Origin of the sequence: [Pseudopropionibacterium] massiliense (assembly GCF_900607225.1) — a bacterium.
In the GTDB taxonomy this organism is placed as follows: Bacteria; Actinomycetota; Actinomycetes; order Propionibacteriales; family Propionibacteriaceae; genus Arachnia; species Arachnia massiliensis.
Genome location: NZ_LR027842.1, coordinates 1,594,396 through 1,652,066, shown reverse-complemented (window position 1 = coordinate 1,652,066; position 57,671 = coordinate 1,594,396). Strand labels below are relative to the sequence as shown.

Genomic DNA, 57,671 nt, shown 5'->3' with positions numbered 1-57,671 from the left:
AGAATCGGCGTGCTCACATCGGGTGGGGACGCCCAGGGCATGAATGCCGCTGTGCGCGCGATCGTGCGGGGCGCTATCCAGGCGGGCGCTGAGGTCTTCGCCATCCAGGAGGGTTGGCAGGGAGCCGTCACGGGTGGCGACCACATCAAACAGATGGGCTGGAACGACGTCTCCGGGATTCTGAACAAGGGCGGCACCGTCATCGGAACCGCACGCTGCCCCGAGTTCCGGGACCGCGAGGGACGCAAGGCGGCGGTGAGGAATCTCGTGACCTCCGGCATCGACCGTTTGATCGTGATAGGAGGCGACGGGTCTCTCACCGGCACCCGCCAGCTGCGCCTGGAGTGGGGTGAGCTGTTGGCTGAGCTGACGAGCAACGGCGAGCTTGAGTCGGAACTGGCCGAACGTCACCCTGTCCTCCAGATCGCGGGGCTGGCCGGTTCGATCGACAACGACATGGTCGGCACTGACATGACCATCGGGACCGATTCCGCGTTGCATCGCATAACGGAGGCGATAGACGCCATCTCCGCCACTGCGGAGTCTCACCAGAGGACCTTCATCATCGAGGTGATGGGCCGCAACTGCGGTTACCTCGCGTTGATGAGCGCCATAGCCGGCGGCGCGGATTACACCTTTCTGCCGGAGTCCCCGCCCCGGGACGGTTGGGAGGACCGCATGGTCGATGTCCTCGCTCGGGGAAGGCAGGCCGGGAGACGCGACTCGATCCTCGTGGTCGCCGAGGGTGCCGCGGACCGGCAGGGTGAACCGATCACGGCAAACCGTATCCGCGACATCCTCAAGGAGAGGAGCGGGGAGGACGCCCGGATCACAATCCTGGGACACGTTCAGCGTGGCGGGAAACCATCGGCCTACGATCGGTGGATGGCGACCGCATGCGGGGTTGAGGCGGTTTCCGAGGTGCTCGATGCCGGTGTCGAGAGCGAACCCGTTCTCGTGGGTGTCCACAATGACAACGTCGACACGCGACCCTTGCTGGCCTCCGTGGTGGCGACCCGCAGGATCGCCGATTACATCGCTGAAGGTGACTACGAGGCCGCCATTTCTTCTCGCGGGCCCGGGTTCCAGATGATGATCGACATCTACCGGGCCATCACCGAGGCGCGACCATCCGTCGCGGATCCCGCGGGCAGGAGAATCGCGATCATGCACGCCGGGGCGCTGGCCCCGGGTATGAACCAGTTGGCGAGGGTCGCGGTGCGCTCCGGTATCGACCTCGGCTACCAGATGCTTGCGGTACGTGGTGGAATGCCGGGCCTGATCGAGGGCAACTTCGACGATGTCGACTGGGCCGATGTCGAGGGCATGGCCCACACCGGAGGAGCGGATTTCGGGACCCGTCGCTACGTCCCCTCGGAAGCCGAGCTCTATTCGATGGCGCGTCAACTGGAGGACCATCAGGTGGACGCTCTCCTGGTGATGGGTGGGTACCACGCCTACGCTTCGGTTGATCTGATGGAGCGGGAACGCCGGCGTTATCCTGCCTTCAACATTCCGATCGCGGTGGTGCCGGCGAGCATCGACAACAATCTTCCGTGCTGGCCGATGGCAGTCGGGGCGGACACAGCCCTCAACACGGTCGTGGATGCGATCGACATGCTGCGGATGAGCGCCTCGGCCAGCAGACGGGCGTTCATCGTGGAGACGATGGGCCGCGGCTGCGGTTTCCTGCCGCTGGTCGGGGGCCTGGCTGGGGGAGCCGAGAAGGCGTATCTCCCGGAGACCGGGATAACCCTGACCGAGCTCGAGACCGACATCAAGGCACTCGTCGACGCATTCGACTCCGGGCGGAACTTCTACCTGGCCGTGGTGGGGGAGGGGACCAGCGAGCACTACACCACCGAGGTGTTGGGCAAACTCTACGAGGCCGAGGGGAAAGGCAGCTTCTCCGTGAGAGAATCCGTGGTCGGACACCTGCAGCAGGGAGGCACCCCCTCGCCGTTCGACCGCATCAACGCCACCCGGCTGGCCTGGAACGCCATCGGGTACCTGGACCGTCAGCTGCGGACCGGATCCACGCAGTACGCCGCTGCACACGCCGGTGTCGATGGCTTGTTCGCCGCATTGCGTGACGTGACGGAGGACATGGACTGGGAGCGCATGCGTCCTCGTACCCAGTGGTGGCGGTCCCTGCGCAAGCCCTTCGATGTCCTGAGCCGCCGTCCCGGCCAGAAATGACCGGGCAGGTGTCCGTCAGCAGAGGGGAAGGGCGACCCCGAAGTTGAGGCTGACGGTGCAGTTCATGCCCGCCAGCTCTTGGCGAGCGGCGGTGCCGCTGCTGACGGAATCCGGGATGATGTTGCGAAGAATCAGGACGTGGCTGTCGTTGGCTCGCAGCAGGAGAGTGAACGTGACCGTGTTGGGCACGTTGTCCTTGACACGGGTTCCGTGGAAGCCGCACGTGACACCCGCCCCCTGAGCCTGGTTGATGCCAACCGAGACGGCCGGCGTGGCAGTGATGTCCGTGAACCGTTCCTGCTGTCCACTCGACAATGTTGTGCAGGCCGAGGCCAAGTCGCTGAGATCGCTTTTGGGAGTCACCGAGGTCACCTGCAGGAGGATCCCGGTTTCGGTGTGGTGGAGTCTCGTCACCAGACGGCCGGGCTCGGGCAGCGGCAGATCATTGACGTACTCACTCCAACCGGCGGGGACGGAGAACTTGGTGTCGTCGAGAACCTGCTCGCTGCTGGCGGGTTTCGCGGCCTCGGTGTTCTCGGGATCCGGGGATCCCTGCGTTTCCTGTGATGCGGCTTCGAAAGGCCAGAGAGAGGCGAACTCCCAGGCGCCGCGGGTGCTCCAGAACCAGATCGTGATGCTGAGCGCGATGACTAGAACTCCGGTCAGGACCGCCAAGCCGATCCGTTTCACCCTGCCCGAGAGATCGGGTGTGACGGCCCGGGCCGGGACGACCCGCCGGTCCTCCTCGTTGGTGGTGTTCGGGGAGGATGGCGACGAGGGGTTCGGGTCGGATTCGTGGGCGTGCTCCGGTGGGTCGGCCTCCACGTCCACAGCAGAGGCCCGGCTCCGGGCCTCTGCAACTGCCCAGAAGTCGGAGACCGGCTCGGGCCCGGGCCTGGCGGTGGAATCCGGCCAGGAGTCTTCCCGGTGTCCGCGGCCGTCGACGTGCAGTGGCGCCGGGGTGTCGTACGAATCCTGACTCGGTTCGTACCAGTGTTCGGGCTCGGGGTCCATGAACCTGCGAGCCCCTCTGCGCGCAGGTTCCGGGTCGAAATCGGGTTCTGAAAGTGAATGCCGCCCCCGGGATGGAACCGGGTCGATCGTCTTGGCGTGCCGGGCGGACGCCCCGTAATCAGCTGACCTGCGGGGACCGGTGGGCCACGACGAATCGTCCGTCATCCACTTCCCTTCCCGTCCGCCTGCTCAAGAATTCAGTCTAGATCCCCGGTGAGCTCTCGTCATGTGTCGCACGTCCGAATCGGCTGCTTCCAGGACTTGAACCGCTCGTAGGGACATCGTGGACCGAACTCTGTGAGATCTTGACCGAGCCCGACGTCCCCGGTGGGCGCAGAGGGACTTGAACCCCCGACCCCCTGCTTGTAAGGCAGGTGCTCTGACCAGCTGAGCTATGCGCCCTCGGGCCTGCCCATTGTGGCAAAGGGACAGGGCCTGGCCAAGTCAGCTGAGCAGAGCAGCCTTGACACGGGCCGCCACCTCGGCCCCCGGGGCGCGGCCCGCGGCGGCCGCGTTCACGGCTTTCACGACGGTGCCCATGTGTTTCATGGATGGCGCTTCGCCGTTGGCTCTCACTCTTGCAACCTCCGCCTCGACAAGTGCGTCCAATTCCTGATCGGTCAGCGGGGCAGGTAGGTATCCGGCCATGAACTCGGCTTCGGCGTTCTCCTTCTCGGCGAGCTCAGGACGCCCGGCCTCGGCATACGTCGCGGCTGAATCGAGACGCTTGCGGCGTTCCTTCGTGATGACGGCCAGTTCCTCGGCGTCGCTCAGCTCGCGTGCCACCTTGCCGGCCACCTCCTCGACGGTGATGGCAGCCAGCATCATGCGGATCGTGGACTTGGTGAACTCGTCCTTCGCCCGCAGCGCTTTTGCCAGCTCGGCCTTGAGACGAGTTTTCGTCGCAGCCATTCGTGCTTCCTTTCTCCGGGGACACCAATTCAACCAGTCATCGGTACAGACGCAAGGCGGTAGACTGCCCGCTTGTGGCGGATGCAGACCTCATGACCCAGATTGACCAGCTCGGCAAGTCCTTGGAATCCATCGAGGCGGTGGCCGACCTGCCGAGGTTGCGCGCTGAGATTGCACGGCTCGCGGAGGAGGTGGCTGCTCCCGACCTCTGGGATGACCAGGACAATGCCCAGCGGGTCACCTCGACCCTGTCCGCGCGGCAGGCCGAGGTGGAGCGCCTCGAGACGCTGCGAGGTCGTCTCGATGATGCTGCCGTCATGTTCGAACTGGCCGTCGAGGAGGACGATGCAGACGCGAGAGGGGAGGTGGAGCGTGAACTCAACCGGCTCGCCGGGGAAATCGAGGCGCTCGAGGTTCGCACCCTGCTGTCCGGCGAGTACGACTCCCGGGACGCGCTGGTTACCATTCGCGCCGAGGCCGGAGGGGTTGATGCCGCGGATTTCGCGGAGAAACTGATGCGCATGTACCTGCGGTGGTCGGAACGCCATGGTTACACCGTCGAGGTGTATGACACGTCCTACGCGGAGGAGGCGGGCCTGAAATCTGCCACCTTCGCGGTCAAGGCACCCTTCGCCTACGGCACACTCTCCGTGGAGCAGGGCACTCACCGTCTCGTGCGGATCTCCCCATTCGACAACCAGGGCCGTCGGCAGACCTCCTTCGCTGGTGTCGAGGTGCTGCCCGTCACCGAGGAAACCGACCACATCGACATCCCGGAGGCCGACATCAGGGTCGACGTTTTCCGTTCCTCGGGGCCCGGTGGACAGTCCGTCAACACCACGGACTCGGCCGTACGCATCACACATCTGCCCACTGGTGTGGTCGTCAGCTGCCAGAACGAGAAGTCGCAGCTGCAGAACAAGGCGGCGGCCTTGCGCGTGCTCCAGTCGAGGCTCTTGGAACTGGCCCGGCAGGAACGCGAGAAGGAGATGAACGCGCTCAAGGGTGACGGGGGGAACTCCTGGGGGGCGCAGATGCGTTCCTACGTGATGAACCCGTACCAGATGGTCAAGGATCTGCGTACCGAGTACGAGGTGGGAAATCCGGACGCGGTTTTCGATGGCGACCTCGATGGCTTCATCGATGCGGGTATCCGATGGCGCAAGAAGAGCGAGGGTGGCGCCAAGTAGTCAAGTAGTCGGAGCCCCCTCGTGTGGGGCGGGAGCCTCGACGAACTGAGGCGCCGTGCCGCCACACCGGTCCTGCCCGTAGCTCGTCGCGTACGCATTCGGGCAGCTGTGTGTCGGTTGGTCACGCCTCGGGGGTCCTTGCCCGGATGAGACTCTCAACCCGGATCAACTGGTAGCGGCGTGTTGGTTGAGCAGGTTTGGTGGGGCGTGGTTAACTGCTACAGGCCGTGTCCTGAGATACTCTCAGGAAACTTCCCCTAGTCGGTCGGAGCAGCACAGTGATCACTTTCGAGGACGTCACGAAGTTCTATGCCGGGCAGGACCGCCCGGCACTTCGCAACATCAACCTTGAGATAGCCAAGGGCGAGTTCGTGTTCCTCGTGGGCCAGTCGGGATCCGGAAAATCAACCTTCCTCCGGCTCATTCTGCGTGAATATCGGCCGACGAAGGGGACGTTGTACGTCGCGGGCAAGAATCTCTCGACTCTCAACCAGTGGAAGGTACCTGCGCTGCGCCGCCAGATCGGTACGGTGTTCCAAGATTTCCGTCTGCTTCCCGGCAAGACCGTCTATGAGAACGTGGCCTTTGCCCTGCAGGTGATAGGCAAACCGTCCCGTGTCATCCGTGAAGTGGTTCCGGAGACCCTCAGACTTGTCGGTCTGGAGGGCAAGGAGAACCGGCTGAACGAGGAACTGTCGGGAGGCGAGCAGCAGAGGGTTGCGATCGCGCGGGCATTCGTGAACCGTCCAAAAATTCTCATCGCCGATGAGCCAACGGGAAACCTCGATCCGGAGACCAGCGTCGGCATCATGAAGCTGCTCGATCGGATCAATCGTACTGAGACCACAGTGATCATGGCCACCCACGATTCCTCGATCGTGGATCAGATGCGGCGTCGCGTCCTGGAGCTGCGCAAGGGAGAACTCGTGCGTGACCAGGCCAAGGGCGTCTACGGCGTCAACTGAGAAACCGGGAGAATCAAATGCGGCACACGTTTCGGGAGACTTGGTCCGGGTTGAAGCGCAACATGGCGATGACCATAGCGGTCATAGTCACCATGTCGGTTTCTCTTTCGCTCTTCGGATTCGGCATGCTCACGTCCATGGAGGTGGATCTGGTCAAGGACCGCTGGTACGGCAAGGTCGAGATCTCCGTCTTCCTGTGTGTCGAACGCAGCACAGGAGGTACCTGCGAACCGGGAAAGGCGACCACGGACGCCCAGCGCGAGGCGATTGAATCCGCGCTCAAGGCCAACCCTGAGGTCAAAGAGGTTTTCTACGAGTCACAGGAAGAGGCCTTCAAGGAGTTCCAGCGGGTGTTCAAGGACTCCCCGGTCCTCGCGTCCCGCACCGTCGAGCAGATGCAGGACTCCTTCCGTGTCAGCCTGAACAACCCTGAGAACTACAGGGGTGTCGTGAGTGAGGCGCAGGGACTTCAAGGGGTCCAGAACGTACGGGACCTGAGGAGCGTTCTCGATCCCGTGTTCAAGATTCTGGGAGGGCTCCAGTGGGCAACGATCGGCATGAGTGTTCTGCTGCTGCTCGCCGCTGCACTGCAGATCTCGACCACCATCCGGATGGCGGCCTTCACGCGGCGACGCGAGATCGGCATCATGCGCCTGGTCGGGGCGTCCAACTTCTACATCCTGCTGCCCTTCCTGCTTGAAAGCCTCATCGCAGGCTTGATCGGTGTCCTCATCTCATCTGGCTCAATTGCAATTACCTATTATCTAGTGATTGAGAATGCTGCGCGAAACGCGCTCCCTGCCATAGCTTGGATTGGCCCTGACCACGTGTTCAATGCCATTATCTACATGGCGGTGGTTGGTATTGCTCTGTCGATCATTCCGACGCTGCTGGCGACCAGGAAATACCTGAGAATCTGACGTGTAAGGAGATCAAGGTGAATCGGGCTCTTCCCCATCTACCCGACAACCCCATCCTCAAACGAATCGCCTGCGGCCTGATCGCGTCGGTGCTGAGCCTCACGATGCTCGGCACGCTCGCGACTCGAGCCGTGGCGGATGACTTGGATGACAGACGCGACCAGTTGGATTCACAGATCGAGGCCCAGAAGTCCGTTGTGGAGGGAGCATCCAAGGAACTCACCGATGCGGTGAGTGCCCTCGAGGCGGCAAAAACGGAGCTCGCATCTGCCGAAACCGCGCTGTCCGATGCCGAGAGCAAACTCACGGCGGCAAAGGAAGTGGACACCCAGCGTGCCTCGGAACTGGCAGCGGCGGAGACAAAGGCCAAGAAGGCAAAGGCGGACGTTGCCGCCGCTCAGGCTGCCTATGATTCCGTGGATGCCCGGACCTCCGAGGAGATCACGGTCATCACTCAGCAGAACGGCGGGCTGGCCGAGCTGTCTGTCCTCTTCAGCGATGTCGGCACGGGCAACATGAATCAGCGGGCCCAACTGGCTGACACGTTGTTCAGTTCCAGCGCGCTCGAACTGGATGAGCTGACCTCGCGGCGATTCCAGCTGGATGCAGCCAAGAAGGAGGCCGATGAGGCCGAGGCGTCAGCTGCGGAGGCGCGCAAGGCGGCAGCGGAACAGCTTGAAACCTCCAAGGCAGCCGAAGAAGCCGCGAAGGCGAAGCGTGCCGAGGTCGCGGAGAAGGTGTCCCAGCGTGACGCCGCCAAGGAGAAGGCCGACTCGCAGCTGACGGCCGAGAAGGGGCGTCAAAGCGAACTGGAGAGTGAGGCCAACGAGGTCGACCGTCGCATTCAGGAACGCATCGCCCAGCAGAAGCGCGAGGAGGAGGAACGGCAGGCCCGTGAACGCTCCTCCCAGGAGAGCGGTTCATCCTCCTCCGGCTCGTCGAACAAGGGTTCCTCCTCGAGCAGTGGTTTCATCCGTCCGGTGGACGGTGCCATCAGCTCTCCCTACGGCATGCGGGTCCACCCTGTCCTGGGCTACAGCAAACTGCACGACGGCACCGACTTCGCTGCCGGCTGCGGAGCGCCGATCCGCGCAGCTGGGGACGGCGTGGTCTCGGAACGCTACTTCAACGCCGGGTACGGCAACCGCCTCATGATCGACCACGGCAGCAAGGGCGGCACCTACGTGACCACCGGGTACAACCACGCCACCAGCTACGTGGTCTCGGTCGGGGATCACGTGAGCCAGGGGCAGGTCATCGGGTACGTGGGAACCACCGGCTACTCGACCGGCTGCCACCTGCACCTCATGGTCTGGGAGAACGGTTCCGTGACAAATCCGATGTCCCGCTGGTTCAGCTGAATCTGAACGTGGCATCATTACGGGATGCCCAGGGAAACCGGACGTAAACTCGTCGCCCAGAACAAGAAGGCCCGCCACGACTATCAGATCGGCGAGACCTACGAGGCCGGGCTCGTGCTCACCGGAACCGAGGTCAAGACCCTGCGAATGGGGCGGGTCTCCCTCGCCGAGGCGTTCGCCACCGTGGATGACGGCGAGGTCTGGCTGCGCAACGTCAACATTCCCGAGTACGAGTTCGGTACCTGGCGCAACCACGCCGCCAAGCGTTCCCGCAAACTGCTGCTCAATCGCAGGGAGATCACCCGGCTCGCCAAGGAGACCGAAGCCACGGGCAGGACGATCGTTCCGCTGTCGATCTACTTCAAGGATGGCTACGCCAAGGTCGAGATAGCCGTCGCCACGGGCAAGAGGGACTGGGACAAGCGACAGAGCATAGCCGAACGCGACGCGAACCGTGAGGCGCAGCGGGCGCTGCGGGCCCGCAACCGGTTGGGTTCCGGGAGGCGCTGACCGTCCCGGGAGGTACCGGGGAGAGTTCAGGGCCATCCCCGGTGGAACCTGGCGGCCCATGGGGCACCATGGATGACATGACCGATCCGAGTCTTTTCACAGCGGTCACGGACGTGCAGCGTGACCGTGCCGTGGAATACCTGCAGCGGGTGTACGCATCAGGTGGCCTGAGCGACGAGCTGTTCGAGCAGAGGCTGGGGATGGCCCTGACCGCCCGGACCCGGGCCGACCTGAACGCGTCATTGCAGGGACTTGCCCGGGTGGCCGGTGTGTTCCCGAGTGCCCCAGTGGTTCAGCACCCCGTTCACGACGGCGTGCAGAACCTGGTGGCCGGGTTCCTCCATCTCGCGACCCTGCCGACGATGTTCCTGGCGCCCGCCATCGCCCGGGCCCTGGCCTCGCCGAGGAGCCGCATCGCCACCGAGGCCTCACGCGCCATGTGTTTCCAGTTCAGCGCCCTGATCTACGGTGTGATCGCAGTCATCCTGGTCTTCTCGAACTGGGCGCCTCCCGTGCTGCTGTTCCTGGGTTTCATCGCCTGGGGCCTGATGACGCTCTGGCTGGCCATCCGGTCGGTCACGGGGGAGAAATCAACGGCCGTCATCGAGCGGCTCATGTTGATGCGTCCCCCGGAGGATCGCCGGTGAGGCCGGATGGGCTACACTGGATCTCGCACAACTCAAGAGGGGATGACTGGTTTCGACTTGGACGGTAGTTCGAGGAGAAGCGGGCCGAGGATCCATGCTTGTCTCGTTAACGCTGCATGGGAACCAACAAGTGCCAACAACAACCGCACTGACTTCGCTCTCGCTGCCTGATCAGCGATCGAAGGGTCACGCCCGGGGGTGCCTTCCTCCCGGTGCCTGGCCTCATTCTTGAAGGCTTGCTGAACCGCCTGTGTTCCAGGGGCGGTTCGGGACTCAACTGGAACTGGGCCCGGCTGCGACTTGCTGACGTGAGCGCAGGGGCCGAGCAGACCGCCTAGTCAGCTGCGCCCGGAGAATCCCTTGTTCGCCTTTCAAGGACGCGGGTTCAATTCCCGCCATCTCCACCGAGTCATACTCACTGAAGGTGCCTCCGGCCTTGGCCGGAGGCACCTTTTCTTTTTCCTGCATCCCCTACTGATGCCACAATTCCTGTCCCGTCGCGTCCCGAATGGTCGTGCTCGGGGAATGAGACAGGTCGATCTCCACGTCCAGGTGAGCGGAGCCGTCACGAGCAGAACTGCGGTAGACGATCTGTTGGTTCTCCAGGTGAAGGGTCACGGTGCTGGCCCTGACCAACCAGGGATGTCGTCTGCGCAGTCCTATCAGGTCCTGGTGGGCTCGCAGTGCCGGACGACCCCAGGGGGCGAGTGCCGCGGGAGAGTCGGGAAGGGCAGGACGGATGTCGTCGTCCCCGCCGAGACGTTCTTCCTTGACGCCGACGAAGGCCTGCTCGTCGCCGTAGTAGATCGACGGTATCCCGCCGACGGTCATGAGGATCGCCAACGCGGTGACGGCTCCGTCGGCTCCCACCCTGCTGGCGATGCGGGTGACGTCATGGTTGCCGATGAACGTGTTCGGGATGAAGGAACTGAGGAACTGGTTGTGACGGTTCAGGGCGTGGTCCAGTTCGAACAGGTTGCGGTCGTTGATGCTGGACCAGATGGCCTTCCACAGCTCGTACTGGGTCACCGAGTCGATGCCGGATTCGGCGACGAAAGCGCAGTAGTCGCCGTGCAGCACCTCACCGAGCAGCCAGGCGTCGGGGTGGCGGGGCCGCACCCTTTTCACCACCCTGGACCAGAACCCGGTGGGGACGGAGTAGGCGGCGTCGAGACGCCACCCGTCGATTCCGCGTTCCAGCCAGTGGTTCATCACCCGGACCACCAGATCCACGGCCTCCTGGCCGGAGTGGTTCAGGCGCACGAGGGAAGAATGCCCCTCGAAGACTCGGGGCCTCGGACCTCCGGGATGCTGCCAGTCGATGTCGAACAGTCTCCCGGCAGGGGAGCCGGGCCCTTCCGCCAGCGCTCGCCTCACGTCGGGGTGGCCCTCGCCAACGTGACTGAACACCCCGTCCAGGAGGATGCGCAGCCCCCGGTCCCGGCACTGGGAGACGAGCTCGGTGAAATCGGTTTCATCCCCGAGGCGGGGGTCTATCCTGAACAGGTCGAGCGAGTCGTAGCCGTGGGACTGCGACTCGAAAATGGGACCGAGCAGCAGCCCGGAGCACCCCAGCTCGATCGCGTAGTCGAGCCACCCGAGCAGACGTCTCAACCGTGGGCCGGGAGCCGTGTCGGGTTCCCGTATCGGAGCCCCACACAGCCCGAGAGGATAGACGTGCCACCAGATCGCGTGTTCAACCCAGCTCATGTGAAGATCGTAACGACCCTGCGAGAATGGGGGGCATGGAACTGGGTGAACCAGCGGCGGGTCAACTCCTGATCGCAACCGAACCGGGTCGGGGAGGATACTTCGATCGCAGCGTCGTGCTGTTGTTGGAACACAACGAGGAGGGCAGCCTCGGGGTTTGCCTCCACAAGATGGGTGATGTCCCCATGGTTGATTCCTTGGAGCATTTCAGGGATCTGCTCACGCCACCCGCGAAACTCTTCGAGGGTGGCCCCGTTTCCAGGCAAACAGCGCTCGGCCTGGCTCAGGTCCGCAGCCCATGGGAGGAACCACCCGGGTGGCGGCGCCTGTTCGGGGACGTGGGAGTGCTGGACCTGGAGACCCCGGTCGAGCTGGTGCACGGCACCTACGCTCACATCCGCATATATGTGGGGTTGGCAGGTTGGAGTGCAGGACAACTCGTGGGTGAACTTCTGCGAGGTTCCTGGTTCAGAAGCCAGGCCGCGGCCGAGGAGGTCTTCGGCACCCCGGAGGATCTGTGGCGCCGAGTGCTTCGCCGAATCGGTGGCGGGCCGGGGCTCTGGTCGACTTGGACCGGGCACCCTGAATGGAACTGAGAGAATCCACCGGCACGGTTCGCTGACGTGATTGTCCGTTACACGTACCATGGAGGCCAGTTCGGGAAAGGAGGCCGGTGTTGGGCGAGACCCGGAGGCGTGCCCTCATCCTGATCGTGGATGATGATCCTGCTTTGTCCGAGATGCTTCAAATCGTGCTGCGGCAGGAAGGGTTCGACACCATCCACTGTGCCACGGGAACGGAGGCGCTCCCAGCGATGCGTGAATGCCGACCGGATCTGGTTCTGCTCGACCTGATGCTTCCGGGACGTGACGGGGTCAGCGTCTGCCGGGACATGAGGGCCGAGTCAGGGGTGCCCATCGTGATGCTCACGGCCAAGTCGGAAACCGACGACGTGGTCGCGGGACTACAGGCCGGGGCAGATGATTACGTGGCCAAACCCTTCAAGGCCAAGGAACTCCTGGCTCGAATCCACACTCGTCTGCGGCGTGTCAGTGCGGACCCCGGAGCGGATCAACTGACCATCGGGGATCTTGTGATCTCCACCACTGCGCACACCGTCAAACGCGGTCCTGTGACGCTTTCACTGACGCCACTCGAATTCGATCTGCTGCTCGCCCTTGCGAAACGTCCCTCCCAGGTGTTCAGCCGGGAAGCGTTGCTCGATGAGGTGTGGGGGTATCGCAATGCTGCGGACACGCGGCTGGTGAACGTGCACGTCCAACGGTTGCGTTCCAAGGTGGAGAAGGATCCCGAACACCCGGAAATCATCGTGACCGTTCGAGGGATCGGATACCGGGCCGGTGAATCGCAGCCCTGGTGAACGAGGCCGTCGGAAACTGACAAGGCTCTGGTGGAGTTCTCTTCCCCTGCGGATACTGCTGACCACCTTCACCGCTTCCTGTGCGGTGTTGGTCCTGGCGGGAGTGCTGTTGGTCCAGCAGGCAACAGCTGGAATTGTCGCCACGAAGCGAACAGCGTCCATCCGGGAGGCGGTCGGGATGCATCATTTCATGCAGGGACAGCTGCAGAACCCCGAGAGGCTGGGGACTGCGACCTACGAGCAACTCAGTCGGTTGGTGGAGCTTGCCGGGGCCCAGGCGGCCCAGTACTTGGTCATCGTCGAGGGACCGGCTTCGGTGCTGTCCTCCTCGTCGGGAATCGGGCTGGATTCCGTACCCCCAGAACTGCGTCGACAGGTGACTGGTCGGGAAGGCATGTACATCGCGGCGACACGCGTCGTCATGGCCGGGGAAGGAGCAGGACAACCCGGGCTCGTCGTTGGCACCACACTGATCACATCCGCCGGTGAACGGTTCCCCGTCTACTACGTCTTCCCCATGACGAGCGAAGTGACCACGCTGCGGGACATTCAACGTGCGGTCTACACCACCGGAGCGGCTCTTCTGCTCGGTTTGACGGCCATCGCCTATCTCGTGACCCTGCAGGTGGTCCGGCCCGTCCGCAAGGCCGGGCGCACGGCCCGGCGCCTCGCATCCGGTCAACTGGATGAACGAATGCCCGTCAGAGGAACCGACGATCTTGCCTCGCTGGCGCTCTCGATGAACGAGATGGCCTCGGATCTGCAGCAAAGAATCCGGGAACTGGAGACACTCTCCACGGTGCAGCGACGCTTCGTCAGCGATGTCAGTCATGAGCTGCGTACACCCATGACCACCATCAAGATGGCTTCCGATCTCCTGCATGAGGAGCGCGGCGGGCTCCCCCCGGATGTGAGAAGAACCGTGGAGCTGATGAACACGGAAATCGAGCGATTCAACTCCATGTTGGCAGACCTGCTGGAGATATCGCGTTTCGATGCCGGAGCGGCGGTCCTGGACCTGGACGAGGTTGATGTGGGGACGCTGGTCGCGTCCGAGGTGCAGGCCCAGGAAACCTTTGCAAATTCCCAGGGGAGCGAGCTGCGATTGCACGTCGAAGGCGTGGCTTCCGCACAACTGGATTCCCGTCGTATTCGTCGCATCGTCCGGAATTTGTTGACCAACGCCATCGACCACGGAGAAGGTCGCCCCATCGATGTGACGGTGGCTTCTGACGAGGAGGCCGTTGCCGTCACGGTTCGTGACCACGGAATCGGATTCCAGGCCGAGCTCTCCAGCCGCGTGTTCGACCGCTTCTGGCGCGCTGATCCATCACGAGCACGCGCGGCAGGTGGGACCGGGCTGGGACTTGCGATTTCCCGGGAGGACGCCAGACTGCACCGTGGTTGGCTCTCCGCCTGGGGGCGACCTGGCTCGGGGGCTCAGTTTCGCCTGACGCTTCCCCGTAATCCGGAGGTGACCCTCAGCAGCTCACCATTGCCGGTCATCCCTGCGGATCTGGAATCCCGGAAGGACCTGTGATGAACCTCCGACATCCTGTGAACCGGCTGATCGTCATGGTGGTGACGCTGGTTATCGGAGCCTGCGCCGGCATCCCAACTTCAGGGCCGGTCACCGAGGTCACGGTATCCACCAGCGGAAAAGGTGTGCAGATCGCCCCGGAACCTCCTCAGAAAGGTATGAGCGCGTCCAGGATCGTCGAGGGTTATCTCCAGGCCATGGCGGATCCCACCGGAGATTACGAGGTCGCCCGCCAGTACCTGTCCACGACCGCGCGTGGGCGGTGGGCCCCGCGGCGGGAGACGATCGTCTATGACGGCTGGGTGGAAAGCGTCGGGGACGGCATGGAACTGCGTGGAACCACCCGGGGAACTGTGGATGCGGTTGGGCGTTTCGCGGTCTCCCGGGAATCGCTCACCCATGATTTCGGTCTGGTTCAGGAAGCGGGGGAGTGGCGGATCTCTGCTCCACCTGACGGGGTTCTGCTCTCCAGCTATATCTTTGCCCGATCCTACAGCTCGGCCCGGTCCTACTTCATGGCCCGTTCCGGACAGGCGGTGGTTCCTGAACCGCTGCACCTGCCGATCTCCGAGATCACTCCGAGGCGTGTTGTGGAAGCCCAGCTCGCAGGGCCGGGCACCGTGCTCTCCTCAGGTGTGCGCAGCGCGATTCCGGAAGGGGTCAGGCTCGGGGCAGCGGGCGCCAGCGTGGATTCCTCGGGTGTGGTGACGGTGGCGTTCGAGGGGTTGTCCTCAAATCTCGGCGATGAGCAGAGACGAGAACTTGGCGCCCAGCTTCTGTGGTCGCTGTCGTCGATTCCCGAGATTTCGGGACTGCAGCTGGTGGTCGACGGCAATCCCTACCCACTGCCCGGGCAGAATGACAAGCAGGTCTTGGAGCTGTCCTCCCAGCAGGACTATCAACCGCTGTCAAAGGTTGGAGTGGCTGATCTGTACGGGGTACACGAGGGCCGGGCCGGGAAACTGAGCGCTGACACCAGTTTCGTCCCCATGAACAACGCTGAACCACCAGCTGAGATGACCGCCATCTCCTTGGACGGAGCTTTCACGGCAACTGTCACCGGATCCCCGGCAATGGCTCGGATCAGCCCCGGCGGAGGCGTTCCCGTCCAGGTTGACACGGGACTGACCAAGGTCGGATCAGTGCATTTCGCACAGGGCGGGTTGTGGCTGCTCGGGCGCGGTTCCTCCGGGGGACAGCAGCTGTTGAGCGTGTCTCCGCAGGGGGAGGTCACCGCCATTGACCTCTCGGCGCTGCCCGGCGAAGTGGCGGACTTCTCCCTCGACGCATCCGGAACGCGGGCCGCGGTTCTGCTCGGAGCCGGGGAAGTCACCCGTTTCGGGGTCGCGTCGCTGATCGATGGCAACCGGATGGTGGGATGGCAGGAGATTCCCCTGACCGTTTCCCAGGAGAAGGAACTCTCCTATGCGGTTGCGCTCGACTGGACCGGGGAGGTGAATGTCGCCGTGGTCGCGAGTGCGGGTTCCGGCAGGTCCGTGTTCGTGGTCGCGGTGGATGGATCGGAGGTCACCGACCTCGGACCGTTGAGCGTGTCCCCCGTCCAGGTGACCGCACTGCCCAGACCGGGTGGGGACGCCGTCGCCCTGCGTGCGGCCGACGGCGCGGTTCTGCTGTACGAGCAGCACGGTGCATGGCAGCAGGCCAAGACGACGATGACCTGGATCAGTTATCCGGGATGATCCGTGGAAAAACTCTTTCGAAGCTTGGTGGCAGCCCAGAATGAAGGCGTGTGCTTTCTCCTTCCAGGATTTCGCTCCTCTGCTGTTCGGGACATGCTGCCTGGTCTGTGGTTCCCCTGCCGTGGCCTGCTGCCCGGCCTGCCGGGAAAGGATCATCGACAAGGCGCCACATCAAGTACGCCGCCGAGGGCTTCCGGTTCCCACCTGGGCCGCAAACCCGTACCGCCCGGAACTGGCACGGCTCATCCCGGCTTTCAAGGATGATGGCGCCTGGTGCTTGGCGCGGCTGCTCTCATGCCGGTTGGCCGTTGCGGTCGCGGCCTGTCGACCTCCGACGGGAACGGTTCTGGTGCCGGTGCCATCCCGGCCAGCGGCCGTGCGTCACAGAGGCATTGACCACACCTGGATACTGGCACGTCGGGCGGCACGTGTCCTGGGGATCGAAGCGGCCAGACTGTTGAGGAGGCGAAACGGTGGAAACGCTCAGCGGGTTCAAGGACGTGCAGGACGGGAACGGCTCTCGGAATCCCGGTTCATGGGACTGACGTGTCGATCGCCCGTGATCATCGTCGATGACGTCGTGACGACAGGAACCTCGTTGACGGTCTCCTGCGGGGCCATGCTCCACAGCGGAGCCACGGTCATCGCCGCCGCCGTCATCGGCGATGCAAATCTGATCCGAAAATGGTGAAAATTCCCTTGCCAGCCGCTGGATGGGAGTAACGTGGAGGAATGGAGACGCCAGCGGTGCCCGGACTGAGAAACAGGGAGCCGCTGGCGTCATAGTTTTCTAGCCAGGAGGAGACATGGACGTCGTCGTCACCGGTCGGCACTGCACCATCAGCCCCGAGCTCAAGGAACTGGTCCACGACAGGATCGTCACCGTCGAGCGGCTGCGGGACCGGGTGATCCGTGTGGAAGTGGAGTTCTCCGCCACGGATGGCACCAAGAATCCCTCCGACGCTGTCGAGGTTCAGATCACGCTTCGCAGCAGAGGGCCCGTCGTGCGCGCCGAGGCGAAGGCCAACGACAAGACGCTTGCGTTCGAACAGGCCTTTGACCGGTTGAAGGCGCAACTCCGAAAGGCGGCGGATCGTCGCAAGACCCACAGGGGGCTGCGCACGGCCATCTTCACCGAGGAGACCGCGTCCGTCCCGGAACCGGAGAAAACCGAGGCTGAGCCGGAGGAAACCACCTACGAGGTCGCAGGCCTGGTGGTCAATGGCGACGGCCCCCTCGTGGTGCGTGAGAAGGAATTCGAAACGGTTCCGCTCAGCCTGGCCCAGGCCCTGGACGAGATGGAGCTTGTGGGGCACGACTTCTTCCTCTACCAGGATTCCGCCACGGGGAAACCCTCCGTGGTCTATCGTCGCAAGGCCTACAACTACGGTGTCATCCACTTGAACGTGAGCGCCTGAGAGCCCGCAGGCTCCGTGGCGGGATGTCGTTCGTCGAGACTTCACACGGGGTGATTCGTGGTTTTCGCAACCTTGGGGAAACGCAGGAGTTCCCCGAGGACCACGGCGGCTCTCGCCACGTCACGGCTCGTCCGCGGAACCTCTGATGGTGCGCGTCGTTGACGCAACGGGTCGGGCATGCGCCCTTGGCCCGTCGCAGTTTTGCAGGGCCGCGGGGCTGGCTAGGATGGCAGGCGGTGCGCCACAGCCACCGGAGTCAAACTTTGAAGGATCGTCGACGTGGGATTCATGGATTTCCTGAGCAACCTCGGCTCGGGTTCTCAGCTGAGGAAGCTGCGGAAGGTTGCCGACCAGGTCAACCTGATCGAGGAGGACTTCCAGGGGATGTCCGACGCCGAATTGAGAGAACAGACCGACACCTTCAAGGAACGCCTCGATGACGGGGAGGACCTGGACAAGCTGATGCCGGAAGCGTTTGCCACTGTGCGCGAGGCCTCCGTACGCGTGCTCAACAAGCGGCATTTCGACGTGCAGATCATGGGTGGCGCGGCGCTTCACTGGGGCAACATCGCGGAGATGAAAACCGGCGAGGGAAAAACCCTCGTCGGTACCCTCCCCTCCTACCTGAACGCACTGTCAGGTGACGGTGTGCACATCGTCACCACCAACGACTACCTGGCCAAGTACCAGTCCGAGCAGATGGGGCGGATCCATCATTTCCTCGGCCTCGAGGTCGGCGTCATCCTGGCCTCGATGTCGCCCGCCGAACGGCGCCTCGCCTACCGGGCGGACATCACCTACGGCACCAACAACGAGTTCGGCTTCGACTACCTGCGCGACAACATGGCGCTCAGCAGCGAGGATCTCGTGCAACGCGGCCATCACTTCGCCATCGTCGACGAGGTGGACTCGATCCTGATCGACGAGGCCCGTACCCCGCTGATCATCTCCGGGCCGGCCCAGGACACCCACGAGTGGTATCCGGTTTTCGCCCGGATGGTGCGTTCCATGAAACGCGACCAGCACTACGAGGTGGATGAGAAGAAACGGACGGTCGCGATCTCGGGCGCCGGCATCGAGGTGGTCGAGGACCGGCTCGGCATCGACAATCTCTACGAATCCGCGAACACCCCGCTCATCAGCTATCTGAACAACGCCATCAAGGCCAAGGAGCTGTTCAAACGGGACAAGGACTACGTGGTGCTGGGCGACGAGATCCTCATCGTCGACGAGCACACCGGCCGCACCCTGGCCGGGCGCCGCTACAACGAGGGCCTGCACCAGGCCCTCGAGGCGAAGGAGGGCGTGAAGATCAAGGACGAGTATCAGACCTTGGCCACCGTCACCCTGCAGAATTACTTCCGCATGTACGACAAACTCGCCGGCATGACGGGCACCGCGAAGACCGAGGAGTCGGAGTTCCAGAAGATCTACGGCCTCGGGGTCATTCCCATCCCGACGAACATGCCGATGATCCGTATCGACCAGCGCGACCGGATCTACCGCACGGAGGACGCCAAGTACAAGGCGATCATCGAGGACGTCGTGCTCCGCCACGAGAACGGGCAGCCCGTGCTCATCGGCACCGCATCGGTGGCGAAATCCGAGCTGCTGTCCGGGATGCTGAAGAAGGAGGGCATCCCGCACGAGGTCCTCAACGCGAAACAACACGAGCGGGAGGCCGCCGTGGTCGCGCAGGCGGGCCGCAAGGGCGCTGTGACCGTGTCCACCAACATGGCGGGACGCGGCACCGACATCATGCTCGGCGGCAACCCGGAGTTCCTGGCCGATCTGCAGCTGCGCAAGCAGGGACTCGACCCCGTGGAGACTCCTGAGGAGTACGAGGCCCAGTGGCCCGACACGCTGAAGGCCCTCGAGGAGCAGGTGGAGGCCGAGCACGACGAGGTGGTGGAGGCCGGCGGACTGTACGTGATCGGTTCCGAACGCCACGAGTCCCGTCGCATCGACAACCAGCTGCGCGGGCGGTCCGGACGTCAGGGCGACCCGGGTGAGTCCCGTTTCTATCTCTCCCTCTCCGACGACCTGATGCGCCTGTTCCGTCCCGAGGTGCTGGAGCGGGCCCTGATCATGCTCAAGGTACCGGACGACGTGCCGATCGATTCCAAGTCGGTCAGCAACGCCATCGAGTCGGCCCAAAAGCAGGTCGAGAGCCAGAACTTCGAGATGCGCAAGAACGTGTTGAAGTACGACGACGTGATGAACCGGCAGCGGCACGTCATCTACCGCGACCGGCGGCGGGTCCTCGACGGGGCCGACCTGTCCGAGCAGCTGCGCGACCGGGCTGCCGAAGTGGTCGGCGCCGTTGTTCGGCAACACACCACCGGCATTCCGGAGGACTGGGATCTCGAGATGCTCTTCAACGAGCTGCGCACCCTCTACCCCGTCGGCCTCGACCAGGAGGAGATCGAGGAGGAGATTCCCACCCAGGAAAAACTCGTCGAGATGTTCAGTGACGACGTGTGCAGGGCCTACGACGACCGTGAAGAGGCCCTCGGACCCGAGATCATGCGGGAACTGGAACGTCAGGTGCTGCTCTCCGTGGTGGACCGCAACTGGCGGGAACACCTCTACGAGATGGACTACCTGCGTGAGGGCATTGGGCTTCGCGCAATGGCGCAGCGTGACCCGTTGGTCGAGTACCAGCGGGAGGGCGGCGACATGTTCATCGCCATGCGGGAGGCCTCGTTCGAACAGATCATTGGAATGCTGTTCAACCTACAGATCAATCAACCGGAACCTGTGAGCGTCGGCGTGGTCACGGATGCCGAGGGCAAACCAGAGGATGTACTGGCAAAGCTCGATCCCAGCCCTGAGACCGAGGATGCGAAACCCAAGCGTGCCGCGGCTCCTTTGGCGAAAGGCTTGGGCGGCAAACGTGAGGAGAACCTCACCTACTCGGCTCCCGACGAGTCGGGGGATGCCACCACGAGTCGCGACGGGGCAAAGAAACCCGCGCAGAAGCCATCGCCGGGTGGTGGCGGTGGGAATCGTGCCGCACGACGCAAGAAGGCGAAACGCAAGCGCTGATCCCGTCACGCGGGGAAACCCACCACTCGCAGGTCGGAACACAACCAGTCTTCTTCACGATCCAGCCGAATGGTGCAGGCAAGCCACCTGCCCTGAATTTGGACCGTGCTGCTCGCTTCCAGGCTGTCCGGTGCCGGATGTTGAACGTGGAGTGGCCCCACCCGACCGACACGAAAACTCGTGGCATCCGAGTAGGAAACGAGTTGCCGGAAGGCGCGGGAGGACAGATGGGGACGGATCTGGTGCAGGGCCCGTGTCCCTTGAATGGCATCGAGCACCGCTTGTGCCAAGGTGGGAGCAGGTATTTGGTTCATCCCGACACGTTATGCACCCTTGGAATGTGCCGGTAAGGGATTGGGCGGCTATTTACAACATCATCGATAACATTGACAACACACCCGCTGCCCCCGACAACACATGCTGGTGTGCCGACAACACTGTGGGCGTGGCTGATCCGTGATTCCCCGGGCAGGCTCTATGGTGGTCGCGTGACCAGAGAGTTGGTGTTCATACCCATCGCTCGCGATGAGCTGGCGGCGATCGAGGGGACGCCCCAACTGACTGATCGACCGGCACACCGTGTGACACCTGAGCTGTTGGCCGCTCTGGGCTACACGATCGGGCAGGAAGAAGAAGCCGAATACGCCGCATTGACGCTCGCATCCGTGTCTGCCCTGGCGAGATTCGGGGAAAGGCTTGTGCTGGTTGCGGAGATCCCCGGATCATCGGTCGTTGCTGGCGACGACCCCGACAACGGTGCCTGCATCGTCACCCGGGTCGATCGGGAATCCATGACCTGCTGGTTCAGCGAAGCCCCCGACGTGGACGCCTCCGCTGCCGCAGCGGCTGCGCGTGACCTGGACATCGACACCGCGTGGGAGTTTGATGAGGTCCAGGATCTGCTGCGCAATTCCGGCCTGCTGTGGAATGACGTGGAGGAGTACCGTCGAGGGCTTCGTTGACTGCCGCTCGTCAGCCGCGACTCAGCCAGTCCTGAGCGCGACGCTCGATGCCCGCGAAGGCACGAGCGATCATGGGTTCGACCTGTGCCTCGACCTTCTTGCCGACCAAGGGAATCTTGACGGTCAGTTCACCCACGTAAACGGCTTCCGAGGAGCTGGGGCCGGTGGGGGAGAGGGTGGCATCGGCCTCGACGGTGACGGGTGCTCCCGCGATGTCAACCGTGAAATTTCCTTTTCGCACTCCTTCATCGTCGGGGTCACCCCAGGCGAACGATTGTTTGATGCGAATGCCCTTGCCGAAGAACTTCGAGATCGACTCGGGGGCGGGAAGGGTCAGATCCAGATGGGTGGCGTCATCCGCGATGGTGACCGTGTGCTCGATCGCGTTGGCGTGCTTGGCGACATCATCGATGAACGCCTCGTTGCGGAACAGCGCCGCCACCTGGTCCGGGCTGCCGTTGAATTCATGCTTGTAGTTGAGCTGCATGGGGACCAATGTAGCGGTGATTTCGAGCCCGTAACCAAAGGGTTCCGTGGATGGACCGATAGCATGAGGGGCATGAGGATCGACCTGCACACCCATTCACGGGTCAGTGATGGCACGGACACCCCCACGATGCTCGTGATGAAGGCGCTCCAGGCGGGTTTGGACGTGATCGCGCTGACGGATCACGACACCTTCGACGGGGTCGCCGAGGCCGCGGAGGCAGGGAAACGAATCGGGGTCAAGGTGCTGCCAGGTATCGAGATCTCCTGTCAGCACGACGGTCGCGCGGTGCACCTTCTCGGCTACGGCTGTGACGTGTGGAACCGTTTGTTGAACGAGGAGCTCGCCCGGGTCAGGGTCGGCAGGACCCAGCGGCTTCCCGAGATGTGTCGAAGGCTGACGGAGCTCGGATATCCCGTGAGTATCGATGAAGTCATGGCCACGGCCAAAGGAGCTCCCTCGGTGGGACGTCCCCATGTCGCGGACACGCTGGTGGCCAAGGGGATGGTGGCGAACCGGCAGGAAGCCTTCGATTCCTTCCTCGCACCCGGGCAACCGGCATACGTTCCTCGCTACTCCATTGATGTGGGCCGGGCAATCGAACTGGTGCACGTGGCCAGGGGAGTGGCGGTACTGGCGCATCCGTGGGCTCCCACGACTCGGGAAGCCCTCAGCGCACCGTTCATCGAGCAACTCGTCAGGGAGCATGAACTCGATGGAATCGAAACCGACCACAAGGATCACGATCGTGAGACGCGGCTGCTGCTGTTCGAGATGGGGGCTCGTCTGGGGTTGCTCCGCACCGGGTCCAGCGACTATCACGGGACCGCGCGCCCCGAACGACAACTGGGCTGCTACACGACCCGAAAATCGGCCTATCTCGAGATGCTTTCCCGGATCCGGGCGCGAGGCGGCTCGGTGTGACCACCCCACCTCCGAGCGATAAAATCGCGCGCATGGAATCCGGGTCCACCACAGAAGCAGAGAAGTCCCTCCAGCGCTCGGAGAAGCGTAGTCACGAGATCGAAGCGAAGATTGCCTCGGACCCAAGCGGGTTCAGACTGCTGACCGGGGATCGTCCCACCGGTCGCCTCCACATCGGGCATTACTTCGGGTCGCTCCAGAACCGGGTGCGGCTGCAGAACGCCGGGATCGAGACCTTCCTGGTCGTTGCCGACTACCAGGTGATCTACGATCGCGACGGCGTCGGTGATCTGAAGGACAACGTCTACAACATGGTGGCCGACTACCTGGCCGCCGGCATCGATCCCGGGCGGACGGTCATCTTCACCCATTCGGCGGTGACCGCCCTGAACCAGTTGCTGTTGCCCTTCCTGGCCCTGGTCACCGACGCTGAACTACGTCGCAACCCGACGGTCAAGGACGAACTGGCGGCCTCCAACCGACCCATGTCCGGGCTGATGCTGACCTTCCCGGTGCACCAGGCGGCCGACATCTTGTTCTGCAAGGCGAATCTCGTTCCCATCGGCAAGGATCAACTACCGCACGTCGAACAAACCCGGGTGATCGCCAGGCGTTTCGACGAGCGCTACGGGCGCATCGATCCCGCCCGTCCCGTTTTCCCGGAACCCGAGTCGCTGCTCAGCCGCAGCGGCACCATCCTGGGTCTGGACGGAAACAAGATGAGCAAGTCACGCGGCAACACCATCGAGCTCGGTATGACCGCTGACGAAACCGCAAAACTGCTCAAACGCGCGGTCACCGACTCGGACCGCCACATCACCTACGATCCCGTGAACCGGCCCGAGGTCTCGAACCTGGTCAACATCGCCGCGATGTGCCTGGATCGCACCCCCGAGGATGTTGCCGAGGAGATCGGCGATGGCGGCGGCGGCGGGTTGAAGAGACTCACCACGGCGGCCGTGAACGACCACTTCGCCGCTCATCGGGCACGCCGGGTCGAGCTCATGGCCGACCCCGGGATGCTCCGCGATGTGCTCAGGGCGGGCAACGAACGGGCCAATGCCGTCGCCGAGGCCACCTTGGCAGAGGTGCGTCAGGCCATGTGCATGGACTACTGAGCGAAGAATCCCCGACCGCCTCGGGAGAGATGCCGGGGCGGTCGGGCATGATCTGGCCGTGGAATCTTCCGCCGGCCCCGCTCCTGAACGGGGCCGGAGCCGGAATTCACGAGCAGCGCCCCGGGACAGAACCGAGGATGCCCGAAGAGGTCACTCGGCGTTTCTCCGGGACTCGGTCACGTCCACTCCGGCGCGGCGGCGACGCCTCCTGCGGCGAGGGACGGCCTCCTCCGGGCCGGAGGTGGACGGTGGGCGGTCTCCCTTGGGCTCGGCGGGGGAACGTCGACGCCTGCGCCGCCGCGTGCCACCCTCGGGTGTGGATGTGGTTTCCTGGCGGGAACGGGTCCCGCGTGGCAGGCGCATGGAGCGGGGAAGACGACCCTTGGTGCCCTCGGGGATGTCCAGGTCCGTGTACAGGTGTGGGGACGAGGAGTATGTCTCGACAGGGGCCTCGAAATCCAGGCCGAGGGTCTTGTTGATGACCTTCCAGCGGGTCACGTCCGGCCAGTCGATCAGGGTGACGGCGACGCCGGTGTGCCCCGCGCGGCCCGTCCGGCCGATGCGATGCACGTAGGTGGCGTCGGTGTCGGGGCACTCGTAGTTGATCACGTGGCTGACGCCGGTGACGTCGATTCCCCGGGCGGCGACATCGGTTGCCACCAGAATGGTCACGGTCCCGGCCCTGAATTTCTTCAGGGAACGTTCCCTGGCCGCCTGGTTCAGGTCGCCGTGGATGGCCGTCGCAGGGAACCCACGCTCCTGCAGCTCATCCGCCAGGCGCTGCGCGGCCCGTTTCGTGCGGCAGAAAACCATCACCTTGCCGACATCACGGGCCTGGGCGATGCGGGCGACCACCTCGGGTTTGTCCAGGTCATGGGCCTGGTACACGAATTGGGTGATGTCGGGCACCGTTGCCTGGGCATCCGCGCCCTCGGCGCGAATGTTCACGGGCCGGTTCAGGGTGGCTCGCGCGAGGGCAAGGATGGGGGCAGGCATTGTCGCCGAGAACAGGAGGCTCTGACGCGATGGGGGCGTCTTCGCCAACAGTTTCTCGATGTCGGGTAGGAAACCGAGGTCCAACATCTCGTCGGCCTCGTCCAACACCAGCACCTCGATGTGGCTCAGGTCCAGCGCGCGCCGATTGGCGAGGTCGAGAAGCCGCCCCGGAGTCCCGACCGCCACGTCGATGCCTTTCTCCAGGGCGGACAGCTGCTCGTCGTATCCGGTGCCGCCGTAGATCGTCAACACCCGGGTGTGGAGCCGGGAACCGGCCAGTTCGAGATCCCGAGCCACCTGGAGGGCGAGTTCCCGGGTGGGGGTGATGACCAAGGCTCGTGGGCGGCCGTGGGTGATGGGCTCCTCCGATTCCTCGGCGCTGGTCTGGAGCCGGTGCAGCAGGGAACTTCCGAACGCCAGCGTTTTCCCGGTGCCGGTGCGAGCCTGCCCGATCAGGTCGGTGCCGCTGATGGCCAAGGGGATGGCGAGGGCCTGGATCGGGAAGGGGGTGACTATTCCCGCATCGGCGAGCGAGGCCGTGATCTCTTCGCGGATACCGAGAGTTGAGAACGTCTCGGAGGTGGTTGTCTCGTTCAGGGTGAAACCTAACTGTCGTCGTGGACCCTGTGAAGGGCCGGGGTGGCGTCAGAGCGCGCCGAAACCAACAGGACGTCCCTCGGCGGCTCCCAGATCGAGATAGGCGAGTTTCGCCACGGGTACGATGACCCGGCGACCCTTGTCATCGGCCAGTTCAAAGGTCGAATTGTTGGTGAGCGCTTCGTTCAGGGCGGCGGCAACCTCGTCGGCGGTGCTCGTGGTGCGTACCTGAAGCTCGCGGGAGATGTCGCTGATTCCAATCCTGACGTCCATGATGCCTACCTTAGCCGCGTTGCACCTCGCAGTACGCCAACGCCACCGTTATGTTGTCCCGGCCGCCGCAGGAATTCGCCCATGCGACCAATGACTCGGTCAGTTCAACCAGGTTGGCGCTGACCTCCTTGGCGCGTTCGAACACCGCCGCCAGATCTTCCGGTGAGCTGGCGTAGTTCCACAGCCCATCGCTGCACACCACCACCCAGCCGGGGGAGTCGGGGCGCAATTCCACCAGGGCGGGATTGACATCCGTGGCATTGCGCCCCAACCAGCGTGTTATGGAATGCGCCTGGAGGGAACGTTCGGCCTCTTCGCGCGGCATGCCGAGCATCATGCGTGCCTGGGCCATGGAGTCGTCCCTGGTGAGTTGCCAGCTCACTCCGTCATCGCCGAACCAGTAGGCCCGGGAATCGCCGATGCTGCCGACTCGGACCAACCCGTCAGCAACGGTGGCGGCCACCAGGGTGCAGGCCGCCGGCTCGTCGCTGGTGCCTGCGGCAAGGACGGCTTCATGAGCCCGTGTGAAGGCGGAGTTGAAGGACTCGGCCTCGGCCGAGCCGGCAGCGGTCAGCGCCTGGATCAGGACCGAGCACGCCTCCTCAACGGCCACCAGGGACGCGTGCTCGGCCCCGAAAGCCGTACTCACACCGTCGGAGACGACCAGCACCGCCCGCTTGGTGGGGCGGGAAGTGGCTGCCACACACAATGCGTCCTGGTTGGTGCGATGCCGGGTCCCGACATCGCTGCAACCAGCCACCCACGGCGCTGGGATCACTGTGTAGTGGTCCCGTCCCTGGAACTGGGCTCCCTCCGGGTGCATGGTCACTGGGCCTCGCCTTCGCTGGTCGTGTGCTCATCCTATCCCGGAGTCGCCCTGACAGGCAGCTTCAGAGGGGATGGACGTGATCCGCCTGCATGCCCTTCGGACCTCGAACGATGTCGAACTCAACACGCTGGTTTTCGTTCAGTGTCCTGAAGCCCGGGATGTCGATGGACTTGTAATGGACGAAGACGTCCTCGTCATTGCTGTCGTCAACAGCGATGAAACCGAAACCCTTGTCGGGGTTGAACCACTTGACGGTTCCCAGAGCCATGTTGTTCTCCTGCGAAAACTGACCCACCGCACCTTGCGGTGGACCCCGGGGATCACTCTTCCACAGAATGGGGGTCAGCCATGGTTCCATTGACCCGTGAACGACGCCAGAACCTGGCGGTTGCTGCCAACCGCGCTGCCTGACGTGCCCGTGCCGGACGTCGGGCAGGAAAAGGCTGCCATGCCGTTTCAAGGAGTACGGGTGGTGCTCGGGGGACCGGGGACCGGTAAGACGACGACAATGGCAGCCGCTGTGGTCAAGCGTTTGGAGAGCGGTTCCACGCTCGAGAGGCTCGTGGTTCTGACGGCCTCTCGACAGGCTGCGCAGGAGCTGAGAAGGGACATCATCCGACGGCGCGGAGGTGCCGAGGTCGGGGCCCGTGTGACAACCGTCCACGGGTTCGCTCTCGGTTTGCTGCGAGAACTGGGGGATTTCGAACAGGATCTCAGGCTGCTCCGGGCCCCGGAACAGGAGCAACGGCTCCGGGACCTGCTCGAGGGCGAGGGAGACCGGTCCTGGCCGGAGGAGGTCCGTGCCGCCGCCCGGACACGCACTTTCGCCCGGCAGCTGCGCGAGGTGCTGTCCCGGGCCCGGCAACTCGGCCTCGATCCGGAGAACATCATTCAACTCGCCTCGGGGGACCCACTCTTCGAGGCTGTCGGGAACTTCTTCGAAACCTACCTGACGATCGCTGATTTCGACGGGGCCCTCGATTACACCGAACTGGTTCATCGTGCACGCCTGCTCCTGGCCGACGACGCCGTCGCGGAAGCCTGCCGTTCACGATTCGACGCGGTACTGGTGGATGACGCCCAGGAACTCGACCAGGTGGCGGCGAACCTGCTGGCCGACCTGGCACGGATCGGTTTCCCGCTGCTGGTCCTCGGCGACCCCCAGCAGCGGCTCGGCTCCTTTCGTGGCGCCTCGGCCGCCGGCATCACCCTGCTGCGCAGGCTACCCGGAGCCGAGACCCTTGAACTCGTCACGGGCCACCGGAACCGCCCGGCCGTGGCGGAAGCGCTCGCCGGGATCCGGGAACGACTGAATGCGAGCGACGCCCCGCCTGCCGCAAGTCCCGCGCAGGGTGAGGGATCGCTCGTCACGGTGAGCATCTACGATGACTCGGCGGCGGAAACCGCCCACCTGGCCGCTGCGCTGCGCGAGGCGGTGGCAGTGGACGGTTGCGCCTGGCACGAGCTCGCGGTGATTGCACGATCGGGTCGCACCCAACTGGCTCCCCTGGCCCGCGAACTGACGGCACGTGGAATCCCCGTGGATGTGGCCGGTGACGAACTGGCCCTCGGTTCCCAGCACGCCGTTGAAAACCTCCTGGCCGGTCTGACTGCTGCGGCGAACCTCGAGCACCTCGGCGCCGAGACCGTCACTCGTCTGCTGGCGGGTCCCCTCTGCGAGCTGGACGCGGTGGGACAGCGTGCGCTCTCCCGATTCCTGCTCACAGCCGGGATCGGGGATCCGGATTCCCGTGGCCTGCTCGGGAAGTGTCTTGGCAGACCGGAGCTGTTGGAAGCCCTCCCCGGCCCGGAGGCCGAGCGTGTCCGAGCGCTCGGGATCCTGCTCGGCAGGGCCGCAGAGGAGCTCACCCGGGGAGCCCCCGTGGTGGAGGTGCTGTGGATGATCTGGAGCGGAACCGGATGGCCCGAGAGGCTGCGAGAGGCCGCCCTGGCGGGGTCGCGCGGTGCCAATCAGGACCTGGACGCCGTCGTCGAGCTGTTCGAGCTGGCAGGGCGCCGCCAGGAGCTCGCCGGACATCACGGCGCAGACGCCTTCTGTTCCGCCGTGATGCGCGAGGAGATCCCCGCCGACACCGGACGCGAACTTTCCACCCGGGGACGCGGTGTCCGGCTCCTCACGGCCCACCGCTCCCGCAGCGGTTCCTGGCGGAGGGTGCACGTGATCGGTGCCAGCGAGGGAACGTGGCCGCAGACGGGCTGGCGAGGCCTGCTGTTGGATCCGGACCGTCTTGCCCCCGACCATCTGGACGCGGTGAGCACCGCGGACCGGCTCGCATCCGAGAGGCGTTCCTTCTACGTCGCCTGTTCCCGGGCGGCGGAGCAGCTGCACGTCAGCGCACCGGCGGCCAGCGAGGCCGAACCCGCGGAACCATCCCGGTTCTGCCGGGAGCTGGGAGTGACCCCCGTGCGTGTGGTGGGACTGCCCGAACAGCGGCAGACGGCGGCCTCCCTGATCGCCGAGCTGCGGCAGGTCGTATCGGACACCGCCGAGTCCCCGGCCATGCGACGGGCGGCTGCGCTGCGCCTGGCCCACCTCGGCGACATCACCGACCAGCAGTTCCGTCCGGCGTTTCGTGATGCCCGCCCCGAGAACTGGTGGGGGGTGAGGGAGCCCTCCTCCCCGGCCTGGAGGACGTCGCGGCCGCTGGTCATCACCGGATCGACCCTGCAGGCGCTCCTGACCTGCCCGCGACAGTGGTTCCTCTCACGCAGGGGCGGCGCCGACCGGCCGCGAGGACCCCAGGCCGGTGTGGGCGACGTGATCCACCGGGTGGCCCAGCGGGCCGCCTGGGGAACCATGGGGCTCGAGGAGATGATCCAGGACCTGGACGAGGTCTGGCCCCGGCTCCGTTTCGAGGCCCGGTGGATGGAGACAGCCGAGAAGGAACAGATGCGCCGGGCACTGACCCGGTTCCACGCCTGGAACGAGACGAACCCCGACGAGCTCCTCGGGGTCGAGGTGAACTTCGAGACCCCGATCATCGTCAAGGACGTGCCGGTCCTGCTGCGCGGCACCGTGGACCGGCTCGAACTGAGGAACGGGAAACTGTCCGTGGTGGACCTCAAGACCGGTCGCCGCCCCCCGACCAGGACCGAGGTGGCCGAACACACCCAGCTCGGGGTGTACCAACTGGCCGCCCGGCTCGGGGCATTCGATTCCCTCGCACCCGGGATCAGGGAGGTCGCGGAACCGTCGCTGCTCCAGCTCAGGCACGGCGGAGCACTACCGGAACGGCAGTTCCAACCGGTCCTTCCGGAGGGTCCCTCCTGGCTCACCGAGAAACTGGAACAGGCGGTCGAGATCCTGCTGCGGGAAACCTTCGAGGCCCGGGAGGGGCCGCAGTGCGCATGGTGTGCGTTCGGGGCCTCCTGCCCCGCGATCAACCCCGGAGGCATGGAATGAGACGACTGAACAACCCCGGTGACCTGTGCGACGCACTCGGAATCCCGTTCAGCACGGAGCAGCTGAACGCCATCTGTTCCCCGCTGGAACCGCAGGTGATCGTGGCCGGCGCGGGCACGGGAAAAACCACGGTCATGGCGGCCCGGGTGGTGTGGCTGGTCGGCACCGGACAGGTGCGGGCCGAGCAGGTCCTCGGATTGACCTTCACCCGGAAGGCCGCCGCTGAACTGGGCGGGCGCATCCGCCACGCCCTGGAACGCTCCGACCTGGCCTCCCGCGACGAGACGGAGAACGACGAGATGGTGTTCACCTACGATGCCTTCGCCGCGCGGCTCGTCCGGGAACACGGCCTGAGGCTGGGCATCGAGGCCGACGCGAGGCTGCTGTCCGGGGCATCCAGGTTCAGGGTTGCCGCCCGGGCGGTGGCAGAACACTCCCGGCCCCTCGAACACCTGTCCCGGTTGTCCCTGCGCCAACTCCCGGAACGGGTGCTCGCCCTGGATGCCGCCCTGGGATCACACCTGGTCACGCCCGCGCAGGTCAGGGAGTTCTCCCTGCACGCCAGGGCCCGGTTCGAGGAGGCGCCGCTGTGGCGGGGATCACCGACGAAGGCGGTTCTCGAGGCGCAGGCAGCCATCGACGAGCGTCTGGAACTGCTGGAACTCGTCGAGACCTACCGGGAGCTCAAGAGGAAACTCGGTCTGGTGGAATTCGCCGACCAGCAGGCCCAGGCCGTGGAACTGGCGCGATCCGTCCCGGCGGTCGGCGCCATGCTCAGGCAACGGCTCCGCGTGGTCCTGCTCGACGAGTACCAGGACACCTCGTCGGCTCAGACAATCCTGCTGCGCGCACTGTTCAGCGGCGCCGATCCCGCATCGGGCCGCGGGTTTCCCGTGACCGCCGTGGGCGACCCGAACCAGGCGATCTACGGGTGGCGCGGAGCAGCCGCTTCGAACATCCTCGGGTTTCCCACCCACTTCCCCGGCCCCACGGGGAAACCGGCCAAGGAGTTCACACTCACCGTCAACCGCCGTAGCGGCAGCCGGATCCTGGAGGTGGGCAACGCCCTGGCCGAACCGCTCACACGAACCAGGGGCGGGGGGGTGGAACTGCAGCCCGGGAAGGACACACCGGGCGGCGAGGTCCGTGTCCTGTGTTTCGACACCCTCGCGGAGGAACTCGACTGGCTGGCAACCGACGTCACGGCCCGGCACGCCGAGGGCACGGCATGGCGGGACATCGCCGTCCTGACCCGCCGCAACGACATCCTGACCTCCGCATGGGAACACTTCCGGGAACACGGTGTGCCCGTCGAGATCGTCGGGATCGGGGGCCTGTTGCGGCTACCGGAGATCGCCCCCGTGGTGGCCACCCTGAAGGTGCTCGCCGATCCCTTGGCGAACGCCGAGGTGGCTGGCCTGCTCACGGGGGAACGCTGGCGTCTCGGCCTGGCAGATTTGGCCGCGCTGGCGCGCCGCGCCCGGGAACTGGTGTCAGGGGAGACCACGAAGGAGCCACCTCCGTTTCCCGGGGAGTTGGCCGAACTCGTCTCGCGTGTCGATCCGGCACGCGCACCCTCGCTGCTGGACGCCGTGAACGATCCGGGGGAGGCGGCCATCAGCGGCGAGGGACGGGCGCGGCTGGAGCGGTTCGCCTCGGAACTGGCCGAGCTGCGCGGGCACCTGGACGAGTCCGTCCCGGAACTGGTGCGTCGCGTGATCTCCCGGCTCGGCCTGGAGACGGAACAGCTGGTGCGCGGGGACGCCACCCAGCTTGCGCGGTTCATCGCGGCCTGCTCCACCTATCCCGACATCGACGGCGACGGCAGTCTGGCGGGGCTACTGGCCTGGCTGGACGCCGAGGAGGAACACGGGGACGCGCTGGAACGCGCCACCCCGACCGCGGCCGATTCGGTGAAGCTGCTCACCATACACCGGGCCAAGGGACTGGAATGGCACACGGTCTACCTGCCGGCGCTGTCGGAGGGGGTGTTTCCCGGGACAGACCGGACGGGAAACTGGAGCACGAACTCCCGTCTGCTGCCCGCGCCGCTCAGAGGAGACGCGGACGCGATCCCTCAACTCGCCGACTACTCCAAACGGGGCATCGACGCCTACCGGGAGGAGTTGAAGCAGGAACACCGGCTCTCCGAGGACCGGCTGGCCTATGTCGCCGCCACCAGGGCGAAACGAATGCTCGTCGTCTCGGCCCACGCCTGGGCGCCCGGACTGAAACGGGCACGCGGCCGGTCCCGCTACTTCGATGACGCGGCGGTGTTCCACGGAACCACTCCAATGCAACCTCCCCCGGAGGAGAATCCACAGCCCACGGCCGCCCGGACCGCGACCTGGCCCATTCCAGTCACGGACCGGGCGGCCGCCACGGCCCGGGCCGCGGCCCTCGTCCGTCAGGCGCGGGACGTGATCGCATCCGGGGAGGACGAGACCGGCTGGGTCTGGGGATCGGGTGTCGCCTCGGCTGCGGAACAGGAGAGGATCGCGGCGTGGGATCGGGACGCCGCTTTCCTGGCCGAACAACTGACCCGGAGGACGAACCGGGACCTGGCACTGCCCGCAGGCCTGTCGGCCACCGCGCTCATGGAGTTGGGGAAGAACCCGGTTGGTTTCGCCGAACGCCTGGCCCGCCGGATGCCGCGGGAACCGAAACGCAGCGCGCGGCTGGGGGAACGGTTCCACGAATGGGTGATGACGCGGTTCTCCATCAGCCCCGGTTTCGACGAACTCGAGTTCCGGGCCCGCGCGGAGGAACCCGGGCTGGAGCGTCTCAAGCGGGCCTTCGAGGCCAGTCGGTTCGCGAACCTGACGCCGCTCGGGATCGAGGTTCCGTTCCTGCTCCGCTGGGAATCGCTGGTGCTGCGCGGGCGGATCGACGCGGTTTTCCCCGGCGACGATCCGGACTTCGACGCGCTCGTGGTCGACTGGAAGATCGGTGACTCGGATGCGGATCCGTTGCAACTGGCCATCTACCGGCAGGCCTGGGCCAAGGCCCGCGGCCTGGAACCGGCACGGGTGGCCACTGCCTTCCACCACGTCCTGGCCAACCGCCTGGAACCGGTGGTGGCGGACCCGGAACTGATCCGGGCCGCCACGGCGGCAATCATTCCTTGAGGCGCGCCGTCTCGTCGTGGATTCGCGCAGCCACCTGGGCGAGCTTCTCGCGGTGCTTGCTCGCGTGATGGGCACAGAACAGCAGCTCGCCGCCGCTGCTCAACTCCACGCGGAGGTAGGCCTGGGCGCCGCAACGGTCGCACCGGTCCATGGCGGTGAGGCTGCTGGTGGCCCGTTCAGTGGCGGTGTTCGTCATGCTCGCCCTTTCTATCCAAACTTATCCTTGTATCATTTCCAACCTAGCTCGCCGCTCCAATTATTCCCCTCCAGCGGTTTATTCCCCAGCCACCGGTGCGCAGCCGTCACATCCTGCTGACGAGGTCGCCCTGTTCTCGGTAATCTGTGCCGGTGCGCTCGAACCCCAACACCCACACCCCCCGCGACTACGGGGCCAAGAACCTGCTGGTCCTGGAGGGCCTCGAGGCGGTGCGCAAACGCCCGGCCATGTACATCGGTTCCACGGACACCCGCGGCCTGATGCACTGCCTGTGGGAGATCATCGACAACGCCGTCGACGAGGCCCTCTCCGGTTTCGGCGACCGCATCACGGTCACCCTCCACGACGACGGCTCCGTCGAGGTCGTGGATCACGCCCGCGGCATCCCCGTCGACAAGGAACCGCGCACGGGCCTCAGCGGCGTCGAGGTGGTCTACACCCGGCTCCACGCGGGCGGGAAGTTCGGGAACTCCTCCTACAACGCGACCGGCGGGCTCCACGGGGGCGGTGCCTCCGTGGTCAACGCGCTCAGCTCCCGCCTGGACGTCGAGGTGGACCGGGAGGGAAACACCTGGGCCATGAGCTTCCGGCGCGGGGTACCGGGGATGTTCGACGGTGAGGGACCGGATGCCCCGTTCACCCCTGCCTCGGGACTGCGGAAACTCGGGCGGGTGCCGAAGAACCGGACGGGAACCCGGGTGCGGTACTGGAGCGACGAGCAGATCTTCCTCGCTGACGCGGGTCTCTCCCTGCCCCAGTTGCACGACCGGGCACGTCAAACATCCTTCCTCGTCCCGGGTCTGCGCTTGGAGGTGACCGATGCCCGTGGAGGGGAACGCGGGACCGAGGTGTTCCTTCACGAGGGAGGCATCACGGAGTTCGTCGACTTCCTGGCGAAGGACGCCCCGTTGACGGAGGTGCTGCGCCTTGCAGGCAGCGACTCGTTCACCGAGACCGTGCCGATGCTCGACGAGGCCGGGGTGATGACCGCCACCGACGTGGAACGTAGCCTCGAGGTCGACATCGCGGTGCGTTGGGGCACCGGATACGACACCCAGGTGCGTTCCTTCGTCAACATCATCGCCACCCCCAAGGGAGGCACCCACGTCTCTGGTTTCGAGCGGGGCGTGGTCAGGGCCTTCGCGAAGGCCCTCGACGGGACCCGGCTGTTGAAGAACGGCGACGAGATCGTCAAGGACGACTGCCTGGAGGGATTGACCGCCGTGGTCACCGTCCGGCTCGCGGAGCCGCAGTTCGAGGGGCAGACGAAGGAGGTGCTCGGCACCCCTCCCGTTCAGCGTCTGGTGGCGCGCATCGTCGAGAACGAACTCACGGACTTCCTCACCAGCTCCCGGGCCGCGACCAAACAGGTGGCTCGAACCCTCATGGAGAAAGTGGTGAACGCCTCCCGTACCCGGGTCCAGGCCCGGGCGCACCGCGAGAACCAGCGCAGGAAGAACGCCCTTGAGTCGTCGTCGCTGCCACCGAAACTGAAGGATTGCCGTAGCGCCGACGGTGAACTGAGCGAACTGTTCATCGTCGAGGGTGACTCGGCGCTCGGCACCGCGAACACGGCCCGCAACTCCGAGTTCCAGGCGTTGCTGCCGATTCGTGGCAAGATCCTGAACGTGCAGAAGGCATCCGTCGGCGACATGCTCAAGAACGCCGAGTGCGCAGCCATCATCCAGGTGGTCGGCGCCGGTTCGGGACGCACCTTCGAGGCGGACGCGGCACGCTACGGCAAGGTCATCTTCATGGCGGACGCCGACTCCGACGGGGCCCACATCCGCTGCCTGCTCGCCACGCTGTTCTTCCGTTACATGCGTCCCCTGGTGGAAGCGGGCCGGGTCTACTCGGCGGTTCCCCCGCTGCACCGTTTTGAACTGATCAATCCGAAACGGGGCATGGAGAAATACATCTACACCTACACCGACGGGGAATACCAGCGGAAGGCAGCCGAACTGACGAAGAGGGGGGTGCGATTCAAGGAACCGCAACGCTACAAGGGGTTGGGCGAGATGGACGCCCATCAGCTGGCGGAGACCACCATGGATCCCAGGCGCCGCACCCTGAGACGCCTGACCGTGGACGACGCGGAACGTGCGGAGGCCGTCTTCGAGATGCTGATGGGAAACGACGTGGCGCCGCGCAAGGAGTTCATCGTCGCGGGCGCCTACGCGCTGGAGTCCGACCGCATCGACGTCTGAGCAACTCCATCACCGGCTCACCGAAGATCCCTGCGTGCCCCACATGCCGCTGGAATCCCGGAGGCCGCCCGTGGCCGTTGCCGATCCCGCCCGGACCGGGGGGTTCCGCCGGTGGACGTGTGTGCCGTGAACACAGCCTTCACGGCATCTGAAAACCCCGGCGTCCTAACGCCCGGTGGTGGAGCGCAGTTTCCTGAGATGCACGCGGATCTTCTTCATCGCCCAGTCGTAGTGACTCGATGTCGCGGACGTGCAGTAGGAGCCCAGGGTCGTCGTCCCCGTCCAGTCGAACCGACCCTTCTCGAACAACTCGGCATCGCTGAAGGAGCTGAAGGAACTGATCAGGTCCATCACCTGTTCGTGGGAGGAACGCACGAGTCGGTTGGACTCGACCAGTGACGTTGACTGGTGCCGACGCCAGAACTGCTCGTTCAACTTGCCGTAGGTCCTCCAGTTGTAGGGTGCGGGCAGGAACGGCCTTGACCGCCCATTCCTGTTGTCACCCACCCAGGTCAGCAGGAGCTGGTGCCACTCGTGCAGGTGCACCAGGATGTCCCGGAGGTTCTTGTCGCGCTGCCAGTGGGTCTCCTTCCTGTTGACCTCGCCGCTGAAGTCGAACGAAACAGATCGTTCGTGCCCGCTCATCGAGTCGCACAGCGCGCACAGTTCCTCGAACCGTTTCGCTGCGAGGTGAACCAGTTCATTCCTGGAGGTTGGTCTCGGCACGACATCCACACCCTTTCTCAGGTCTTCAGCGCCATGGGGCAGTGGTGGGCCCTTCAGAGAATCTGCTCCAGCAGGCCGGTGTCCACGTCATACATGAATCCCCCCACCTCGGCCCGGTTCTTGATCAGGGGATGGGCCAGCACGGCGGAGACGTCCTGCTTCAAACGGCTCATCTGGTCCGGGCTGGCGCCGAAACTCAGCCATGTGGCGTCCATGCCGTTGCGTTCCGCGATCGACTGATGCAGCGCCTCATCGGTTCCCGCCATGGCGCAACGGGTGTGGGGGATGAGCATGATCCGTTCAACGTGGAGCAGCTGGACCGCCAGCACCAGGCCCGTCATGATCCAGGGCGCCACCCAGCCGCCGGGGGAACGGAGGATCTTGGCGTCACCGGGACCGAGCCCGACCATGGGCAGCGGGTCGATGCGTGAATCCATGCAGGTGACGATCGCGACCCCGGCGTGGGCGATGCCGTCGGCTCCCTTCCGGGTGAAACTTTCCGCGTAGCTGCGGTTGGCGGAGAGCAGGTCGTCGAAACTCATGGGATCAACTCAACCACCTCAGGGGTGCGCCGGGCCCCGAGCGCCTCGACAACCCCCTTCAGGGACGCACCGGAACCGTCGCGTTTCGGCGTGGGGTCCGGCAGGGCAACCGGGGTGCCGTCCGCGGCGGCGGCGGTCACGAACCCGCCGATGGCGGCGGCGATGAGGGCCGTTTCCCCCTTCAGGAAACGCTGGCACCTGACCCCGCCGGTGGCCCGGCCCTTGGTCGGGTACTTGGCCAAGGGGGTGACCTTGGCGCCGCCCGTGGTGTGCCCGAACAACGAATCCGGTGCCCCCGCGATCGTGACCACGAGGTCCGTTGCGGGATCCACCCCGCCGAAGAACAACACCTTCGCCCCCTCCGCCAGTTTCACCCCGGCGACACCGCCGCCCAGACGCCCCTGCGGACGCACCAGGTCGGCGGAGAAGTGCAGCAGCTGAGCATCCGAGGTGATGAACGCCAGGTTCGGGGAATCCAACTCCACCGCGCCCACGACCTCGTCACCGTCGTCGAGGCGGATCACGTCCCACGAATCCTTCCCGATCACCTCGGGGTTGACCCGTTTGACCACGCCTCGCAGCGTCCCCAGGGCCAGGCCCGGCCCCCCGGGGTCGAGGGAGGTCAGGCCGACCGCCCGCTCTCCCTGCTCCAGGGGCCACAGTTCCCGCGTTTCGGAACCGCCCTGCAGGTTCGGGGCCGTTGCGGTCAGCGGCACGGTGGGAAGTTCGATGGCCCTGGCCCGCAGCAGGCGTCCCGTGTTGGTGATCACCCCGAACTCGGCGTGGGAGGTGACCCTGATCGCGGCCGCGATCACGTCGTGGGCGGTCCGGGGACCCGCCACGGGCAGGGGAGCGGCGGAATCGGTGCGGGCCGCGCGCCCCGTGGCGGACAGCAGCACCCAGCACGGTTCGTCGGGAACCTCCAGGGGAGCCACCGACCTGACCACACCGTCGGAGGCCAGCAGCACCGTCCTACGGGGGGTTCCGAAGCGTTCGGCCATCTCGTCCAGCTCCGATGCCACCAAGGTGCTCAGGACCGTGTCGTCGTCGAGAATGCGTTGCAACTCGTCGATGCGGGCGGCCAGTTCATCGGCCTCCGCGTTCAGTTCCAGCGTGGAGTACTTCGTCAGGCGGCGCAGCTGCATGTCAAGGATGTGGTTCGCCTGCACCTCGTCCAGGTCGAAGGCGCCCATCAACCGGGTGCGGGCCTCGGCCGCGTCCTCGCTGGAACGAACGATGGCGATGACCTCGTCGATGTCGACGATGGCCAGCAACAGTCCCCTGACCAGGTGCAACCGTTCCCGGGCCTTGCCGAGGCGGTGCCGGGTGCGGCGGATCGTCACTTGGAGCCGGTGATCCAGGTAGACCTCCAGCAGCTGTTTCAGGCCGAGGGTCCGCGGCTGTCCCTCCACGAGCGCCACCGCGTTGATGGCGAAGGTGTCCTCCAGCTTCGTCACCCGGTAGAGCTGTTCCAGCAGGGCCTCGGGGTTGATGCCGTTCTTGACCTCCACCACCAGCCTGGTGCCGTTGGCCAGGTCGGTCAGGTCCTTCACCCCGGCGATTCCGACCAGTTTGCGCGAGTCGACGCCCTTCTTGATCTGCTCGATGATCCTCTCCGGACCGACCAGGTGGGGCAGTTCGGTGATGACGATGCCGCGGCGGCGCGCCGAGACCCGCTCGATGCTGGCCCTGGCCCGCACCTTGAAGGAGCCACGCCCGGTTGCGTAGGCGTCACGGATGCCGTCGAGACCGATTATCCGCCCCCCGCTGGGGAAGTCGGGCCCGGGCATGTGACGCATCAGCTCCTCCAGGGAGGTCTCCCGGTCCCTCAGCAGCGCCTTCAGCGCGGAGACCACCTCCCGGAGGTTGTGCGGGGCGATGTTGGTGGCCATTCCCACCGCGATCCCGGAGGCCCCGTTGACCAGGAGGTTCGGCAGGGCCGCGGGCAGCACCTCGGGTTCGGTGTCCTTGCCGTCGTAGTTCGGCCTGAAATCGACGACATCCTCGTCCAGGCCCGCGGTCATCGCCACCGCAGGATGGGCCATCCGGCACTCGGTGTAACGCATCGCGGCCGGCCCCGCGTCGAGCGATCCGAAGTTGCCGTGACCGTCGACCAGTGGCAGCCGCATCGCCCACGGCTGCGCCATGCGCACCAGGGCGTCGTAGATGGCGCTGTCGCCGTGCGGATGCAGCACACCCATCACCTGACCGACCACGCGGGCACACTTCACGTGCCCCTTCTCGGGTCGGATGCCCATGTCGTCCATCGAGAACAGGATGCGCCGCTGGACGGGTTTCAGGCCGTCGCGCGCATCCGGCAGGGCACGGGCGTAGATGACGGAGTAGGCGTATTCGAGGAAACTGGACTCCATCTCCTCGGTGACGTCGACATCCAGGATGTGTTCCTCGAACTCCTCGGTGGTTTTGGCCATGGGCTGGTTCAGATCTCCTCGAGCCGGATCAACGGGCGTAGCTTATCGGCAAGACCGTCCCCGTCGGGTGCACGGACCTCCGGGGCCAGGTCGGGGGTCCACTCCCAGATGTCCGGGGTCTCGGTCAGGGTGCCGTGGGCCAGGGCGTGTTCACCCGGGGTGAGCTGGCGGATCGCGCGGGCGGCCACGTGGTCGGGTTGGAGGCTGGCGAACTCGGCGTACAGGTCCGGGTCGTGCTGGCCGTCGTCACCGACCAGGAGCCAGCGGATGTTGGGCAGGTCCCGGGCGAGTTCCCGCAGGCAGGTGCGTTTGTGATGGGCCCCGCTCCGGAACCAGCCGGTGTTGGTCGGTCCCCAGTCGGTCAGCAGCAACGCGCCACGTGGAAAGCCATGACGTTTCAGGAAGCGCGTGACCATGGGGTACGTGTTCCAGGCTCCGGTCGAGACGAAGATGAGCGGAGCGCCCGGATGGGCGGCGATCAGCTCCTGGAACAGGCGCGACATGCCCGGGACGGCCTGCCGGGCCTGCTCGGTCAGCACCAGGGAATTCCAGGCCGCGACCATGGGGCGGGGAAGCCATGTGGACAGGATGGTGTCGTCGATGTCCGAGACGATCCCGAAGGTCTGGTTCTCGTCGATCACCTGGACCGGCGCCCAGTTCGATGCCCCACCGGCGCCCTCGATGCGCACCTGGTGCCACCCGACCGGTAGGCCGTGATCACGAATCCGGACGTCGATGTAGCCGCCTCGGTCGGCCTGAACGGGAATTCGGAGATCCCCGATGATGACCTCGGCCCTCGAGGTCACCTTCGCGGCGGCGATGAAATTGCGCCACCCGCGACGGTGCAACAGATCTGTTGCTGCCTGCACGATTCCTGCGTCCCTGGGGGGACGCAGGACGACCCGCGCGAGGACACGAACCTGCCGGGTGGTGCCGAAGCCGGTGTAGGAGGTGATGCATTCCTGCCAGCCGCGACGTAGCAGGAAACGGTTCAACACCCGGTTCAGGCGATCCTCGATGCGGGCGGCGAAGAAAGGCCGGGACTTCATGGTGTCTCAATTTAGTGGAAGAATGGCCGGGTGATTCAGCTGTCCCCCGAGGCCTCCATGGCCGCTGCACTCAAGAAAGAGGTGGAGGACTGCAGGTTCTTCCCCGAACTCGTCTGGGCGAGCATCTCCGGGGCGTTGGGGCAGCAGAGGATGCTCGGCTATCTCGTGCATCACGAGGCCAGTTTCGCAACGGGTGATCTGCAGCGACATCTCACGGCACTCGTGCTCACGAACAGACAGTTGATCATCAGCCACACCGACGAACAGGACGCGGGCTACCCGGATCGCGCCATAACCAGCGCGGAGGTGGTTGCTCTCAGGGCCGTTCACTCCGTCGTGGTGACCCGTTCCGTGCATCACCCCGAGAAGTATCCCACCAACGGATCGCAGCTCGTCGAGGCCTGGCTCACCTTGGCGTGGGGGGCCGCTTCTCGTCTTGACATCGGTCCTGCGACCTGTGAGGACCCGCAGTGCGAGGCCGATCACGGGTGGACCGGGATGTCGGTTCCGAACGATCTGACCGTTCGGATGAGCCCGGCAGGTGACGGCTGGCAGAGCGTCGACAAACTCATGGCCTTCGGTTCCCTGCTGCAGGAGCACGTCGGATGAGCGGACTTGTGCTGCCCGACTACGAGGGAGCCTGTCTGAGCAACCTACTGTCCGGAGTCGTCGCGCAGTTGCTGGGGGAGACCTCGGTGCTCGACATCCCGCGGGCGGCGCGATACGTCATTTTGCTGATCGACGGTCTCGGCTGGTATCCCGTTGCCGCGCACAGCCATGACAGTGACCTGTTCGCCCCGAGGCTGGGGGAAGCCACACGCTTGACATGCGCTGTGCCCTCGACCACCGCGACATCCCTGACCAGCATCGGCTGTGGCTCGGAGCCCGGACGCCACGGAGTGGTCGGATACTCCTTCCTGGACCCGGATCGCGGCTGCGTGGTGAACGCCCTGACATGGGCGGGTGGCCCCGTCGATGTAGAGGGTTTCGCATGCGAATCGACGCTCTACCAGCGGATACGTTCCCGCGGACTCACGGGTGGTTGTGTCAGTCTGGCCCGTTTCAAGGGCAGTGGCCTTCAGAAACTGGCCTTCGGCGGGTCCGAACACCTGGGGGTGGAGACCGAGGGCGATCACCGCGCATTCATAGGTCTGGTCATTCGGGCCCTGCGCGACCACGAGGTGGTCTACGCCTATGAGCGTGGTCTCGACCACGCCGGGCACGCCCACGGGGTGGGCAGTTGGCAATGGTTGGACTCCCTGGCCCGGGCAGAGGACCTCGTCACGGACCTGCTGGAAGTGCTCCCGGACGACACGTGTCTGCTCGTCACGGGGGATCATGGCATGATCAACGTCCCCACGGAACACCAGATCACGCTCGAGGATCATCCTGGGCTCATGGGCGCCTGGCGGGTGGGAGGTGAACCCAGGCTCCGGCAGCTCTACAGCCAGCGACCCGACCGGCTTGCCGGTGCCTGGGCCTCGGAGCTGGGAGAAAGGGCCGAGGTGTGGCTGCGCGACGACGCGATCGAGGCGGGTTGGTTCGGTGACGTGGCCGACCGGGTCCGCCCTCGTATCGGCGATGTTTTGGTCGTGATGCGCGACGATTGGGCCGTCCACACCCGAACCCTGCCGAAGGAATTAGGGCTCCACGGCCAGCACGGCTCCCTCACCGCTACCGAGATGTACGTACCGCTCTTCACGTTCGGGCCGCAATGATGCACGTCGCACTGCTGATAGACGATTTCTTCCCTTCCTCCGGCGGGATCGGACGCTCCGTCGAGACCCAGATCCAGGAGCTGACCGATCTGGGGCACAGGGTGAGTCTCATAGCCCCCGACCGGCACCTGGAGAAACCTCGGAACTGCCGCGTCATCGAGTGCCCGACCATCTACGTCGAGGGGCTGCCCGCGCACCTGAGCATCCTGCACAACTCGGAACGCCGCGCCCGGCTGATCACGAAATGCGCGCGCTTCGACGTGGTGCACACACAGACCGAACGGGGGGCCCTGATCCTGGGGGCCAGGATCGCCAGGCTTCAAGGTATTCCGCATCTCCACACCTTCCACGCCAACGTGGCCGGCACCCACCAGACGGTCAAGGCCGCCATCTTCGGTACCTGGCTCTACCAGTTCCTCATCAACCCTCTGCTCACCAGGGCGGCAGGGCGGGCCTCCAGCAGGTCTCGGTTGGTGCCGCGGATTCAGGAACCCGGAGGGCTGGCCGCCCGGATGGACTGGGCTTCCTTCGCCGACATCGCGGGAAAGGTCGATGCCTGGACCGTTCCCAGTCCTTTCATGAAGGATCTGGTCGAGGCCGCCGCCACTCACCGAGTGCCCGGATACGTGGTGCCCACCGGCGTCGGCAGGGGCATGCTGGAGGCCATATCCCACGCCCGCCGGGAACGTTCCGACGAGACGGTGCGGTTCACGACCGTCGGACGGCTCGCGAAGGAGAAACGCCTGGATGTTCTGGTGAGAGCTTTCAGACACGCTGACATACCGGGTTCGGAACTGGTGATCGTCGGGGACGGGGACCAGCGGCCCCTGTTGAGGGTGCTGGCCGCGGGAGCTCGCAACATCGACTTCCGGGGTCATCTGCGTTCCTTGGACGCAATCGCCTATGAACTGGTCAACTCCGACGTGTTCGTGTTGACGAGTCACCGGTTCGACTCCCAGGCCCTGGTGCTCTCCGAGGCCGTGGCCGCGGAACTGCCGATCCTCTACTGCGACGACCGCCTGACCGTTGCGACATCACCGGAACCCGCGCTCCTGACCGAGCCGGACATCAATCCCCTGGCGGCCGGCATGCGACTGCTCGCCGACCCGGGGCGGCGAGCCGCGATGCGTTCCGCTTCCCGGGAGTTGCTCGAACAACTGACCCCCCGGCACACCGCCGAGGCCTACGTTTCCATCTACGAGGAGCTGATCGGAGCCATGAGTGCCTGAACTCGTCTTTCACACCGGTCCCATGGACTGCGGGAAGTCGACACTTGCCCTGCAGATCAACCACACCCAGTCCACGCATGGCAGGCAGGGCAGGATCTTCACGTCCAGGGATCGTTCCGGCGAGGCGCGGATCACGTCGCGGCTGGGGCTTGACGCGCCGGCCACCGAGGTGGATGTCGACTTCGACTTCTGGGCCCATGTGATAGCTCAGCTCGTGGCGGGCAGACGTGTCGATTATCTCGTCTGCGACGAGGCACAGTTCTACACGGGGGAGCAGGTGGAGCAGCTGGCCCGGATCGTTGACGAGCTGCAGATCGACGTCTACACCTTCGGGATTCTCGCGGATTTCAGGACCAGGCTGTTCCCCGGCTCGCAACGGTTGGTGGAACTGGCCGACCGAGTGGAAACCCTTCCTCTCGGGCCGTTGTGCTGGTGCGGGGAAAAAGGAACCCACAACGCCCGCACCGTCGATGGGCTGATGGTCATGGAAGGCTCCCAGGTGGTGGTGGGTGACACCGGAGCAGGGGAGATTCGCTACGAGGTGCTGTGCCGGGCTCATCATCGGCGACGCATGACCGCGACCAGGGCCCGCGCCACCCGGGGGGAGGATCCGCTGCCCTTCGGGGAGTGATGGCTCTCGTGTGACCGGCGTCGGTGTGGATGACGACCACGACCACAGGATCATCGGTCTTCGAGGAAGCGGATGGGCCGGCACATCACGCGAACGGCTGCCGATGGCAGTCTCAGCCGGGAAGAGTTCGGTGGGGCGGGCCGCCGAACATGATTTCGTCCCAACTCGGGACACGAGCCCTGCGGCGATGACGCGACTTGGGTTGCGGAGCGGTGTCCTCGGTGTCGATCAACGAGTCCTGCGGTGAACCGATGAGAGAGGTTTCGACGGTTTCGGTGATGTCGACCTCAGGTATTCCCGCAAAATCGTCGATGACCTCCGTCTCCTCGAAGTCCTCGTCCGGGGTGTGTTCTCCGCGTTCCCGAGCCACATCCTCCGCTGATTCGTCGTCGAGGCCGACGTAGATCCGCACCGAGTCCTCGCTCACGCCGCTCAGCATGTCGTAGAGGTCATCGAGCTCAGAGGTGGCGGGTCCCTCATCGAAGCTGTCAGTGGGAACGTCATCACCCGGAAGCGCCGGAGGGGTGGTGGGCTGCGTGGTTGCACGCACCAGGGCGAACTCATCGTCGAAGTCGACGGTGTTCTCGTTGTCGGGATCCTTGCTGCCCGGTATCTCCTCGCCGATCATCCACCGGGCGTCCGGGTTGTCGGCGATGGTGAAACGGCCCCGGGGATCGAAGATGAACTCTGCTCGCCGTTCATGGCTCTCCAACACCCCCACCAGCCTCCACTTGCGGTCGGGTTCCCGCCACGAATCCCAGGTGATCCCCCCCGAATCGATACCGCGGGCCTGGAGACGAGTCGAGATGAGCTCCTGCAGGCGACGATGCCCCGATCCGTCCCCGCGCCGTCTGACCGCACACTCCAGGGCAGTGTTTGTCATGTGTTCACGTTCTGCCAGCACGGGAAGGGCGAACCCCTCGATTCGCGCCGGATCCACTCCGGCTTCCGTGGCCACCTCGGCGAGCGTGGCCCCTCCTCGGATGCGGGACTGGATTTCCCGCGGGCTCAATGCGCTGTCCATGCAAACTCCCCTGTGTGTCTGGTTGAACAACCTACCAGCCGACACCGCCGGAACCCGGGACTTGCGCCACGCTCAGGATGTGGTACACATAGCCCCGATCAATTTCGGGACGAACCGACGGCGAGACCAGGAGGGATCACTGACATGGCCACCGACTACGACGCACCGCGCAAGAGCGACGAGGAGATGAGCGAGGATTCACTCGAGGAGCTCAAGACGCGCCGAAACGACAAGAACTCCGGCAAGGTCGACGAGGATGAGGTCGAGGCGGCAGAATCATTCGAGCTACCGGGTGCTGATCTGTCCCACGAAGAACTCACGGTACGAGTACTGCCCCGGCAGTCGAACGAATTCACCTGCGCATCCTGCTTCCTGGTCAAATCCCAGAGCCAACTGGCGGAGACCAGGGGTGATCTCAAGTATTGCGTCGACTGTGTCTGATCGAGATCACAGATCCATCTTGTTGCGCAGCGGGCCGGGGCTCTTGCGGCCGGTGTTCGAGAGCCAACGGCGCTGCATGTAACGATTCATCGTCAGCTGGGCCATACCCACTCCCAGCCCACTGCACAGGGCCCAGATGAGTGCCTGGGCCAGTGGGGTGTCGGGATCGTTCGGATCCGGCGGAGTGTCCCCCGTGGCTGCTTCCCATGCCTTCGTGACCAGTTTCTGGGCGAGGAGGGTCGTGGCCGCGCCGAGTGCGCCCGCGTAGATCTTCCACAAAATCTTTTCCTCAACTGCCATGGCAGGATCCTTTCGACGTTCCCGAGGACCACCATTATGTCTCGGCTCCCGGATGGGCCGCAGCCGCGCTAGATTGATCGGGTGTCTGAAATTCCTGTCGTCGGGGACGCTCCGGAGTTCCTACCCCGTTATGCCAGAGCCGGGGATGCGGGCGCCGACCTTCGTGTCACCGAGGCGGTCACCCTGCAACCGGGAGAACGACTACTCGTCGGCACCGGGGTGCGGGTCGCCATCCCCCCGGGCGCCGTGGGAATGGTGACGCCCCGGTCCGGTCATGCGGCGCATCATGGCCTCGGGATCGTGAACAGTCCCGGCATCATCGACTCCGGCTATCGAGGTGAGATCCGCGTCTGCCTGATCAACCTCGACACGACAACGGCTGTGGAACTTCAAGCAGGCGAGCGGGTGGCCCAACTGGTCATCGTGCCCTTCGTCTCGGCTCAGTTCACCCCGGTCGCTGAACTCGATGAGACGGAGCGCGGTCGAGGCGGTTATGGTTCAACCGGACAACAGTGAAAACACAAGGGAGCAGCATGAAATCCACTGATGCGGAGACGGTCGACCCGCCCGAGGAGGACGAGGAGATCGTCGAGGAGGAAACCGACGAGGAGAAGTGGGCCGAGATCGACGAGACGTTCGACCGCGACGAGGGTCCCTTCGACATCGACGAGGTTGATCTGGACGAGGATGACGTCCAGCGGATAGATCTCGGGGCAATCGTGGTCACCCCCTTCGAGGAGATGCAGCTGCAGCTCCAGGTGGATGAGCCCCGGCAACGGGTCCAGTCCTTCCTGGTGGGGGATGGGGCCTCGGCCATGGAGGTTGCACTGTTCGCAGGTCCGAGGCGCACATCGATGCTCGCTGAAATTCGCGAGGAGATCGCGACGGCCACGGCGAAGGAGGGCGGCGAGGTCACCCTCCTGGAAGGGCCTTTCGGAGTTGAGCTGCGCCGTCAACAACCTGTGACCGACGCCCAGGGCAGACGTGGCACCCATGTTTCCCGCACATGGCTGGTCGGAGGCCCCGGGTGGGTGCTGCGTGGGATCGTCTTCGGTCGCGCAGCTCTCGAGCCGGAGAACGAGGAAGCGAGCATCGCGCTCCTCGAGTGTTTCGGCAACCTCGTGGTTCGACGAGGAAACGCTCCTGCGGCGCCGGGCAGCCTCATCCCGCTGACCATCCCTGATCTGGAGCAGAGATGACCCATGAACGGCACGGCCTCCTGCGACGGTTGCGGCGATTCCTCTCCCCGGCCGAGGAACTGGAGGCCGAGGACCTGAAAGAACAGTCACGCGACTGTGGTGCCAGCCCGCTGGCCGAGTGTTGCGACCGCTCGAGGGTGAAGGTGCGGGGAACCATCCGGTGGGTCACCAGCCTCGACATGGGTGGTGTGGAGGCCCTGCTGACCGACGGCACGGGCAGCATCGAGCTGAACTGGACCGGTCGCCGCCGCCTGGACTGCATCACACCTGGCTGCAACCTCGTCGTGCAGGGCCGGATCTCCTCCGGCGACAACGGACGCGTCATGTACAACCCCGAGTTCGAGGTCGTCAGCTGATCCCGCGTCACGACACCGATCAGTTGACGGGGGCGAACATCGAGCTGAGTTCTCCCTCCGCGTCCTGACTGGCCACGAACAACATCTCGTCCATGGCCTCGAGGGCACCGTCGCGTTCGGGGACCAGCGGGATGCCATCGCGGATGATCGCCACCAGGACCACTTCTCGGGGCAGCTCCAGATCACGGATCCGGCGCCCGACGAAGGGACTCTGCCGGGGCAACCTGATCTCGGAGAGGTTCGTCGTGGACTTGGTGAAGGTGAACAGTCGCACCAGGTCGCCGGTCGCGACGGCCTCCTCCACCAGGGCCGACATGATGCGGGGCGTGGAGACCGCGACATCCACCCCCCAGGCCTCGTCGAAGAGCCACTCATTGCCCGGATGGTTGATGCGCGCCACCGTGCGGGGCACCCCGAACTCCGTTTTCGCCAACAGCGAGTGCACCAGGTTCACCTTGTCATCCCCGCTGGCCGCGATCGCCACGTCGCAGTTCTCCAGTTCGGCCTCCTCCAGGGTCTGGAGTTCGCAGGCGTCCGCCTGGAACCATTCCGCCCCGGGGACGGAATCGGGGTTGATCGCCATCGGGTCCTTCTCGATCAGGAGCACCTGGTGACCGTTGCTGATCAGTTCACGGGCGATGGACCGGCCGACGTTGCCGGCTCCGGCGATGGCTACTCGCATGGTGATTCCTCACAGATCTCGGGAACGGGTCGGGGGAGCGGCGAACAGGGATTCGACGTCGTCGGTCCTCTCGGTCTCGCAGGCGACGAAGACCAGGTCCCCGTCCTGGAAAACGGTCTGGGAGTCCGGAACGATGCCGCGGCCCGTGCGGGAGACGAACGGTATCGGGGCCTGGGCCGCCGCGGACAGGTCCCTGATGCGCTTTCCCACCCAGGCCGAGTGGACGTAGATCTGGAGCAACCGCACGGTCCCCGAGGGGTCCCGCCACACGGGTTCGCTGCCCTCCGGCAGCAGCCTGCGCATCACCTGGCCCACGGTCCAGCGGACGGTGGCGACGGTGGGGATGCCCAGCCTTTCGTAGACGGCGGCCCTGCCCTGGTCGTAGATGCGGGCCACCACATTGTCCACTCCGTATTGTTCGCGAACCACCCGGGCGGCCAGGATGTTGGAGTTGTCGCCGCTGGAAACGGCCGCGAAACCGTCGGCGTGCCGGATGTCGGCGGCCTCCAGCACCTCCCGGTCGAAACCGACCCCGCTGACCGTGGCCCCCTGAAAATCGATCCCGAGCCGCCGGAACGAATCCACGTTGACATCGATCACCGCCACCGAATGGCCTCGTTTCTCGAGGCCCCGGGCCAGCATGGAACCGACGCGGCCACAGCCCATGATCACGATGTGCACTTGCGTCTCCCTCCCGGTCCGGCGAATCCCGGACGCAGATCCGACGGTATCGCAATCACCCTGCCATGGGTCTACCGTAGGGCCTCGTGAACATCTATCAGGCGCTGAAGCGTGTGTTCGTCGGCCGCCGCCTGGCCAGTGCACAACTGGGGGAAACGCTTCTCCCGAAACGGCTCGCGCTGCCCGTGTTCGCCTCGGACGCGCTGAGCTCGGTCGCCTACGCACCCGACGAGATCCTGATCACCCTATCCTTGGCCGGGATGACCGGTTACCTGTTCTCGTGGCAGATCGGGCTCGCGGTCGGGGTCGTGATCGCGGTGGTGGCGATGTCCTACCGGCAGACCGTTCGTGCCTATCCGACCGGTGGAGGGGACTACGAGGTCGCCGCGTCGAACCTGGGCAGGCACGCAGGACTGACTGTGGCGTCGGCGCTGCTGGTCGACTACGTGCTGACGGTCGCCGTCTCGGTTTCCGCCGGTGTGCTCAACGCCAAGGCGATGCTCCCCGGGATAGACGGCTACGAGGTGCCCATCGCGGTCGGGGTGATCGTCGTCCTGGCACTGATGAACCTGCGGGGCGTCAGGGACTCCGGGGGGGTGCTGGCCTGGCCCACCTACGTCTTCATGTTCTCAATGCTCTTGATGCTCGCCATCGGATTCTTCCGGATCCTGGTCCTGGGACATTCGCTGAAGAGCGAGACCTCCGACCTGACGGTGATCGGTGCCCAGGGCGCCGACCAAGCCTTCGGGTGGGTGCTGGTCGCGATCATCACCCGGGCCTTCTCGTCGGGCTGCGCCGCGCTGACCGGCGTGGAGGCCGTGGCCAACGGCGTGCCGTCGTTCCGCCCCCCCAAGAGCCGCAACGCCGCCTCGGTGCTCGGGTTGCTCGGGTTGATCGCTGTGACCATGCTCGTCGGGATCGTCCTGCTGGCCAACCTGACCCGCGTGCACCTGATCGACGAACTGACCGGAACCCACTACCTGAAGCCGGACGGCTCGACCATCCACACCGCGGCGGTGACCGTGACGGGACAGCTGGCGCGCACGGTCTTCAGTGACTGGTTCGTTCCGGGTTTCTACGTGGTCATCATCGCCACCCTGTCGATCCTGTTCCTGGCCGCGAACACCGCGTTCAACGGTTTCCCGAGCCTGGCTTCGATCCTCGCCAAGGACGGTTATCTACCCCGGCAACTCCACACCCGCGGCGACCGGTTGGCCTATTCCAACGGGATCGTGCTGCTGGCCGTGGCGGCCATCGCCCTCGTCTGGGGTTTCAACGCCTCCGTGACGGCCCTGATCCAGCTCTACGTGGTCGGGGTGTTCATCTCCTTCACCGTCGGGCAGACCGGGATGGTGCTGCACTGGAACCGCGCGCTCCGCGTCGAGAAGGACCGGGGCGAACGGCGGCGCATGCAACGATCCCGCGTGATCAACCTCCTCGGCGCGGGAATGACCGCCGTGGTGCTGGTGGTCGTGCTCATCTCCAAGTTCACCCACGGCGCCTACCTCGCCCTGGTCGCCATGGGATTGATGTACCTGCTGATGGTCCTGATCCGCAGACACTACGACCAGGTCAGGGATGAACTGGCCCTCCGCCCCGAATCCGACCGGGCACTGCCGAGCCGGGTCAGGGCGGTGGTGCTGGTGCAACAGGTGAACCTGCCCACCGCGAAGGCCATCGCCTACGCGAAGGCGGGCCGCGCCACATCCCTGATGGGGGTAACGATCTCCGTCGATGACGAGGAGGCGCGCGAACTCATGGAGGCGTGGCGGAGGGAGGACTTCGGCATTCCGTTGCGCGTGATCGCATCCCCCTACCGGGAGATCACCCAGCCCTTCATCCGTTACGTGGCCGAGATGCGCACCGAGAACCCCAGGGATGTCGTGGCCGTCTACATCCCCGACTACGTGGTGGGGAACTGGTGGGAGCGACTGCTCCACAACCAGACCACCCTGCTGATCCGCACCAGACTGCACTACATGAGCGGGGTGATGGTGATCTCGGTGCCCTACCAGCTCAGCAGCTCGCGGCGCCGCGAGGCCAGACAAGGCACCAGATGATCGAGGTCGAACTCGAACGGGTGGCCCACGGTGGTGTGGTCGTGGGGCGCTTCGACGGCAAGGTGATCTTCGTCACGGGCGGACTGCCCGGGGAGCGGGTGGTCGTAGAGATCACCGAGAAGGGCAGCCGGTTCGATCGGGGACGCGTGATCCGGGTTCTCGAGGCCTCCCCGGGACGGGTGGAGCCCCCGTGCCCGGTCGCCGGAGAGTGCGGTGGCTGCGACTGGCAGCACGCCAGCCCCGAACTCCAGCTCGACCTCAAGACGGCCGTCGTCGCGGAGCAGCTGTCCCGATTGGCGGGGATCACCTGGGCCGGCCGGGTGGAGGCCATCCAGCCGACGGTCAACTGGCGTACCCGGATGAGGTACGCAGTCGGCAACGGCCACGTGGGGCTCCGTGGGCGGCGATCACACGAGGTGGTGCCACTGCCTGCGACCGGATGCCTCGCCGCTGCCCCCGGGCCTCCCCCGGGGCAGCTGGATGAGCTCGCGGAAGGAGCAGCGACGCTCACGGTGGTGTGTGCTGCGAGCGGGATCAGCGTGCTCGCCGACGGAAAACTGCGGGCCGGTTCTTCCCGGGTTCGCGAGCGGGTGGGACAGTTTTCCTTCCAGGTGGCGGCCTCCGGGTTCTGGCAGGTGCATCCCAGGGCGGCCGAGACCCTGCTCGACGCCGTCATGGAAGGACTCAAGCCCAGACCGGGGGATCTGGCGCTCGATCTCTACTGCGGTTCAGGGTTGTTCGCCGCGGGCCTGGACCACGCCGGGGCCGAAGTTTTCGGGGTGGAACTGGACCGGGAGGCCGCTGCGAATGCCCGCGTCAACGTGCCCCGGGGGCGTTTCCTGGCGCTGTCTTTGGCGAAGGCACTGCGACGGCTCCCTTCCGGGGTCGATCTGGTCGTCCTCGACCCACCCCGGCGGGGAGCGGGGGCCGCCGTGGTGGCGCGCGTGGCGGATCTCGCACCCAGGACCGTCGCCTACGTCGCCTGCGACCCGGCGAGCCTGGCCAGGGACCTGGCAGGTTTTGCGGTACGCGGATATGAGGCGGAGCGGATCCGTGCCTTCGACCTGTTTCCGATGACCCATCACGTGGAGTGTGTGGCCATCCTGAAACCCGCCACGAGAACCTGAGGCGTTCACCGGCTTTTTGGGAACAGGGCGTCGCCGTGATATCTTGACATCAAGATATGTGGCGTGAGGCGGACCAAGGAGAGCTATGAGCGTCAACAGCTTCGGGGCCAGGTCATCCCTCGAGGTGGGTGGCACCACCTACGAAATCTTCCGGATCGACGCGGTGGCAGGACACGACAGGCTGCCCTACAGCCTCAAGATCCTTCTGGAGAACCTGCTGCGAACGGAGGATGGCGTCAACATCACCGCCGACGACATCCGGGCGCTCGGGAACTGGGACGCGGGAGCCGAACCGAGTCACGAGATTCAGTTCACCCCCGCCCGCGTCATCATGCAGGACTTCACGGGTGTTCCCTGTGTGGTGGATCTCGCAACCATGCGGGAGGCCGTTGTGACCCTCGGTGGGGATCCCGCCAAGGTGAACCCGCTGGCCCCGGCGGAAATGGTCATTGATCATTCCGTCATAGCAGAGGTTTTCGGAACCCCGACCGCATTCGAGCAGAACACCGAGATCGAATACCGGCGCAATCGTGAGCGCTACCAGTTCCTGCGCTGGGGACAGACCGCGTTCGATGACTTCAAGGTGGTTCCTCCCGGCACCGGAATCGTTCACCAGGTCAACATAGAGCACCTGGCCCGGGTCGTCTTCCCGCGGTTCGTTGACGGCATTCTCCAGGCCTATCCCGACACCTGTGTCGGTACGGACTCCCACACCACCATGGTCAACGGCCTCGGTGTGGTCGGGTGGGGGGTGGGCGGCATCGAGGCCGAAGCCGCCATGTTGGGGCAGCCGGTCTCCATGCTCATCCCGCGAGTGGTCGGGTTCAAACTGACAGGGCGACTCCCCGAAGGAACCACCGCAACCGATCTGGTCCTGACCATCACCGAGATGCTGCGGCAGCACAAGGTGGTGGGGAAGTTCGTGGAGTTCTACGGCGACGGTGTCTCCCAGGTGCCGCTCGCCAACCGTGCCACCATCGGGAACATGAGTCCGGAGTACGGTTCCACGATCGCGGTTTTCCCGATTGACGCCACGACCATTGACTATCTGCGTCTGACCGGGCGCGACGAGGCCCAGATCGCCCTTGTGGAGACCTACGCCAAGACCCAGGGGCTGTGGCACGAGGACGATCGCGAACCCGCCTATTCCGAGTACATCGAGCTCGACCTCAGCACCGTGGTGCCGTCCATCGCGGGGCCGAAACGCCCCCAGGACCGCATCCTGCTCACTCGTTCCCGCGACAGTTTCCACAGGGCATTGCCCGCCTACACGGATACCCCCGATATCTCGGTGCCGGTTACGCTCGCCGACGGCACGTCCTTCGAGCTGAGAAATGGTGCCGTCACCGTCGCTTCCATCACGTCCTGCACCAACACCTCCAATCCGTCCGTGATGCTGGGTGCGGCCCTGGTGGCCAAGAAGGCCGTCGAGCGGGGAATGACCCGGAAACCCTGGGTCAAGACCTCGCTGGCCCCCGGCTCCCAGGTGGTCACCGACTACTACGCGAGATCCGGGCTCGGAGGCTACCTCGACGCGATCGGGTTCAACCTCGTCGGCTACGGCTGCGTGACCTGCATCGGTAACACCGGCCCGCTGATTCCCGAGGTCTCCGCCGCCGTGAACGAGCACGACCTGGCCGTGGCCGCGGTGCTCTCCGGCAACCGGAACTTCGAGGGCCGGATCAGCCCGGACGTGAAGATGAACTACCTCGCCAGCCCGATGCTGGTCATCATCTACGCCCTCGCCGGAACCATGGACATCGACCTGTTCAACGACCCCGTTGGTCAGGACCGCGATGGCAACGACGTGTTCATGCGGGACCTGTGGCCCACCCAGGCCGAGATCGAGGACGCCATCAGCTCATCCATCAGCTCCGAGATGTTCGCGTCCCGCTACGCCGACGTGTTCACCGGGGACGAGCGCTGGCGTTCACTGCCCACCCCGGACGGTGCGGTCTTCGAATGGGACGAGGAATCCACCTACGTACGCCGGGCCCCCTACTTCGACGGAATGCCCGAAGAACCCATCCCCGTCGAGGACATCGGGGGCGCCCGGGTGCTGCTGAAGCTGGGGGATTCCGTCACCACAGATCACATCTCCCCGGCGGGAAGCATCAAGCCGGACTCCCCGGCGGGCGCCTACCTCGCGTCCCAGGGAGTGGGCCGCCGGGACTTCAACTCCTACGGATCCCGGCGTGGAAACCACGAAATCATGATCCGGGGCACCTTCGCCAACATCCGGCTGCGGAACCAGGTGGCGCCCGGCACCGAGGGTGGTTTCACCCGTGACTTCACCCTTCCCGGGGCCCCGGTGACCACCGTCTACGACGCGGCCCAGAACTACGCGGCCGCAGGGATTCCGCTGATGATCCTGGCAGGCAAGGAGTACGGGTCCGGATCCTCCAGGGACTGGGCGGCCAAGGGCACGGCGCTGCTCGGAGTGAGAGCCGTCGTTGCTGAGAGCTACGAGCGGATCCACCGCTCCAACCTGATCGGGATGGGGGTCCTCCCGCTCCAGTTCCCCGACGGGGTCTCCGCCGACTCCCTCGGTCTGACGGGGGAGGAGATCTTCGCCGTCTCCGGCATTACCGAGCTGAACTCCGGCATCACCCCGCGCACGGTCAGGGTCACCGCCACCCGTCCCGACGGCACGGTGACGGGATTCGACGCGATCGTGCGGATCGACACCCCCGGGGAGCGGGCCTACTACCTCAACGGCGGCATCATGCCCTACGTACTGCGCAACCTGGCGAGGGCCTGAACGGCCCTCACCGGACCTCCGTGAGGCCCCTCCGGGGCCCTCGCGGGGTGGCACCACCCCCGGTTTCAGCAGCTCAAGGCCTTGTCGTAGCCGAAAATGAGGGGGGTGGTCGCGCGTGTTGACCCCTGTCGTACTAGTGTCGGTATCAAGCAAACGCATGGATGCCCAAGGTGGGGCAGCCAGAAACAATTACGAAGGAGTAACACATGCGTATCGCAATCCCGACCGAGGTCAAGAACAACGAGTTCCGGGTCGCCATCACCCCCGTTGGCGTCCATGAGCTCGTCAGAAGGGGCCACGAGGTCTACATCCAGGCGGGTGCGGGCGTCGGTTCTTCGATCCCGGATGAGGAATTTGTCGCGCAGGGTGCGAAGATCGTCAGCAACGCCGCCGACACCTGGGAGGTTGGCGAGATGGTGATCAAGGTGAAGGAGCCGATCTCCAGCGAGTACCAGTACCTGCGTGAGGACCTGACCCTGTTCACCTACCTTCACCTCGCGGCCGATCGTCCCCAGACCGATGCTCTGCTCAAGGCAGGAACCACTGCGATCGCCTACGAGACCGTTCAGCTGCCCTCCGGTGCGTTGCCGCTGCTTTACCCCATGTCCGAGATCGCAGGCTCCCTGGCCCCCCAGGTCGGTGCCCACTCCCTCATGAAGGCCCAGGGCGGGCGCGGCGTCCTCATGGGCTGCATCGGTGGTGTTCCCAGCGCCAAGGTCGTCATCCTCGGTGGCGGTGTCGCCGGTCAGAACGCAGCCAACATCGCCATGGGCCTCGGTGCGGATGTCACGGTTCTCGACACCGATCTCGACAAGCTTCGCAACATCTTCTGGAGGTTCCACAACCAGGTACACGGTGTCGTCAGCTCCGCCCTCGCAGTGCGCGAGCACGTCCTCCAGGCCGACCTGGTGGTCGGTACGGTGCTCATTCCCGGCGCCAAGACCCCGAAGCTGGTCACCAACGACATGGTCGCCGAGATGAAGCCCGGATCGGTGCTGGTTGATGTCGCCATCGACCAGGGCGGCTGTTTCGAGGATTCCCACCCGACCACCCACGACGATCCGACCTTCCCCGTCCACAACTCGCAGTTCTACTGCGTGGCGAACATGCCGGGCGCGGTGCCGAACACCTCCACCTGGGCTCTCACCAACGCCACCCTCTCCTACGCGATTCAGCTCGCCGACAAGGGGGCGGCCCAGGCGCTGAAGGACAATCCCGCGCTGGCCAAGGGGCTCAACACGGTCAAGGGCAACCTGACCTTCGCGGGCGTGGCCGAGGCGTTCGGGCTTCCGCTGATGCCCCTGGCGGAAGCGCTCGATCATGTCGGATGAACCCGCTGCTTCAACGCAGGCCGCCGAGGGCCGGGAGCATCTGCAGCGGAACCTGAAGAACCGCCACATTCAGCTCATCGCCATCGGCGGCGCCATCGGAACGGGCCTGTTCATGGGCTCGGGAAAAACCATTCACATGGCGGGACCATCGCTGCTGCTGATCTACATGATCATCGGTGTGATGCTCTTCTTCGTGATGAGGGCCATGGGTGAGCTGCTGCTCCACAACCTCGAATACAAGTCCTTCCAGGATTTCGCCAATGACTTGCTCGGTCCTTGGGCGGGTTTCTTCGCAGGGTGGACCTATTGGATCCTCTGGGTGGTCACCGCGACGGCAGAGATCATTGTGATCGCAGGATACTTTGATTTCTGGTTGCATGATCTTCGCTGGTCGATGGTTTGCACGGCGGTGTTGCTGCTGGCCCTGCTCGGCTGCAACCTGCTGACGGTGAAGGCCTTCGGTGAGATCGAATTCTGGTTCGCACTGATCAAGATCATGGCAATCGTGATACTGGTCGTCGTCGGAATCGTGATGATCCTGCTCCAGTTCCGTTCCCCCGACGGGACCGTGGCATCTGTCACGCATCTGCTGCCTGCACAGGGGTTCTTCGCAGGCGGGCTGGAAGGTTTCCTGCAGGCATTCCAGATTGCGGTCTACGCCTTCATTGGAATCGAACTGATCGGAACGGCTGCTGCGGAGACGTCAGACCCGCACAAAACCTTGCCGAAAGCGATCAACGCCATTCCGGTTCGGATTGTCGTGTTCTACGTGATGTCGCTCGCCGTCATCATGTCGATCACACCCTTCGACAAGGTGAATCCCGATGTCTCCCCCTTCGTGAACGTGTTCAACCTGGTTGGGCTCGCGGCGGCAGCAGGAGTCATGAACTTCGTGGTTCTGACCTCCGCGTCCTCCAGCACGAACTCCGGGATCTTCTCCACATCTCGGATGTTGTACGGGTTGGCGCTCTCGAAGCAGGCCCCCGATTCATTTGGCCATCTGTCGAAGCGGAAGGTGCCGGCAAAGGCTCTGATTCTTTCAGTGGCCCTGACATTTTCGGCCTTCCCGATTCTCATGATGGGCGATTCGGTGGTCGATGCTTTTGTCGCGGTATCCTCGGTTTCGGTTGGACTTGTTCTCTTCATGTGGGCACTGATCGTGGTGTGCTACATCCGATACCGAAAGATGCACCGCGATGCTCACGAAAAGGCGGCATTCAAAGTTCCTTTGGCGGCATTCACTCCATGGATGGTTTTGGCGTTCTTTGGGTTCGTCGTCTATTTGCTGCTTCGTTACGACGACACGAGATTCGCTCTGCTCTGCACGCTTCTGTGGTTCGTGGGGCTGACAATCGCGTGGTTCATCAGACGAGGTGTTCGCGGAAGAAATCCCTCGGGTTCTGATGCTGCATCCTGACGGGCAAAATCGTTCCTGAAAACCAGAAGAGTGGGGCGCGGGGCAACCCGCGCCCCACTCGCCTTCCCATGTGGGGAATCGGCCCAAGGGGCTTGTTCACAGGCGACGTATCGACCAGCGAAACCCCTAGTCAGGGTGCGCTTTAGGATGGCTGTGAATAACCTGACTTGGCTCATTTAGTGTCGTTCCCGGGTGTTGTGGATGGCGTCGAGCCAGGTTTGGATGTTGTTGGGGATGGGGTCTTCAGCGGTGACGATGGCGTCGCCGGCTTGGATGTCGATGGTTCGG

At 64.9% G+C, this 57,671-nt stretch carries 51 protein-coding genes, 1 tRNA gene and 1 other RNA gene (1 of these 53 running past the window's edge); 34 read left to right on the top strand and 19 right to left on the bottom strand.

Going from position 1 to position 57,671, the window contains the following annotated elements; genetic code table 11:
* A protein-coding gene (locus tag E0E39_RS07345; RefSeq protein ID WP_130874153.1) for a 6-phosphofructokinase crosses the window boundary here: on the top strand, positions 1–2,199 show its 3' portion. It extends 15 nt beyond the left edge of the window; only the last 2,199 of its 2,214 coding nucleotides appear in the window; the start codon falls outside the window, past its left edge; it ends in the stop codon at positions 2,197–2,199.
* Between the two features lie 15 nt (positions 2,200–2,214).
* Here E0E39_RS07345 and E0E39_RS07340 read toward each other — a convergent pair whose 3' ends face one another.
* From E0E39_RS07340 to E0E39_RS07330, 3 genes are all read right to left on the bottom strand, one after another.
* Positions 2,215–3,213 (bottom strand): hypothetical protein, encoded by a 999-nt coding sequence (locus E0E39_RS07340; protein ID WP_130874152.1) that lies wholly within the window; start codon positions 3,211–3,213, stop codon positions 2,215–2,217.
* Positions 3,214–3,541: 328 nt separating this feature from the next.
* Positions 3,542–3,615, bottom strand: a tRNA-Val gene (locus E0E39_RS07335).
* Positions 3,616–3,657: 42 nt separating this feature from the next.
* Positions 3,658–4,125, bottom strand: coding sequence for a GatB/YqeY domain-containing protein (locus E0E39_RS07330; protein WP_130874151.1), 468 nt, complete (start codon positions 4,123–4,125; stop codon positions 3,658–3,660).
* A 92-nt stretch (positions 4,126–4,217) separates the two neighbouring features.
* Here E0E39_RS07330 and prfB point away from each other — a divergent pair, with 92 nt between their 5' ends.
* From prfB to ssrA, 7 genes are all read left to right on the top strand, one after another.
* Complete coding sequence (gene prfB / locus E0E39_RS07325; RefSeq protein WP_130874150.1) at positions 4,218–5,315, top strand: peptide chain release factor 2; 1,098 nt, start codon at positions 4,218–4,220, stop codon at positions 5,313–5,315.
* A 278-nt stretch (positions 5,316–5,593) separates the two neighbouring features.
* On the top strand, positions 5,594–6,280 hold the full coding sequence (ftsE, locus tag E0E39_RS07320) for a cell division ATP-binding protein FtsE (protein WP_130874149.1): 687 nt from the start codon (positions 5,594–5,596) through the stop codon (positions 6,278–6,280).
* A gap of 17 nt (positions 6,281–6,297) precedes the next feature.
* Positions 6,298–7,200 carry a permease-like cell division protein FtsX gene (gene ftsX, locus E0E39_RS07315; RefSeq protein ID WP_207302446.1) on the top strand — a complete coding sequence of 301 codons (903 nt, stop codon included), beginning with the start codon at positions 6,298–6,300 and terminating at the stop codon, positions 7,198–7,200.
* A 17-nt stretch (positions 7,201–7,217) separates the two neighbouring features.
* On the top strand, positions 7,218–8,561 hold the full coding sequence (locus E0E39_RS15750; protein WP_165444681.1) for a M23 family metallopeptidase: 1,344 nt from the start codon (positions 7,218–7,220) through the stop codon (positions 8,559–8,561).
* A gap of 24 nt (positions 8,562–8,585) precedes the next feature.
* Entirely contained in the window at positions 8,586–9,071 is a 486-nt protein-coding gene (gene smpB, locus E0E39_RS07300) for an SsrA-binding protein SmpB (protein WP_130874146.1), read from the top strand.
* Between the two features lie 77 nt (positions 9,072–9,148).
* Positions 9,149–9,718 (top strand): DUF1707 domain-containing protein, encoded by a 570-nt coding sequence (locus E0E39_RS07295; protein ID WP_165444680.1) that lies wholly within the window; start codon positions 9,149–9,151, stop codon positions 9,716–9,718.
* Positions 9,719–9,756: 38 nt separating this feature from the next.
* Positions 9,757–10,125: a transfer-messenger RNA gene (ssrA, locus tag E0E39_RS07290) on the top strand.
* 64 nt (positions 10,126–10,189) lie between these two features.
* On the opposite strand, the gene E0E39_RS07285 is transcribed toward ssrA, so the two are convergent.
* A complete protein-coding gene (locus tag E0E39_RS07285; RefSeq protein ID WP_130874144.1) occupies positions 10,190–11,428 on the bottom strand; it encodes an alpha-amylase family protein in 1,239 nt (412 codons plus the stop codon).
* Between the two features lie 35 nt (positions 11,429–11,463).
* On the opposite strand from E0E39_RS07285, the gene E0E39_RS07280 reads away from it, so the two are divergent.
* From E0E39_RS07280 to secA, 7 genes are all read left to right on the top strand, one after another.
* Positions 11,464–12,024: a YqgE/AlgH family protein gene (locus tag E0E39_RS07280; RefSeq protein ID WP_207302445.1), complete on the top strand. Its 561-nt coding sequence runs from the start codon at positions 11,464–11,466 to the stop codon at positions 12,022–12,024.
* 77 nt (positions 12,025–12,101) lie between these two features.
* A complete protein-coding gene (gene mtrA / locus E0E39_RS07275; RefSeq protein WP_130874142.1) occupies positions 12,102–12,809 on the top strand; it encodes an MtrAB system response regulator MtrA in 708 nt (235 codons plus the stop codon).
* The gene (gene mtrB / locus E0E39_RS07270; protein ID WP_130874141.1) at positions 12,790–14,349 is read left to right on the top strand and encodes an MtrAB system histidine kinase MtrB; all 1,560 of its coding nucleotides are present in this window, start codon (positions 12,790–12,792) and stop codon (positions 14,347–14,349) included. The genes mtrA and mtrB overlap by 20 nt, the downstream gene beginning before the upstream one ends.
* Complete coding sequence (locus E0E39_RS07265) at positions 14,349–16,049, top strand: LpqB family beta-propeller domain-containing protein (protein ID WP_130874140.1); 1,701 nt, start codon at positions 14,349–14,351, stop codon at positions 16,047–16,049. The genes mtrB and E0E39_RS07265 overlap by 1 nt, the downstream gene beginning before the upstream one ends.
* 535 nt (positions 16,050–16,584) lie before the next feature.
* A complete protein-coding gene (locus tag E0E39_RS15745; RefSeq protein ID WP_165444678.1) occupies positions 16,585–16,740 on the top strand; it encodes a hypothetical protein in 156 nt (51 codons plus the stop codon).
* 115 nt (positions 16,741–16,855) lie between these two features.
* The gene (gene hpf / locus E0E39_RS07260) at positions 16,856–17,467 is read left to right on the top strand and encodes a ribosome hibernation-promoting factor, HPF/YfiA family (protein ID WP_130874139.1); all 612 of its coding nucleotides are present in this window, start codon (positions 16,856–16,858) and stop codon (positions 17,465–17,467) included.
* Between the two features lie 279 nt (positions 17,468–17,746).
* Positions 17,747–20,515: a preprotein translocase subunit SecA gene (secA, locus tag E0E39_RS07255; protein ID WP_484455990.1), complete on the top strand. Its 2,769-nt coding sequence runs from the start codon at positions 17,747–17,749 to the stop codon at positions 20,513–20,515.
* A gap of 5 nt (positions 20,516–20,520) precedes the next feature.
* Here the strand turns inward: secA and E0E39_RS16775 are convergent, their stop codons facing one another.
* Positions 20,521–20,829 (bottom strand): Rv3235 family protein, encoded by a 309-nt coding sequence (locus E0E39_RS16775; protein WP_425470619.1) that lies wholly within the window; start codon positions 20,827–20,829, stop codon positions 20,521–20,523.
* 174 nt (positions 20,830–21,003) lie between these two features.
* Between E0E39_RS16775 and E0E39_RS07250 the strand changes: the two genes are divergently transcribed.
* Entirely contained in the window at positions 21,004–21,477 is a 474-nt protein-coding gene (locus E0E39_RS07250; RefSeq protein ID WP_130874138.1) for a DUF6912 family protein, read from the top strand.
* 10 nt (positions 21,478–21,487) lie between these two features.
* On the opposite strand, the gene E0E39_RS07245 is transcribed toward E0E39_RS07250, so the two are convergent.
* The gene (locus E0E39_RS07245) at positions 21,488–21,964 is read right to left on the bottom strand and encodes a DUF2505 domain-containing protein (protein ID WP_165444677.1); all 477 of its coding nucleotides are present in this window, start codon (positions 21,962–21,964) and stop codon (positions 21,488–21,490) included.
* Positions 21,965–22,036: 72 nt separating this feature from the next.
* Between E0E39_RS07245 and E0E39_RS07240 the strand changes: the two genes are divergently transcribed.
* Complete coding sequence (locus tag E0E39_RS07240; RefSeq protein WP_130874136.1) at positions 22,037–22,888, top strand: PHP domain-containing protein; 852 nt, start codon at positions 22,037–22,039, stop codon at positions 22,886–22,888.
* A 32-nt stretch (positions 22,889–22,920) separates the two neighbouring features.
* Positions 22,921–24,006: a tryptophan--tRNA ligase gene (gene trpS / locus E0E39_RS07235; protein ID WP_130874135.1), complete on the top strand. Its 1,086-nt coding sequence runs from the start codon at positions 22,921–22,923 to the stop codon at positions 24,004–24,006.
* 150 nt (positions 24,007–24,156) lie between these two features.
* Here the strand turns inward: trpS and E0E39_RS07230 are convergent, their stop codons facing one another.
* The 4 genes from E0E39_RS07230 to E0E39_RS07215 form a co-directional block, all read right to left on the bottom strand.
* On the bottom strand, positions 24,157–25,599 hold the full coding sequence (locus tag E0E39_RS07230) for a DEAD/DEAH box helicase (RefSeq protein WP_425470705.1): 1,443 nt from the start codon (positions 25,597–25,599) through the stop codon (positions 24,157–24,159).
* A 48-nt stretch (positions 25,600–25,647) separates the two neighbouring features.
* On the bottom strand, positions 25,648–25,872 hold the full coding sequence (locus E0E39_RS07225; protein WP_130874133.1) for a DUF3107 domain-containing protein: 225 nt from the start codon (positions 25,870–25,872) through the stop codon (positions 25,648–25,650).
* A 10-nt stretch (positions 25,873–25,882) separates the two neighbouring features.
* Positions 25,883–26,695 (bottom strand): PP2C family protein-serine/threonine phosphatase, encoded by an 813-nt coding sequence (locus tag E0E39_RS07220; RefSeq protein ID WP_245988433.1) that lies wholly within the window; start codon positions 26,693–26,695, stop codon positions 25,883–25,885.
* Positions 26,696–26,762: 67 nt separating this feature from the next.
* Complete coding sequence (locus E0E39_RS07215) at positions 26,763–26,969, bottom strand: cold-shock protein (RefSeq protein WP_130874131.1); 207 nt, start codon at positions 26,967–26,969, stop codon at positions 26,763–26,765.
* A gap of 96 nt (positions 26,970–27,065) precedes the next feature.
* On the opposite strand from E0E39_RS07215, the gene E0E39_RS07210 reads away from it, so the two are divergent.
* Entirely contained in the window at positions 27,066–30,125 is a 3,060-nt protein-coding gene (locus E0E39_RS07210) for an ATP-dependent DNA helicase (RefSeq protein ID WP_130874130.1), read from the top strand.
* Positions 30,122–33,253, top strand: coding sequence for an ATP-dependent DNA helicase (locus tag E0E39_RS07205; RefSeq protein ID WP_165444676.1), 3,132 nt, complete (start codon positions 30,122–30,124; stop codon positions 33,251–33,253). The genes E0E39_RS07210 and E0E39_RS07205 overlap by 4 nt, the downstream gene beginning before the upstream one ends.
* Here the strand turns inward: E0E39_RS07205 and E0E39_RS07200 are convergent.
* Entirely contained in the window at positions 33,243–33,449 is a 207-nt protein-coding gene (locus E0E39_RS07200; RefSeq protein WP_130874128.1) for a DUF7455 domain-containing protein, read from the bottom strand. The genes E0E39_RS07205 and E0E39_RS07200 overlap by 11 nt on opposite strands.
* Positions 33,450–33,601: 152 nt before the next feature.
* Between E0E39_RS07200 and E0E39_RS07195 the strand changes: the two genes are divergently transcribed.
* Complete coding sequence (locus E0E39_RS07195; protein ID WP_130874127.1) at positions 33,602–35,677, top strand: DNA gyrase/topoisomerase IV subunit B; 2,076 nt, start codon at positions 33,602–33,604, stop codon at positions 35,675–35,677.
* Positions 35,678–35,842: 165 nt separating this feature from the next.
* On the opposite strand, the gene E0E39_RS07190 is transcribed toward E0E39_RS07195, so the two are convergent.
* Genes E0E39_RS07190 through E0E39_RS07175 form a run of 4 tightly spaced genes read right to left on the bottom strand, consistent with a single transcriptional unit; the run spans position 35,843 to position 40,426 of the window.
* On the bottom strand, positions 35,843–36,403 hold the full coding sequence (locus tag E0E39_RS07190; protein ID WP_130874126.1) for a ClbS/DfsB family four-helix bundle protein: 561 nt from the start codon (positions 36,401–36,403) through the stop codon (positions 35,843–35,845).
* 53 nt (positions 36,404–36,456) lie between these two features.
* Positions 36,457–36,945 carry a beta-class carbonic anhydrase gene (locus E0E39_RS07185; RefSeq protein ID WP_130874125.1) on the bottom strand — a complete coding sequence of 163 codons (489 nt, stop codon included), beginning with the start codon at positions 36,943–36,945 and terminating at the stop codon, positions 36,457–36,459.
* On the bottom strand, positions 36,942–39,377 hold the full coding sequence (locus tag E0E39_RS07180; RefSeq protein WP_130874124.1) for a DNA gyrase/topoisomerase IV subunit A: 2,436 nt from the start codon (positions 39,375–39,377) through the stop codon (positions 36,942–36,944). Before E0E39_RS07180 ends, E0E39_RS07185 begins: the two co-directional genes overlap by 4 nt.
* Before the next feature lie 8 nt (positions 39,378–39,385).
* Complete coding sequence (locus tag E0E39_RS07175; protein WP_130874123.1) at positions 39,386–40,426, bottom strand: App1 family protein phosphatidate phosphatase; 1,041 nt, start codon at positions 40,424–40,426, stop codon at positions 39,386–39,388.
* Between the two features lie 30 nt (positions 40,427–40,456).
* On the opposite strand from E0E39_RS07175, the gene E0E39_RS07170 reads away from it, so the two are divergent.
* The 4 genes from E0E39_RS07170 to E0E39_RS07155 are packed head-to-tail and all read left to right on the top strand — an operon-like array spanning position 40,457 to position 44,004.
* Positions 40,457–41,035: a DUF5998 family protein gene (locus tag E0E39_RS07170; RefSeq protein WP_130874122.1), complete on the top strand. Its 579-nt coding sequence runs from the start codon at positions 40,457–40,459 to the stop codon at positions 41,033–41,035.
* Positions 41,032–42,144, top strand: a complete 1,113-nt coding sequence (locus E0E39_RS07165; protein ID WP_130874121.1) for an alkaline phosphatase family protein — start codon at positions 41,032–41,034, stop codon at positions 42,142–42,144. The genes E0E39_RS07170 and E0E39_RS07165 overlap by 4 nt, the downstream gene beginning before the upstream one ends.
* Entirely contained in the window at positions 42,141–43,373 is a 1,233-nt protein-coding gene (locus E0E39_RS07160) for a glycosyltransferase (protein WP_130874120.1), read from the top strand. The genes E0E39_RS07165 and E0E39_RS07160 overlap by 4 nt, the downstream gene beginning before the upstream one ends.
* The gene (locus E0E39_RS07155; protein ID WP_130874119.1) at positions 43,366–44,004 is read left to right on the top strand and encodes a thymidine kinase; all 639 of its coding nucleotides are present in this window, start codon (positions 43,366–43,368) and stop codon (positions 44,002–44,004) included. The genes E0E39_RS07160 and E0E39_RS07155 overlap by 8 nt, the downstream gene beginning before the upstream one ends.
* Positions 44,005–44,116: 112 nt before the next feature.
* On the opposite strand, the gene sepH is transcribed toward E0E39_RS07155, so the two are convergent.
* A complete protein-coding gene (sepH, locus tag E0E39_RS07150) occupies positions 44,117–45,073 on the bottom strand; it encodes a septation protein SepH (protein WP_342770195.1) in 957 nt (318 codons plus the stop codon).
* Positions 45,074–45,172: 99 nt separating this feature from the next.
* Between sepH and E0E39_RS07145 the strand changes: the two genes are divergently transcribed.
* Positions 45,173–45,469: a DUF4193 domain-containing protein gene (locus E0E39_RS07145; protein ID WP_130874117.1), complete on the top strand. Its 297-nt coding sequence runs from the start codon at positions 45,173–45,175 to the stop codon at positions 45,467–45,469.
* Positions 45,470–45,475: 6 nt separating this feature from the next.
* On the opposite strand, the gene E0E39_RS07140 is transcribed toward E0E39_RS07145, so the two are convergent.
* Entirely contained in the window at positions 45,476–45,769 is a 294-nt protein-coding gene (locus E0E39_RS07140; protein WP_130874116.1) for a DUF4235 domain-containing protein, read from the bottom strand.
* 81 nt (positions 45,770–45,850) lie between these two features.
* On the opposite strand from E0E39_RS07140, the gene dut reads away from it, so the two are divergent.
* Genes dut through E0E39_RS07125 form a run of 3 tightly spaced genes read left to right on the top strand, consistent with a single transcriptional unit; the run spans position 45,851 to position 47,324 of the window.
* Positions 45,851–46,285, top strand: coding sequence for a dUTP diphosphatase (gene dut, locus E0E39_RS07135; RefSeq protein ID WP_130874115.1), 435 nt, complete (start codon positions 45,851–45,853; stop codon positions 46,283–46,285).
* 17 nt (positions 46,286–46,302) lie between these two features.
* A complete protein-coding gene (locus E0E39_RS07130) occupies positions 46,303–46,968 on the top strand; it encodes a DUF3710 domain-containing protein (RefSeq protein WP_130874114.1) in 666 nt (221 codons plus the stop codon).
* Positions 46,965–47,324, top strand: a complete 360-nt coding sequence (locus E0E39_RS07125; RefSeq protein WP_130874113.1) for an OB-fold nucleic acid binding domain-containing protein — start codon at positions 46,965–46,967, stop codon at positions 47,322–47,324. Before E0E39_RS07130 ends, E0E39_RS07125 begins: the two co-directional genes overlap by 4 nt.
* A gap of 19 nt (positions 47,325–47,343) precedes the next feature.
* On the opposite strand, the gene E0E39_RS07120 is transcribed toward E0E39_RS07125, so the two are convergent.
* Both E0E39_RS07120 and E0E39_RS07115 read right to left on the bottom strand, forming a co-directional pair.
* A complete protein-coding gene (locus E0E39_RS07120; RefSeq protein ID WP_130874112.1) occupies positions 47,344–48,006 on the bottom strand; it encodes a potassium channel family protein in 663 nt (220 codons plus the stop codon).
* A 9-nt stretch (positions 48,007–48,015) separates the two neighbouring features.
* A complete protein-coding gene (locus tag E0E39_RS07115; protein WP_051015134.1) occupies positions 48,016–48,672 on the bottom strand; it encodes a potassium channel family protein in 657 nt (218 codons plus the stop codon).
* A gap of 101 nt (positions 48,673–48,773) precedes the next feature.
* Here E0E39_RS07115 and E0E39_RS07110 point away from each other — a divergent pair, with 101 nt between their 5' ends.
* From E0E39_RS07110 to E0E39_RS07090, 5 genes are all read left to right on the top strand, one after another.
* Positions 48,774–50,747 carry an APC family permease gene (locus E0E39_RS07110; protein ID WP_130874111.1) on the top strand — a complete coding sequence of 658 codons (1,974 nt, stop codon included), beginning with the start codon at positions 48,774–48,776 and terminating at the stop codon, positions 50,745–50,747.
* A complete protein-coding gene (locus E0E39_RS07105; RefSeq protein ID WP_130874110.1) occupies positions 50,744–51,874 on the top strand; it encodes a class I SAM-dependent RNA methyltransferase in 1,131 nt (376 codons plus the stop codon). Before E0E39_RS07110 ends, E0E39_RS07105 begins: the two co-directional genes overlap by 4 nt.
* 85 nt (positions 51,875–51,959) lie before the next feature.
* Positions 51,960–54,635 (top strand): aconitate hydratase AcnA, encoded by a 2,676-nt coding sequence (acnA, locus tag E0E39_RS07100; protein WP_130874109.1) that lies wholly within the window; start codon positions 51,960–51,962, stop codon positions 54,633–54,635.
* A gap of 206 nt (positions 54,636–54,841) precedes the next feature.
* Complete coding sequence (gene ald / locus E0E39_RS07095) at positions 54,842–55,966, top strand: alanine dehydrogenase (protein ID WP_130874108.1); 1,125 nt, start codon at positions 54,842–54,844, stop codon at positions 55,964–55,966.
* Complete coding sequence (locus tag E0E39_RS07090) at positions 55,956–57,383, top strand: amino acid permease (RefSeq protein ID WP_130874107.1); 1,428 nt, start codon at positions 55,956–55,958, stop codon at positions 57,381–57,383. The genes ald and E0E39_RS07090 overlap by 11 nt, the downstream gene beginning before the upstream one ends.
* Positions 57,384–57,671 lie beyond the last annotated feature (288 nt).

Coding starts and splice junctions, on each gene's coding strand:
- E0E39_RS07340 (WP_130874152.1), bottom strand. CDS start 3,213: ATGGACCCCGAGCCCGAACACTGGTACGAACCGAGTCAGGATTCGTAC.
- E0E39_RS07330 (WP_130874151.1), bottom strand. CDS start 4,125: ATGGCTGCGACGAAAACTCGTCTCAAGGCCGAGCTGGCAAAAGCGCTG.
- prfB (WP_130874150.1), top strand. CDS start 4,218: ATGACCCAGATTGACCAGCTCGGCAAGTCCTTGGAATCCATCGAGGCG.
- ftsX (WP_207302446.1), top strand. CDS start 6,298: ATGCGGCACACGTTTCGGGAGACTTGGTCCGGGTTGAAGCGCAACATG.
- smpB (WP_130874146.1), top strand. CDS start 8,586: ATGCCCAGGGAAACCGGACGTAAACTCGTCGCCCAGAACAAGAAGGCC.
- E0E39_RS07295 (WP_165444680.1), top strand. CDS start 9,149: ATGACCGATCCGAGTCTTTTCACAGCGGTCACGGACGTGCAGCGTGAC.
- E0E39_RS07285 (WP_130874144.1), bottom strand. CDS start 11,428: ATGAGCTGGGTTGAACACGCGATCTGGTGGCACGTCTATCCTCTCGGG.
- E0E39_RS07280 (WP_207302445.1), top strand. CDS start 11,464: ATGGAACTGGGTGAACCAGCGGCGGGTCAACTCCTGATCGCAACCGAA.
- E0E39_RS07265 (WP_130874140.1), top strand. CDS start 14,349: ATGAACCTCCGACATCCTGTGAACCGGCTGATCGTCATGGTGGTGACG.
- E0E39_RS15745 (WP_165444678.1), top strand. CDS start 16,585: ATGGGACTGACGTGTCGATCGCCCGTGATCATCGTCGATGACGTCGTG.
- hpf (WP_130874139.1), top strand. CDS start 16,856: ATGGACGTCGTCGTCACCGGTCGGCACTGCACCATCAGCCCCGAGCTC.
- E0E39_RS16775 (WP_425470619.1), bottom strand. CDS start 20,829: ATGAACCAAATACCTGCTCCCACCTTGGCACAAGCGGTGCTCGATGCC.
- E0E39_RS07245 (WP_165444677.1), bottom strand. CDS start 21,964: ATGCAGCTCAACTACAAGCATGAATTCAACGGCAGCCCGGACCAGGTG.
- E0E39_RS07240 (WP_130874136.1), top strand. CDS start 22,037: ATGAGGATCGACCTGCACACCCATTCACGGGTCAGTGATGGCACGGAC.
- trpS (WP_130874135.1), top strand. CDS start 22,921: ATGGAATCCGGGTCCACCACAGAAGCAGAGAAGTCCCTCCAGCGCTCG.
- E0E39_RS07225 (WP_130874133.1), bottom strand. CDS start 25,872: ATGGACGTCAGGATTGGAATCAGCGACATCTCCCGCGAGCTTCAGGTA.
- E0E39_RS07220 (WP_245988433.1), bottom strand. CDS start 26,695: ATGCACCCGGAGGGAGCCCAGTTCCAGGGACGGGACCACTACACAGTG.
- E0E39_RS07215 (WP_130874131.1), bottom strand. CDS start 26,969: ATGGCTCTGGGAACCGTCAAGTGGTTCAACCCCGACAAGGGTTTCGGT.
- E0E39_RS07205 (WP_165444676.1), top strand. CDS start 30,122: ATGAGACGACTGAACAACCCCGGTGACCTGTGCGACGCACTCGGAATC.
- E0E39_RS07200 (WP_130874128.1), bottom strand. CDS start 33,449: ATGACGAACACCGCCACTGAACGGGCCACCAGCAGCCTCACCGCCATG.
- E0E39_RS07185 (WP_130874125.1), bottom strand. CDS start 36,945: ATGAGTTTCGACGACCTGCTCTCCGCCAACCGCAGCTACGCGGAAAGT.
- E0E39_RS07180 (WP_130874124.1), bottom strand. CDS start 39,377: ATGGCCAAAACCACCGAGGAGTTCGAGGAACACATCCTGGATGTCGAC.
- E0E39_RS07175 (WP_130874123.1), bottom strand. CDS start 40,426: ATGAAGTCCCGGCCTTTCTTCGCCGCCCGCATCGAGGATCGCCTGAAC.
- E0E39_RS07165 (WP_130874121.1), top strand. CDS start 41,032: ATGAGCGGACTTGTGCTGCCCGACTACGAGGGAGCCTGTCTGAGCAAC.
- E0E39_RS07160 (WP_130874120.1), top strand. CDS start 42,141: ATGATGCACGTCGCACTGCTGATAGACGATTTCTTCCCTTCCTCCGGC.
- E0E39_RS07145 (WP_130874117.1), top strand. CDS start 45,173: ATGGCCACCGACTACGACGCACCGCGCAAGAGCGACGAGGAGATGAGC.
- E0E39_RS07140 (WP_130874116.1), bottom strand. CDS start 45,769: ATGGCAGTTGAGGAAAAGATTTTGTGGAAGATCTACGCGGGCGCACTC.
- E0E39_RS07130 (WP_130874114.1), top strand. CDS start 46,303: ATGAAATCCACTGATGCGGAGACGGTCGACCCGCCCGAGGAGGACGAG.
- E0E39_RS07125 (WP_130874113.1), top strand. CDS start 46,965: ATGACCCATGAACGGCACGGCCTCCTGCGACGGTTGCGGCGATTCCTC.
- E0E39_RS07120 (WP_130874112.1), bottom strand. CDS start 48,006: ATGCGAGTAGCCATCGCCGGAGCCGGCAACGTCGGCCGGTCCATCGCC.
- E0E39_RS07115 (WP_051015134.1), bottom strand. CDS start 48,672: ATGGGCTGTGGCCGCGTCGGTTCCATGCTGGCCCGGGGCCTCGAGAAA.
- E0E39_RS07105 (WP_130874110.1), top strand. CDS start 50,744: ATGATCGAGGTCGAACTCGAACGGGTGGCCCACGGTGGTGTGGTCGTG.
- acnA (WP_130874109.1), top strand. CDS start 51,960: ATGAGCGTCAACAGCTTCGGGGCCAGGTCATCCCTCGAGGTGGGTGGC.
- ald (WP_130874108.1), top strand. CDS start 54,842: ATGCGTATCGCAATCCCGACCGAGGTCAAGAACAACGAGTTCCGGGTC.
- E0E39_RS07090 (WP_130874107.1), top strand. CDS start 55,956: ATGTCGGATGAACCCGCTGCTTCAACGCAGGCCGCCGAGGGCCGGGAG.